Below are 57,671 nucleotides of genomic sequence, written 5' to 3'. Positions count from 1 at the left end.
GCAGCTCGATGTCGGCTGGGAGGAATACCGCGCCTACGTCAAGGATGAATGGAAGTCCGCTTTCGTGGAGCGGATCGATCTGCACCTGTACAGCCCGCTGACCCGGGAAGGGTTCGTGCTCGTCGATACGCCGGGCGCAGACTCCATCAATGCCCGTCATACCGGCGTCACCTTCAATTATATGAAAAATGCGGATATCATCCTGTTCGTGACCTATTACAACCATGCTTTCTCCCAAGCGGATCGCCAATTCCTGACCCAGCTCGGCCGCGTGAAGGACGCCTTCGAGCTGGATAAGATGTTCTTCCTCGTCAACGCTGCGGATCTGGCGGCATCCGGGGAAGAGCTGGAAGGGGTGGTAAGCTACGTCTCGGATCGGCTGACGGAATTCGGCATCCGCCGTCCGCGCTTGTTCCCGGTCTCGAGCCTGCGGGGGCTGGAAGCCCGGCTCTCGGGCGATGCGGAGGAGTGGCAGGCTTCCGGCCTTGCCGCCTTCGAGGAGCAGTTCCTCCGCTTCGCCTCGGAGGATCTGGCTGGCCTAAGCGCCGAAGTATCCCGCCAGGAGCTGCGCCGGGTGCTCTCGCAGCTGCGGGCGATGTGGGATGCCGCGCATGCGGACGCATCGGAGCGGGCCCGCCAGGCGGAGCATTTCCGGCAGGCGGCGGCCCACTGCGAGGCGCGCGCCCGCGAGTGGCTGCATGCCGACGAGCGGGCCCGGCTGGAGCAGGAAGCCGACGAGCTGCTGTACCACGTTCGGCAGCGAATGCTGTACCGGTTCAACGATAGCTTCGCGTACGCGTTCAATCCCGCCTCCCTGCGCCAGGATGCCAGCGGCGGCGACGCCGCGCTGGAACGGTGCTACCGCGAATGGCTGCGCCTGTTCCGCGAGGAGTTGTCCAATGAACTGTACGCGACATCGCTCCGACTGGAGCAGACGTCGAAGCGAATCATACAGGAACAGCGTGCGCGTCTGCTCGAGTATTGCGAGAAGCAGCTTCCAGGCTTCGCCTTGACGGCGGAACCGCTGGAATCCTGGCCGACCCCGGAGGTACAGGAGCCGGCCGAACCGGCGGGCGTGTCGGTCCGTTGGCTGCGCGCTTATTTCCGGAGCGCCAAAGCCTTCTTCGAAGGAGGCGGCCGCGAGGAGCTGCGTCAAGCGCTTGAAGAAAAAGCGGCGCAAGCGATACAATCGACCGTGCGCGACCATCGCGACGCCTTCGCGGAGCATGCGCTGCAGCAGATGAGCCAGACCGTCCGGCTGCTGCGCGGGCAATGGGAGGATGCGCTTCGCGCTCATGCCGAGCGTCTGGACGAGGCATCGCGGACGGATTATGACGCCGAGCCGCTGCGCCAAGCGATCGAGGCGGTGCGGGGCACGATGAACTGAGATGAGTTGAACGGGTTTCTATATCAAAAAGGCATCAATTCGGAGATAACGCTTACCACGTATGAACGGGGTAAGCGTTATTGCGTCTATAGCGGCTAGGATCGAAGGAAATCCGATGATTTAAAAGAGATCATCGGATTCGTTCTCTGAATTCTCGAAATAGGAAGTCATACCCGGAATTATGAGCGAATTGCCGTTTTGCCGTTGAATGGGGCCGATGATAAACTGCAATACATCTAATGAGTGCGCGTTCAAAATATGTGCCTTCCGATTCGTTCCGGTGTGCCGCGTCGGCGGGGACAGATGATTTGAGCAGCCACCACGAAAGACACTTTAGGGGAGGAGAAGTCCGATGAACGTCTTCAAACAGCTCGGCTCGTTCTACTGGCCCAAACGAGGCCTGCTGTTCGCATCGGTGTTTTGCTTGATTGTTGCGACGGCGCTCGGATTGGTTTATCCCAATCTGCTGCGCATCCTCATCGACGACGTGATAGCAAAAAAGCGGTTCGAATCGGTGCCTTGGCTGGCAATAACGGTAGTTGTCGTTGTCAGTATCAAAGGCACTTTGCAATTTTTGCACGGATTTTTTGGCGGACGCCTGGGGAATCATGTGGCCTATGAAATGAGAGGCGCCTGCTACCGCAAGCTGCAATTTTTATCATTCCGGTATTATGACAAAGCAAGAACGGGCGACCTGATGTCTCGCCTGACCGCCGATTTGGAAGCGATTCGCAACTTCGTCGGGTTCGGGTTCGCCCAGATCCTGAACATGGTGCTGATGGTGGTATTCGGCGCTGCGATGATGTTCTCGATCGATTGGGGGTTAACGCTAACTACCCTTGTCTCCATTCCGCTGCTCGTTTTTGTCGCCTTTCGCTTCGAATCGAAGATTCATCCGGCATTCCGGGAAATGCGGATTGCGTTCAGCCAATTGACGACGGCGGTCCAGGAGAACATTACCGGCGTGCGCACCGTCAAATCGTTCGCGCGCGAGAGCCATGAAGTCGACAAGTTTTCCGATCGGAACGAAGCTTACAAGGCAAACCAAATCTATGCATCTACTTTGTGGGGACGCTATTTTCCGCTAATGGAAATGCTGGCCTGCTTCTGTATCGTCCTCCTCATCGCGCTTGGGGGAACGAAGGTTATCAACGGTTCAATGTCACTGGGCGAACTGGTCTCGTTCTTCAGCATGATCTGGTACATAATCGGGCCAATGTGGGGCGTTGGATTCCACATCAACAACTATACGCAGTCGAAGGCGTCGGGAGAACGGGTGCTGGAGCTGCTGGACACGCCGATCGACGTTCAGAACCGGAAGGATGCGATTGTGCTCGATGACAGCCAGGTCAAAGGCCACGTCCAGTTCAACGACGTAACATTCCGTTATGAAGGCGATGTCGACGCTATCCGCAATGTGACGATCGATGCGGAGCCCGGCAAGGTTATCGGGTTGCTCGGGGGAACCGGTTCCGGCAAGACGACGATTATCCAGCTGCTGATGCGGGCGTATGACGTAAAGCAGGGCAGTATTTTATTGGATGGACAGGATATCCGCAATCTGGATATTCAGAGCCTGCGGAGCCAGATGGCGACCGTATTCCAGGAGACGTTCCTGTTCTCTTCTTCCATCTATAATAATATTGCCTATGGACGCGATGACGTAACGATGGAGGATGTAATTCGGGTAGCCAAGCTGTCCAAGGCGCATGACTTCATCATGGAGCTCCCGCTCGGCTACGACACGATTGTCGGAGAACGCGGACTCGGGCTCTCTGGAGGTCAGAAGCAGCGGATCGCGATCGCACGCGCCCTGTTGAAGGATCCGAAAATTCTTATTCTTGATGATGCGACCAGCGCCGTAGACATGGAGACCGAGCATGAGATTCAGGCCGGCTTCCAAGAAGTGATGAAAGGGCGCACGGTCTTCATCATTGCGCACCGCATTTCGTCTTTGCGTCATGCAGATGAGATTATCGTCCTGGACAAGGGCGAGATTATTCAACGGGGCACGCATGACGAGCTGATTCAGGTGCCGGGCACATATCAGGATATCTATCATATTCAATATGCAGACCAGCTGCAGGGCGCTGCGGCAGGCACGAGAGAGCAGGTGAGAGCATGAGCGCGATGAACGAAGCGGCTGCCGCCGGCCGGAAGGGGCGTGACAATTCGCAGGATCCATCACAGACGCGCTCCCGGTTCGTCTATCAGGATGACGAGATCATCGAAAAGCCGTTCAACTGGGCCCAGATGCGCCGCTTGCTCGTCTATATGAAGCCATACCGCAAGCAGCTGCTCCCAGTGCTCATCATCATGATGGTTCTGGGCACCATCACAAAGCTGGCGATCCCGTTCCTTATCAGCTACGCGATTGACCATGCGATACAGCCGGCGGTCGGGGATCCTTCGACACGGCTGCTCTATATTATCGCCGGGACGGTATTCGGCCTGTACCTCGTGCAGTGGGCGGCCAACGCGTTCCGCATCAAGTTCATGAACGTGATCGGGCAGCGGATCATTTACGATCTGCGGGCCGACCTGTTCAAGCATATTCAGAAGCTGTCTTTCCATTTCTATGACAAGCGTCCGGCAGGTTCCGTGCTCGTTCGGATTACCAACGACGTCAACTCGCTGCAGGATCTGTTCACGAATGGCGCTGTCAATACGCTCGTTGACTGCTTGCAGCTGCTCGGGATCATCATCATTTTGCTGTTCCTGAACGTGCAGCTGGCGGTAGCGGTCATGATTACCGTGCCGATTATGTTTCTGATCTCGACCAAGCTCCGGAAAAAGATTCGTTTCGCCTGGCAGGATGTGCGCATCAAGCAGTCGCGGATCAACTCTCACTTGAACGAAGCGATTCAGGGCATTCGGGTAACGCAGGCGTACGCGCAAGAGCAAGCGAACATGGAATATTTCGAGCACATGAACCGCGTCAACAAGAAATCATGGGATCGGGCGTCCGCCATGAACCAGACGTTCGGCCCAGTCATCGAGATTACGAGCGCGATCGGCGCGTTTATCCTGTTCATGCTCGGGTCGCATCTCGTGGAGACCGAGGCGATTACGGTCGGCGTTCTGTTCGCCTTCGCCCAGTATATCGGGAACTTCTGGGAACCGATTAACCGGCTCGGCCAGATGTATTCGCAAATGCTGATTGCGATGGCTTCGTCGGAGCGCATCTTCGAATTCATGGATGAACGCCCGACCATCGCGGAGCAGGAGCATGCGCGGAAGATGCCGGAAGTGCACGGCGACGTGAGCTTCGAAAACATCGTGTTCGAATACGAGAAAGGCCGCCCGGCGCTGCGCAACATCTCCCTGTCCGCCAAAGCGGGCCAATCGATTGCCCTCGTCGGCCATACCGGCTCCGGGAAAAGCACCATTATCAGCCTGCTCAGCCGGTTCTACGATCCGACGGAAGGCCGCGTGCTCGTTGACGGCATCGATATCCGGGATGTGACGCTGGAAAGTCTTCGCTCTCAGATCGGCATCGTGCTGCAGGATACATTTATCTTCTCGGGCACGATTCGCGACAACATCCGCTTCGGACGGTTAGATGCGACGGATGCGGAAGTCGAGGCGGCCGCCAAGGCGGTATTCGCGCATGACTTCATCGTCAAGCTGAAGGACGGGTATGATACCGAGGTGCAGGAGCGGGGCAATCTGCTCTCCATGGGACAGCGGCAATTGCTTTCGTTCGCTCGGGCGCTGCTGGCGAATCCGCGCATTCTCATTCTGGACGAGGCGACGGCGAGCATCGACACCGAGACCGAGCTGAAAATCCAGGAAGCGCTGAAGACGCTGCTGCAGGGCCGGACTTCGTTCATCATTGCCCACAGGCTGTCGACGATTCGCCACTGCGATAACATCATCGTCCTGGATCACGGGGTGATTCAGGAGCAGGGCACGCATCAAGAGCTGATGGCGAAGCAAGGAACGTACTACGGCCTTGTCGCCGCCCAATACAAATATATGTAAGCGGAAGAAAAATGGCTCCATTCGTTCGGAATCGACCTGGACCGCGAAATGCGGATTGTGGAGGTTCCGAGGGTGGAGCTTTTTGATGTGAACAGTGTCGGGACTGAAGTGGGGGGCGAATAGGTTTAGTCCCCTTTATCTGCACTCTCCCCAATGATCCGGTCTAGAGGCAGCATTTGTTTCCCGCATACTCGCTTTTTCGCAGGACCGAAGTTGGAATTAGCAAGTGCATTGTGTCTGTCCCGAACCTCTTACAGATACTCTCCTTTTTCTCAGAATGGCGGGTATCATTTATCCTGAAAGTTCAATATTGTTCCTTTTCATTTCCCGAATGGAGAAAGAGTCTTGGTTCATTAAGTAAGGGTTCAATGATAATTCGTTCATTAAGCCACTGAAGGATCTCACATAAACCATTGAAGGATCTCAACCATTGAAGCGACTACCATGCGCAATCTGATCGAAAGGTATAGTATGCAAAAGGATATGCGAGGAGCATAATTGGGCGAACCTGAGCAGAAGGGAGAGTGCCAAGAGCGACGCGAGTAGCGTGACAAGAAGGGAGAGCGGGTCAAGGAGATAGAACAACCTGATTAGAAGAGAGAGCCCATCAAAAAGTGCAGAGTGGCCTGACGAGATGGGAGAGCGCACCAATAGATGCTTATAGAGGAAATGAACCTGACCGGAAGGGAGAATGGTGAAAAGAACGTTGGAAGGTTGGGAGACTGGCGGCGGCCATCTCTCTACGGCATGGGAGGCGCGGTGAACCAACCCGATTGCCCCGGAGCGGGGCTTATTTATTGCGGAGCGCGAGGGGGCTTGTTTGCAAATCGGCACGCGAACAGGTATTCTAATAAAATATAGCATGTACTGTCAGTCGCATGGCAGTATACGTAGCAAGTCGGCCATTTGTGGAGGGAGTTCCGGTTGTCCGGGCAATGTTGTTGAGGGAGGAAGGATATGCAGCGCAGACCGATGTCGCAATTATGGAGTTGGATTGTCATATTCGGATGTTTGTCTACGGTTGTGCTCATCATCGGTTTTGGCTTCGGGGTAGCGGATATTTTACGGCCGGCGTCCGTGCCGTTCACGGATAAGCCGGAGATGAAGCTGCCTCCTGTAGAGGAGACGAGCCGTTCGAAGGAGCTGCTGATTGCGTCGCTGGGCGATTCGCTGACGAGAGGCACCGGTGACGGCACGGGCGAGGGCTATGTGCGCCGGACGGTGTCCTTACTGAAGGAAGGGGCGGATAAGCCGGTCACGCTGCTTAATAATATGGGGATCAACGGCTTGAGGGCGGAGCAGTTAGCCGAACGCATTGAGCAAGAGAGTATCGGGTACGTGCTGAAGAAGGCGAATGTCATTCTGCTGACGATTGGCGGCAATGATCTGTTCCAGAGCGCCCAGAGCGAGCAGATGAGCCCTTCCGCGATGGATGAGCGCGCGCTGCTGGCGAAGACCGAGAAGGGGACGGCCGATCTGAAGCGCATATTGGAGGGCATTCGCCGTTGGAATCCGGATGCGCTTATCGTCTATGTCGGGCTCTACAATCCGTTCGCCGATCTGCAGGAAATGAAGCAAATCGGGAATTCGGTCATTCAGAAATGGAACGATGAGGCGTTTCGCATCATCAATCAGGACGGGAATATGCTGCTCGTGCCGACGTTCGACTTGTTCCAGCAAAATATCGGAAGTTATTTGTCTTCGGATCATTTTCACCCGAACGGGGATGGCTATCAGGCGATCGCGGAGCGCATCGTCCAGAGCATCCGGTAAGGAGCGCGTGAGAGGAGGAAGCTTATGAGCATGGATTCATCCACCGTACTGTCGGTGCAGCAAGTCGTGAAGCGAATCGGCCGCAAGTCTATCATTAATGATGTCACTTTCGATGTGCGGGCAGGGGAAATTTTTGGCTTTCTCGGCCCGAACGGGTCGGGCAAGACGACGACGATTCGCATGCTCGTCGATCTCATTAAGCCGACATCGGGGCGCATTGAAGTATGCGGATTCGATGTGAACCGCGAGCCGGAGCGGGCCCTGCGCTATGTCGGATCGATCGTCGAGAACCCCGAGATGTATAACTTTTTGACCGGATGGGAAAATTTAGAACATTTCGCCCGCATGATGCCGGAGCTGGGACCCGAACGAATTCAGGAGGTCGTCGACATCGTCGGTCTGTCGAACCGGATCCATGACCGGGTCAAAACTTATTCTCTCGGCATGCGGCAGCGCCTCGGCATCGCGCAGGCGCTGCTCGGGCGGCCGAAGCTGCTTATTCTGGATGAGCCGACGAACGGGCTCGATCCGCTCGGCATCAAGGAGCTGCGCGTCTTCATTCGCGAGCTGGCCGACAGCGGCATGGCCGTGTTCGTCTCCAGCCATTTGCTGAGCGAGATTCAGCTGATGTGCGATCGCGTCGCGATTATTAGCCGCGGGAGGGTGCTGGCTGTCGATGATGTCGAGCGGCTGCTGACCGGAAGGAATCAGTTCGTCATCTGGCAGGCGCATCCGGCCGCGAAGGCGCGGGAGATTCTGGAGCGCAGCGGCGCGGTCCGCTTCTACAGCCGGGAAGAGGGCGTCATCGACGCCGCGGCGCTTGTCGGGCTGCCGGAGGACGCGATTTTGACGGAGACGGCTCCGGATCGGATTGCAGGGCTGAACCGAAGCTTGCTGGATGCGGGTATCGAAGTCGAAGGAATCCAACGTATCATGCCGACCCTGGAACAGCTATTTTTGGAGATAACGGAGGGGGAGCGCATTGAGTAGCCTGTTGCCTTTGATTCAGAACGAGATGATCAAAGTGTTGAGGAAGAACCGCTTTTATGTCATCCTGCTTATCCTTATCATCATTATTCCGGTCTTCACCTACGCGCAAATGAAAACTGTGGAAAACAACCGCGAAAAATTCCAGCAAGACTGGCGTTTGGAGCTGCAGCAGCGGATTACGGACATCCAGAACTCGCTCGGCAGCGATCGGGTGCCGGAGGAATGGAAGAAGTACCGGCGCATCGTCCTGCAGCAGCTTCAATATAATCTCGATCATAATATCAATCCGAGCGACCCGAACGGGGTTACCTTTACCCGTACCTTTTTGGACAATTCCGTCACGCTGTTCATTCCGCTGCTTGTCATGGCGATCGCGAGCGACATCGTGTCCTCCGAACGTTCGACGGGCACGATTAAGATGCTGCTCACCCGGCCGATCCGGCGCTGGAAGGTGCTGCTCAGCAAATGGATTGTGCTCATGATGTTCACTGGCATCATCGTATTGTTGACAGCGCTGCTGTCCTATCTTATCTCCGGGCTCGCCTTCGGTTACGGCGGCTGGACCTATCCGATTTTCACCGGTTTCTCCTTGAGCGGAACGGATGTCAATTTCGAGGCGGTGCATACGGTGCCTTCCTGGCTCTATATGCTGATGCAGCTCGGACTTGTCTGGTTCTCGAGCATTGTCGTCGCCGCGCTCGGTTTCATGATTTCGGTGCTTGTCCGCAGCACGGCCGCCAGCATCGTGACGGTGATGGCCACCTTGATCGCCGGATCGATTCTATACAATATGGCCTCTTCCTGGCCGACAGCGAAATATTTATTCATGATTAACCTGAAGCTGACGGATTATTTGGCGGGAACCCCGGCTCCCGTGGAAGGGATGACGCTGCCGTTCTCCCTAGCCGTATTAGCGGTATGGGGAGCCGCCGGATTGATTGTCGCATTCCGCGTCTTTACGAAACAGGATATATTGAATTAGAATATACAAGTACTTGTTTTCCTTGTTCGTATAGATTTTCGGACAAACTTATCAAGAATGCGAAACATCTGTTTGCATCCGGACGATATACATGGTGGGAGTGTTCTCCTTTCCTGCGGGTGCGACAGATTTTCTTTTGATTATGACAGTTATATTTGAATGAAGGATTGAAGGAGGAGCTGGAATGGTCGAGCAAATCGATTTGTTCAAACAGCTGCCGGGCAACGAGGGAGCATCGGAGAACCGGAACGGGGAATATGGAGCGGACGATATTCAGGTCCTGGAAGGGCTTGTCGCGGTTCGCAAGCGGCCGGGCATGTACATAGGCAGTACAAGTTCCTCGGGTCTGCATCATTTGGTATGGGAGATTGTGGACAATGCCGTGGACGAGCATTTGGCCAAGTTCTGTTCTCAGATCGATGTAACGATTCATAAGGACCAGTCGGTGACGGTCCGTGACAACGGGCGCGGCATCCCGACAGGCATGCATAAGACAGGCGTACCGACGCCGCAGGTCGTCTATACGGTGCTGCACGCAGGGGGCAAGTTCGGCGGCGCGGGCTATAAGAAATCAGGCGGCTTGCACGGGGTCGGCGCTTCGGTGACGAACGCCCTCTCGGAGTGGCTCGAGGTGGAGATTTTCCGGGACGGGCATATTCACAGACAGCGCTTCGAATCGTGGACGGATGAGAACGGGACGGAGCATGTCGGGGAGCCGGTAACCGGTCTCGAGATTATCGGAAATACGAACAAGACCGGCACGAAGGTAACCTTCAAGCCGGATGCGAAAGTGTTCCATGGCAACATTCATTTGAGCTATGACAATCTGGCGGAGCGGCTGCAGGAGATCGCCTTCCTCAACTCCGGCCTGAAGGTCACGCTGAAGGACGAACGCACCGGCAAGGAGGATACCTTCTACTATGAAGGCGGGGCAAGCGAATTTGTCCGCTTTTTAAATGAAGGCAAGAATGTGCTGAGTGAAGTCGTTCATTTCGCGGCCGAGAAGGACGATACGGAAGTGGAGGTCGCGCTCCAGTATAATGACGGTTATACGGAGACGATCGCTTCGTTCGTCAACTCGATTCCGACGCGCGGCGGCGGCACGCATGAGACGGGCTTCAAGACCGCCTATACGCGCGTGATGAATGAATATGCGCGCAAGAACAGCCTTCTCAAGGAGAAGGACAAAAATCTCGACGGCAACGACCTGCGCGAAGGCATGATGGCCGTCATCAACGTGAAAATGTCGGATGTCGAGTTCGTCGGACAGACGAAGGATCAACTGGGCAGCGCGTCTGCGCGGAGCGCGGTCGATACGGTCGTGTCCGAGCATATGAGTATCTTCCTGGAGGAAAATCCGCAGGTTGCCCAGATGCTCGTCAAAAAGGCAATCCAGGCCTCCAAGGCGCGCGAGGCGGCCCGCAAGGCGAGAGAAGATGTGCGCAGCGGGAAGAAGCGGAGCGAGAGCTCGAACCTGAACGGGAAGCTGACGCCGGCCCAGTCGAAGGATTATACGCGCAATGAGCTCTTCATCGTCGAAGGGGACTCGGCGGGCGGATCGGCGAAGCAGGGCAGGGATTCGCGCTTCCAGGCGATTCTGCCGCTGAAGGGCAAGCCGTTGAATCCGGAAAAAGCCAAGCTGGCGGACATCTTGAAAAATGACGAGTACCGCACGATCATTCACGCGATCGGAGCGGGCATCGGCACGGAATTCGAGGCGGATGAGAGCAACTATGCCAAGATTATCATCATGACCGATGCCGATACCGACGGCGCGCATATTCAAGTGCTGCTGCTGACGTTCTTCTACCGCTATATGAAGCCGCTGATCGATCAAGGCAAGGTGTACATTGCGCAGCCTCCTTTATATAAAATTACGCATAAAAAAGGGAAGCATGTGTCGGTGCGCTACGCCTGGTCCGATGAGCAGCTTAGCAACTACATGAAGCAGTACGGATCGAGCGCCGAGATTCAGCGGTATAAGGGACTCGGGGAAATGAATCCGGAGCAGCTCTGGGAGACGACGATGGATCCGGAGACCCGCACGCTGCTGCAGGTTCGCATCGAGGATGCGGCCAAGGCGGAGCGCAGAGTGTCGACGCTGATGGGCGACAAGGTGGAGCCGCGCAAGCGCTGGATCGTGGAGAATGTGGATTTTGCGGAGTTCGAGGAATAGAAAGGTGAGAAACTGATGAGCGTATCGGAACAATTCAAACCAGCGTTTCTGGAAGATGTTGTCGGCGACCGGTTCGGCCGGTACTCCAAATATATAATCCAGGATCGCGCGATTCCCGATGTCAGGGACGGCCTCAAGCCGGTCCAGCGCCGCATTCTGTATGCGATGTATGAATCCGGCAATACGCCGGACAAGCCGTACCGCAAGTCGGCGAAGACCGTCGGGGACGTCATGGGGAACTACCATCCGCACGGGGACGCGTCGATTTATGACGGGATGGTGCGCATGGCCCAGCCTTGGAAGATGGGGCATGTGCTCGTGGACGGCCACGGCAACTGGGGCTCGCAGGATGACGATCCGGCAGCGGCGATGCGGTATACGGAAGCGCGGCTGTCTTCGATCGCGATGGAACTGCTGAGAGATATTGAGAAGGATACGGTCCAATTCCGTCCGAATTTCGATAATACGGATAAGGAGCCTTCCGTTCTGCCCGCGCGCTTTCCGAATCTGCTTGTGAACGGGGTCAGCGGGATTTCTTCCGGCTTCGCCACCGAGATTCCTACCCATAATCTGCGCGAGATCATCGATGCTTGCACCGCGCTGATCGACAAGCCGGCGATGGAACTGGACGAGCTGATGCAGATCGTGCATGGGCCGGATTTCCCGACCGGCGGGATTATTATGGGGGAAGACGGCATCCGCGATGCGTATCGGACCGGACGGGGCCGGATTTACATTCGGGCGAAGACCGAGATCGAGGATATCCGCGGCGGCAAGCAGCAGATCGTCATTACCGAGATTCCATATCAAGTCGTCAAGGCGCGGCTTGTCACGTCGATGGAGAACATCCGGCTGGAGAAGAAGGTAGACGGCATTGCGGAGGTTCGGGACGAGAGCGGCCGCGACGGCCTGCGTATCGTCGTCGAGCTGAAGAAGGATGCGGATGCGAACGGAATTCTGAATTATTTGCTGAAAAAGACGGATCTCCAAATCGTCTACAACTTCAATATGGTCGCGATCGTGAACAAGGCTCCGCAGCAGCTCGGCCTCAAGCCGATGCTGGAGCAGTACATCAGCCATCAGAAGGAAGTCGTAACGAACCGTACCCGTTACGATCTGAATAAATTGGAGGACCGGGCCCATGTGCTTGAAGGCTTGGTCAAAGCGCTCGATATATTGGACGATGTCATCGCCACGATCAAGGGCTCCAAAAACCGCCAGGATGCGCAAGCCAATCTGATGGACAAGTACGGCTTCACGGAGCGGCAGGCCGATGCCATCCTGACGCTGCAATTATACCGCCTGACCAATCTGGAGCTGACGGCCCTGACGAAGGAGCTTGACGATATCCGGAAAAAAATTACGGAGTTCCGCTCGATTCTGGACAATGAGCGCAAGCTGCTCTCCGTTATTAAGAAGGAACTGAACGAGATTCGCAATAAATACGGCATCGACAGACGTTCGGTCATCCAGGGCGAGGTCGAGGAGATCAAGGTCAACCTGGAAGTGATCGTCAATGCCGAGGATGTCATCGTGACCTTATCGAACGAAGGCTACATCAAGCGGACGAGCCTGCTCTCGTTCACCCGTTCGGGCGGGGAATGGGAAGGCTCCGGCGTGAAGGAAGGCGACTATATCCGCCATGTGTTCGAGGTCAATACGCTGGATCGGCTGCTGCTGTTCACGCAGCGGGGGCAATATTTCTCCCTGCCGGTTCATCTGCTGCCCGAATTCAAATGGAAGGACAATGGCACGGCGATCGTGAATGTGATTCCGATCGGGAAGGAAGATCGCATCGTCAGCGTCATTCCGGTCAAATCGTTCGCCGACGAGCACTCCTCCTTGCTCTTCGTAACCAAGCGCGGCCAGGTGAAGCGCACGCTGCTCAAGGAGTACGAGACGAACCGTTCCGGGGCGATCGCGGCCTGCAAGGTCGCCAAGTCCGATGAAGTGGTGACGGTGCTGCCGAGCGACGGCTCGCATGATCTCATGCTTGTCACGAAGCTCGGGATGTCCATCCGCTTTGCCGAGGAAGAGGTTAGCGTGATGGGACGGGCCGCCGGCGGCGTGCGCGGCATTCAACTGAAGGAAGACGATGATGTCGCCGCGGCGCTTCAAGTCATGGGAGACGAAGGAGAAATTACGGTCATGTCGGATCTCGGATGGGGCAAGCGTTCGCTGCTGCTCGACTATCCGACCCAAGGACGCGGCGGCAAAGGGATCGCCACCTTCGAGTTCAAAGAGGGCAAGCGCGTGAAACCGAATGGAACCCGCCTGATCGGCGCCTTCTTCAGCAAGACCGCCTATCCGATTACGTTCATTACCGATGCGGGACATGCCCATACGCTGCTGACCGAACAAGCGCCATTGATGGACCGGAAGGCGCAAGGCCGCTCCCTCGTGCCTATAGAAAAAGGGGAAGAGATTACAGCGGCGGTGGTGATCGCCCCGCGCGGCGATTAATCAAACGGCTTGTGCGGAGGATGCAGATCATCATGCATTCGGATTATCCATTCTAACAGGACCCGCAGGGGCACCGGTTCATCGAGCCGGTCGACCCACTGCGGGTCTTGCTTCAGGAATCCGGCCTTCACGGCCTTGTGGATAAGCTCGTCATCGGTGAACTTCATCAGCATTCCTCCTCGCTATTCGGTATGGGGATCAATGGGGACATTCGCCTATGCTTTATCTTATGCGCACCGGGCCCGCGGCGTGCCGAATCCGGCCCGGAGCCCCGGCGGGAGAAGGGAACCATGTACGAGAGCGTGGCTGAAATGATGACCGCGCGTGGATCATGTGGTATAATTTACTTGTTTTTGGGAATCGGATATTCGCGTAATTGAACTCGGCACGGAGAAAAGGGGGAAGCAGCGGACATGCATGCAACCGAATTTGCCAAGCTATGGTCGAAGTTGTCGAAGGATTACAAGGGGGTAATGGATGAGGCGCTGGCGCCAAGTCTGACGGAAAGCCAGCTCGTCGTGCTTGAGCTGGTGGCGGAGTACGGCAAGGTGAAGCCTTCCGATCTGCTGCCGCACCTGGCGACGACTCCGGCAGCGATCACGACATTGCTCGATCGGATGGAGAAGAACGCGCTCATTATGCGTGAACGCGACTCGGCCGATCGGCGAATCGTGTGGATTCAGGCTACCCCGTTCGGGGAACAAGAGATGCGGCGCGGCATCGAGATTCGGGAAGCGTACTGGAATGATACGCTGCATCGCATCTCCACCCATAATCAGCAGCTGCTCATTCTGCTGCTGGGCAAGCTGGCGAACAAGCCGGCCGCCCCTGCACCCGATGCAGAGGCGGTAGCGGCCGGCACGAAGCGTTAATCCCCGTGATACCGGGGGCGCCGATCGCGTTAGCGGGCCGGCAGTGCCTGAAGCAGCACCGGCACTTCGGACATGGAGGCGACGTGGCTGGACGCCCGCTGCTTCATGTTGGACATCTGCTGCCGCTGCTTCTTGGTGAACCGTGTATCCGCCTTATCCTTCAAGACCGTGGATAGAGGAATGACGCTATATTTTCGCTTTTCATGTGGCCCGTGAATGTACACCCAGGTCGGCTCCGCCGATATATCCTTCAGCTCGATGGTTCCTTCCGGCATATGCTTTTCGATCGTGACGCCGAAGATGACACCGACATCTGTGCCGTCTCCTCGTTGATTCGATATAAAGTTACCCAATGAATAAATAATAAGTCCATCCCGCGTCTGGCCGTGCTTATCCTTGACGGTCAAGCGTTCATAAGGCTGAAGCACATGCGGGTGCGAGCCAAGAATGATGTCCGCTCCGGCTTGGACGAGCTTGCGCGCCAGCCGGATCTGCTCTTTGTTTGGATTCGGCTCGTACTCGGTTCCGAAATGGAGGGCGATGACCACGACATCGGCTCCCGCCGAGCGGGTCTTCTGAATATCTTTGATCATGCACTTTTCGTCAATGAGAGAGACGAGGTACGGCTTATCCTTAGGAAGCGGGATTCCGTTCGTTCCGTATGTATAAGCAAGAATCCCCATCGTTATCCCGTTCTTCTCTATCAGTGTCGGCTGCTTGGATTCCCATAGGGAAGCCGAGATGCCCTTCGTGACGAGGCCGCGCTCCTTGAGCACTTCTCTCGTTCGCAGCGCTCCGCGCTCCCGCCGGTCCAAGGTATGATTATTCGCGGCGGTAACGATGTTGAAGCCGGCGTCCTTCAGCGCGTCGGCCAGCTCCGGCGGCGCATTGAACATCGGGTAGCCGGTATATACTTTCTCGCCCCCGAGCAAGGGGGTCTCCAGATTCGCCCAGCACCAGTCTGCTTCATGCAAAATCGGCTTCACGTTCGTGAAGAATCCGCGGAAATCATATTTGCCTGTCTTCGGATTCAAATAAGCCGGGAACTGCGGCGAATGCATCATAATATCGCCCACGGCCAGGAGCCTGCCGCTCAGCGTATACGGTTCGGCTTCCGCAGGGGGCTCTCCGGCTGCCGCTGCGGCGTCAGTCTCGTCTGTCGGCGCCGGCACCGCTTCCTCGGCGGTGTCCGTGTCCGCCTGTTGCTCCTCTCCGGCCTCCAGCGCGGCTGCCTGCCCCTGATGCGCATGTGGATTGGAGGCGAGGTAACCGCAGGCGGTCAGCAGCAGGACGACCAGCATTGCGTAAATGAATCTCTTGCCCTCTTTAAATCGATATTTGTTCAACATGTGCCACTCCCTTCCCTTAAGACCAAGGCAGCATCAGTCAAGGATGCTGTCCTTCCATATGGTCCAAGGGTATTCATGAGGCGGGGCGGAATAGAACTCCATCTCCGTCTTCGTAACCGGATGGGGGAAGGTCAACCGCCGCGACCAGAGCGCGAGCTGCTGGCCCGGCCGATTGAACTCGGCCCCGTATTTTTGATCTCCGTACAGCGGGCAGCCCAACTGCTTCATCTGGACGCGAATCTGATGCGGTCTCCCGGTGTGCAGCGCAATCCGGACAAGCGACATGCCTTCGGCGCTCCCGAGCACGTCATAGTCGAGCACCGCTTCCTTGCCTCCCGCCGTGCCGGGAGGCACGACGCGGACCGTATTGGTCCGGGCATCCTTGAGCAGCGTATGCTTCAGGGTGCCCTCCGGGGAAGCCGGAACGCCATGCACGACGGCGATATATTCCTTGCCCAGCTCCCGCTTGCGTACCGTATCCGACAGCCGGGAGGCCGCCTTCGAGGTCTTCGCGAACACCATCGCGCCGCCGACGGGGCGATCCAGCCGGTGAACGAGGCCGAGGTATACATTGCCCGGCTTGTTGTGTCGTATCTTCAAATCCTGCTTGATCGCCGTGAGCATGTCCATATCCCCGGTATCATCGGCCTGAGACAGCAGGTTCGGCGGCTTCACGACGACGATGACATGATTGTCTTCATGCAGGACATCTATGTTCGGCATCGAGTTCATGACTCCCAGCGTCCCAGGATGCCGCATGGAAGCACCAGTCCGGATTGCGTAATCGGCAGTCCGATTTCGCCGCTCGTAATTTTTCCTCCGTACCGCTTCTTCATCGTCATGCTGAGCAAATTGCTCAGTACGGACGGGGACAGCCCGGTCGTATACGAGTTGATAAGCAGGAACAGCGGGTTGTCCGACATGATTTTCATGCAGGAGGCGAGGAACGGGTACAAGCTCTGCTCCAGCTTCCATGTCTCGCCGCCGGGTCCTCTGCCGTATGATGGAGGGTCCATAATAATGGCGTCGTACTTGTTGCCGCGGCGCTCCTCCCGCTGCACGAATTTGAACACATCATCCGTAATGAAGCGAACCGGACGGGAGGCGAGGCCGGATAACTGCACATTTTCTTTGGCCCACTGGACCATCCCTTTGGCCGCGTCCACATGGCATACTTCCGCACCCGCATACGCGCATGCGACGGTCGCGCCGCCGGTGTAGGCGAACAGATTCAGCACTTTGATCGGGCGGTTCGCCTGCGATATTTTCTCCATCATCCAGGCCCAGTTCACCGCTTGCTCCGGAAAAAGCCCGGTATGCTTGAAGTTGGTCGGGCGGATATGGAACTTCAAGTCGCGGTACTGTATCGACCAGCGTTCCGGAATCGGCTTCTTCATCTCCCAACTGCCGCCTCCCGAAGAGCTGCGGTGGTAGTGGCCGTGAACCTCATGCCAATGCTTCGTCTCCCGCTCGATAGGCCATATAATTTGCGGATCCGGGCGGCGCAGGATGACATCGCCCCAGCGCTCCAATTTCTCGCCGCTCCCGGTGTCGATGACTTCGTAATCTTGCCAATCTTTTGCCATATACATATCGTGCACTACTTCCTTTCTGACTTCAGTCACTAAGCGTTATTGTACTATAACGGAACGGCGGGCGCCAGAAAATCCGCATGCAAACATGCCCGTATGGCATCATTGGCATCATACGGGCAGTCGCGTCGGTTTTATTCATATTGAAACTTGTAGCCTACGCCTCGAACGGTGACGATATAACGGGGGTGGGCGGGATCGCGCTCGATTTTTTTCCGCAGATTGCTAATGTGCACCATCAACGTGCGCGTGTCGCCGAAGCTCTCGGAATTCCATATATGCTGATACAACTGTTCGAGCTTGAATACTTTGTTCGGGGATTTGGCGAGATAGGTCAACAGATCGAATTCCTTCACAGACAGAGAAACGGTTCTGCCGCCGACCTTCACGTCGTGGCTGAGCAGATTGATCTCCAGTTCGCCATAATGCAATTGGTGGGCAGATGGTGAAAGCAGGGTAGAGCAGGACTGCAGCGTTCTGCGCAAGTGAGCCTTGACTCTGGCCACCAGTTGGCCGGGGCTGAACGGCTTCGTGATATAATCATCGCCGCCTACAGTCAGACCCATAATAATATCCATGTCCTCGCTTTTGCAGCTGATAAACAGAATCGGGACGGAGGATGTTTTGCGTATTTCCTTGCACACTTCGTAGCCATCCAGCGACTTCAGCAAAATATCGAGAATGATGAGATCGGGATTGGTCTCCTTGACCATGTGCAAGGCAGAATATCCGTTATCCGCCACGAAGACCTGATACCCCTCACGCCTTAAATACAACGAGATAAGCTCGGTGATTTCCCATTCGTCATGATTAATATCCGTACGTCATTCATTACCGGTCATCCCCTCCGCTCTTCTTCCCATTATAGCGAATGTTGTCAGATGATGACAATCTATACATGCGTTTTCATAGGAACAAGTGAACGAGATCGGCCTCTTGCACGCGGCCCGAGCAGGATAGGGGTGTTCCGACATAAAACGGCGCCTGTCCAATATGAGGACAGGCGCCGCGGTTCAGGTTCAGGCGCAGTTCCCTATTCGATTCAAGGCTGAGGACATGTCCAGTCCGGCTCAATACAGTGACAGCGCGAGCGAGTCCATCTCCCGCTTGGAATGCAGAATCGCCTCCGACCCGATGATCTCGATGCTAATCAAGGATTCGAGACAGGTCTTGATGGCTTTCTTGCCTGTACGCACCTTCGTGTTCAATGCTTCCATTAGCAACGTGAATGTATTTTTGTGCGATATATTTGTGCAAAACACGGGAATTTTACGCTCCTGAAAATCGATAAAGACTGTTTTCATAGTAACGGACCTCCTTCAACTTCTGATTATTTCCGTTATAGTCATTCTACGAAAGGAACATTAAATGAACATTAAAATCAAAAGACAATGTTGTTACAAATCGAAAAAAAATGTTACGCAAGGCATGAAATGGAGGCAGAAAATGATGAAAAAAAACGGCGAAACGTGAAAAACGTATTCGTTTTTCGGTCTGCCGCCTACATGTATGAATGTGATGCCTGGAGCAGGGAAGGCGCAAGCTTGGGCTGCCCTCCCTGTCCGCAGCGCTTATAAGCTGGTATCGACTTGAGCCCAGATCTCATCATCTACTTCCAGACGAATCTGGTGCCGGAAGGCACGCTGCCCGTATTCCTTGTGGACGTATTGCTCGATCGCTTCCAGCAGGTTCGTCTCGACCAAATATTGATGACGCCCGTTCACCCACACCTCGGCGGTGAATCCGTGTTCTTCATCCCAACAGAGCTCGACTTCAATATCCGTCGGTTGAACCTGTCTTCGCATCGCCATGTGCAAGCACACGGCGTTCACGATCTCATCCATGCTGATGCGAAGCTGCATTTAGTTCCACCGCCCGCTTTCCGGCCGCGGCGGCTTGCGCCGATCCTTGAATTTGCGGAAGACCATGACGACGATCATGAACAGGGCGAAGAGCGCCATGAGATTCACCATCAACCCCAATATTTCTCCGAAGAAGCCCATGTTGCCGAACAATCCGCCGAACAGCATGCCGGCCAGTCCGCCGATCATGAGGCCCTTCATGAAGCTGCCGCCGCTAAAAAATCCGCGGTTCCCGGTCGTGTTCGTGCCGGTTGTCTTGGTATTGCTGGTCGTGTCCGAACGATTCACCTGGTTGTTCGTCTCCGCCTTCTTCGGAGCGGGCTGATACTTCTTCACGCCCGAACGGAATGATCCCCCTCGCTTGGCATCCACCAGCGATGGCGTTGTCACCGCAAACACGAGCAGGAACGCCATCATAACGATAATCCATTTACGCATGAACTGCCTCCTCCAGTAGATTAGATGTATCCGATACTAATACGTCCCGTCCCGAAAGAGGTTTCAAAAAAATATTGAACTTGCTACAATGAAATTGTCTGTGCCGTAAATCATAAAAAAACGATTCGTTGAGTCGGATTTCTTACGATAGTATTATTCGCGATTCGCGGGATTACCGAAACCGGATAGACGAGAGGGGGAGCCGCATGGAGTATCCGACAGCGTACATCGAATATATGCTGGAATTCCACGGCACGAGGGATTGGTTCGAATGCCACGAAATTATGGAGGAGCAGTGGAAGGCGGAGTCATCGGCCGAACGAAAAATCTGGTGGCTGACGCTCGTGCAGATCGCGGTCGGCTTGTACCATGAGCGCAGAGGCAATCTGGCCGGGGCCGGCAAAATGCTGCGCAGCGCGCTGGCGCACGCTCCAGAGGTTGCATGGACGCAGCTCGGGATCGATGGGAGGGAGCTTATCGCTCAATTAACGGAGCGGGTGGAGGCGTATCGTCGCGGGGGCCTTCCGGACGGGACATATGCCGAGTGGAACTTCCCCATTGCCGATCCGGAGCTGGCGGCCCTCTGCGAAGCCCGTTGTCTCGCCCGGGGCTGGCGGTGGCGCAGCACGGGCAGCGAGCTGGACGAGAGCATTCTTCATCGCCATAAGCTGAGGGACCGCGAGCCGGTCATTGAAGCGCGGAGGGCAGCCCATCGCCTGAAGGGGCGGAACCGGAAGCAGGGGCGTCCGTAGAATCCGTTCCGCCGGGAGAGGCGCCTCAGGCTGCATCGGCTCAGGAGGTCGAGTCCTCTTCCTCCAGCATTCGGACGACCCAGCGGCACCATTCGATCTGGGCCTTCGCGAGCGAGATCGCGCGGTGCAGCAAAATGTAGCTTCCGAACTTTTTGGAGCGGACATGGCGTTCTTCCTCGGGAATGCGCTGCAGGAGCTTTTCATGGTAAGCGATCTTCGTCTCTAGCTGCTTCTTGCGTGTCAAGAATAATGGAATGGCGAGTTCGCGGTCAATCATCCAGATGCACTTGGCCTTCAGGCTGAGCTCGTCGCGGGACAACTGCTCCGCCGGGGGCTCGCCCAACCAGTCCAACACCGCCTGCTTCCCCTGTTCCGTCAGCGAATAGACCTTCTTATCCGGCTTGTCCTTCTGTTCAATGCGCACATAGTGCACGTAACCCTCCCGCTCCAGCTTGGCCAGCAGCGGGTAGATCTGGCTGTGCTTCGCCTGCCAGAACGGCTGAATGCGAAGCATCAGATCATAACCGGAGCAAGACTCGCTTGCAAGAAGTCCGAGTAGTCCGTAAGATAATGTATTAAGCACGGGGGATAACCTCCAATACAGGAATGGGTCTGCATCCCGTCTCCAGGCGGAAACGGACAGGCCTTTTCATATTCCATTATATGTAATTCATTACATAGTTGCAAGCTTTATTCATGATCAACCCGCAATGCGGTTGCTTCGAGTTCAGGCAAGTGGAAATGGGGTAGAGTACGTAATGACGAACGCAATATCAGACAACGCGCCAAAAATTCCCGTCGTCATCCTGGCGGGCTTCCTCGGGAGCGGCAAGACGACGCTCCTTCAGCAATGGCTGCAATGGAGCCTTGAGGCGGGCATGAAGCCCGCTGTCGTCATGAACGAGGTCGGCGAGGTGAATCTTGACGGGAAGCTGCTGCCCGAGGATGTGGCGATGACGGAGCTGCTGAATGGATGCATCTGCTGCTCGATGCGGGGCGATTTCAGTCTCAAGCTGTACGAACTGGTTCAGTCCGAGCGTCCCGACATCATCTATGTGGAGTGCACCGGCATCGCCCAGCCGATGGAGCTGGTCGACTCGATTACGGAAATATCGCTTTATTCCGGTGTCGTACTGAACCATATCGTGACCTTGGCCGATGCTTCTCATCTGGCCGCGATGCTGGAAGAAGGGGAGAGCCCGAACCGGAAGCTGATGAATCTGCTGCAGGAGCAGGTCCGTGCGGCTCAGCTTATCCTGGTGAACAAGGCCGACCGGGTGAATGAGGCGCAGTTGGTAGCGGTGCAGCGCCATCTCCGCGCGTGGAACGCCGAGGCTGACATGCTCGTCACCGAACGGGCCGCCATCGGCCTTGCGCGTTGGCTGGATGCGATTCGGACGGGGGCTGCTCCCGCTGAGCTAGAGGCGAAGCCTGGCTGCTCTTCAGGGCATCGCGCGCACGACAAGGTTACCGTATGGACGCGCGCCATCCCGCAAGCGGTCGATAGCGAGCGGTTCGAACGGTGGCTGCTCGGACAGCCTTCGAACGTATACCGGGCGAAGGGAATCGTCACCTTCACCGATACGACGAAGCGCTATATGTTCCAGTACGCCTACCGTGCGGCCGAGTTCGTTCCCATTACGCCGCAGGGCGAGGTAGAGGATGTCATCGTCATGATCGGCGAGCAGATGGATATCGCCGAGCTGGAGCGCTCCTTCCGCGATATAGGCCAATAACCACGAAAGCTCCTGGCGCAGAACCGAATGTTCTGTGCCAGGAGCTTTCGCCGTTCGTTCAACGGGTGGCCGAAGGGGTATGCGTCTCCTTCTCCGCCAGTTCCGGATCGGATTGGAGATCCTCCAGGTAACGGTATCCGTCCGCTATCCATTCCAGGGCGCCGGTATCCGGATGAATAACCATGCCATGCACCGGGATATCATTCGGCAGCAGCGGATGCTTGCGCAAAATGCGCACGCTGTTCAGCACGGCCTCGTGGACGTCGTCGAAGCCGCGCAGCCAGTGGTGAAGCTTGATGCCCGAATTCGTGAGCGTGTCCAGGACGACATCCTGAACGCCTCTTGCCTTCGCCTTCTCGATAATGCCCTCGGAGTTCAGTCCGGTCATGCCGCATCCATAATGGCCGACGACGACGACTTCATTCGCTCCCAGCTCATAGATGGCGACGAGCACGCTGCGCACGACGCTGCCGAACGGCTGCGAAATAATGGCGCCCGCGTTTTTGATGATCTTGGCATCGCCGTTGCGCAGATTCATCGCCCGGGGAAGGAGCTCGACAAGCCGGGTATCCATGCAGGTGATAATGGCCATCTTTTTGTCCGGGAACTTGTTCGTCAAAAACTGCTCGTATTCCCGTTTGTCCACGAATTGCTTGTTGAATTCCAATATGGATTCCATGTTGTTCTTCATTGTCGTTATTCCTCCTCAGAAGCTGCATCGGAAGCCGTGCGGCGATCCGTGCAGATGACATGTGTCGAATAGATCTGTTGCGGGCTGCTGAGCGCGAAGGATCCGGAAATGGCTCCGGCATCGAGCTTCATGCGCTCTTCATAAAAAACGGTCTGATGGCGGTCGATCAGCAGGGGCAGGCCTGCGTTGTTCGGCAGATCCTCATCGAAGGCGCTCCGTTCCCTTACCACCCACAGGGCGGGAACCCCGTTCACCGCGCACCCGCAGCCGTCTGTATCATAGATAAGCTTGACATAGCCTGCTTCGCCGGACGGCCCGTCCAGCTTCCGTCTCAGCGCTTCGGCCGCTCCTGGCGTAACTTCCATGCTGACTGACATCCTATCAACTCCTTCTTCAGAGCTGCAGCGGAACTGCCGCTTTTGAAAGTTGATTATATCCTTAACACCACGTATCATCAAGAGGTGAGCGGACATGGACATCAGGATCGCCCGTAGAATCAAGAAAAATGAGGTGAGTTCTTTAATGAGCACAATTGAACAGCCGGTATTGCAGCAATTTCACGATATGTTGATGAAAATGAAAAGTTATGAGGAAGCGCTGGGCCTGATGCAGTGGGATCTGCGGACAGGCGCTCCGCGCAAAGGGGCGGAGCAGCGGGCCCATGCCATCGGTGCGCTGTCGGCGGATCTGTTCTCGCTGTCCGTCTCTCCGGAGATGGGGAATTGTCTGGACGAATTGGAGCAGCCCGGCGTATTCGATTCGCTGAGTCAGGCGGATCGCAAAATGGTGAAGGACGCCCGCAAGAAATACAACCGCAGCCGGTTGATCCCGCCGAAGCTTCATCAGGAGTATGTCGTGCTGACGTCCCATGCCGAGACGCTGTGGGAGGATGCGAAGAAAACTGGAGATTATGAGTCATTCAAGCCGTACTTGCGGGATATCGTAGCGAAGACGCAGCAATTCATCGATTACTGGGGCGTGCGGGATACGCGCTATGATACGCTGCTGGACGCCTATGAGCCGGACATGACCGTAGCGAAGCTCGATTCGATCTTCGGACAGCTCCGGGATCAGCTCGTTCCGCTTGTGCAGTCGGTCCAGGCCTCGGGCAAGCAGCCGCCGGCCGATTTCCTCTTCCAGGAATTCCCGATCGAAGGGCAAAAGGCGATCAGCAAATTTTTGCTGAAGGAGATCGGCTACGATTTCGACGCCGGCCGTCTTGACGAGAGCGTTCATCCGTTCGCGATCGGGCTGAATCCGGGCGATGTGCGGATTACGACGCATTACAAGACGCATGATATGGCCGACGCGATCTTCAGTTCGCTCCACGAGGGCGGGCATGCGCTGTACGAGCAAAATATTAGCGCCAAATATGCAGGCACGCCGCTTGCGTCCGGCACCTCGATGGGGATCCATGAATCCCAGTCCCGCTTCTGGGAAAATCTGATTGGACGGAGCCGCCCCTTCTGGTCGAGATACTACGGACAGGTGCAGCAGACCTTCCCGTCCCAGCTCGGACAGGTGACCGGCGAGATGGTGTACCGGGCGGTGAACCGGGTGGAGCCGTCGCTGATACGGATTGAAGCGGACGAGGTCACGTATAACCTACATATCATCATCCGCTATGAAATCGAGAAGATGCTGTTCAACGAAGGCTTGTCCGTGGACGATCTTCCGGATGTATGGAACGATAAATATGAATCCTATCTCGGCGTTCGCCCGAAGCATGCGGGAGAAGGCGTGCTTCAGGATGTTCACTGGTCGGGAGGCGGCTTCGGCTACTTCCCGTCTTACTCGCTCGGCAATATGTACGCGGCTCAGTTCATGCATGCGCTGCGTCAGGGCATGCCGGATGTCGATGATCGCATCGCCCGCGGCGAGCTGCTGGCGATTAAGGAGTGGCTGACCGAGCGCATTTATCAGCACGGCAAGCTGCTTACGCCTGCCGAGATCGTCATGCAGGTGACGGGGGAAGCGTTGAACCCGCAATATTTGGTCGATTATTTGACCGTCAAGATGAAGGATGTATATAGCCTGTAACACGGAAGCGAACCGAGTTCGCGAGAAGCCGCGTCATCCCGGAAGGGAAGGATGCGGCTTCTTTGTTCTGTGCGAATAACCATTTATTCGCCGCCTGCATACGATGCAATATCCGTGAACATGATCTCCGGGGCCGGGCCGGCGCGGCTGGAAGGACAGCGGGAGCAGGAGCGGAGCAACGGTTTTTATTTTTCCCGCAGAGGAGGGTTCATTCGATGAAGCATAGACGGCTTGGCTTCACCGTGCTCGCCGTGCTGCTGCTGTGCTCGGCAGTGCTGGGGGCTTGCGGAGGCAAGAGCGGCCAAGTGAAGGTGAAGGTCGGGGAAGTGACTCGGTCGATCTTTTATGCGCCCGAATATGTCGCGATAGGCAAAGGATTTTTCGTGGAAGAGGGATTGGAGGTGGAGCTCCAGACGACATTCGGGGGGGACAAGACGATGACGGCGCTGCTCTCCGGGGCGATCGATGTCGCGCTGGTCGGCTCGGAGACGTCGGTCTATGTCGCGCAGCAAGGTTCGGAGGATCCGGTCATCAACTTCGTGCAGTTGACCCAGACCGACGGCACCTTCCTGATGGCTCGCCATTCCGACGGCACATTCGCTTGGGAGGATCTGAAGGGCAAGGTGTTCCTGGGGCAGCGTAAAGGCGGGATGCCGCAAATGGCCGGCGAGTTTACGCTGAAAAAGCACGGCATCGATCCGCACGGCGATCTGGAGCTGATTCAAAATATTGATTTTGCCAACGTCGCCTCCGCCTTCGCTTCGGGCACGGGCGAGTACGTGCAGCTGTTCGAGCCGCAGGCGTCCATTTTCGAGAAGGAAGGCAGAGGGGTGGTCGTCGCCTCGTTCGGCGTGGAGAGCGGACTGCTGCCGTATACGGTCTTCATGGCGAAGCAAAGCTACCTGACGAAGAACAAGAAAACGGTTCAAAAGTTCACCAATGCGGTCTATAAGGCGCAAAAGTGGGTGGATTCCGAATCGCCGGAAGCGATCGCCGATGTCCTTATGCCGTTCTTCAAGGATACGGATCGGGAGATCGTCGCCAGCTCGGTGAAGCGGTATAAGGAACAGGGCTCCTTCGCGTCCGATCCGGTGCTGGACGACAAGGAGTGGAGCAATCTGCTGAATGTGCTGGATTCGGCCGGCGAATTGAAGGAGCGGATCGAGCATGGCCGGATCGTCAATAATGAATTTGCGGAGGAAGCCAAGCGGCAGGTGAAATAGGCGGCGGGCAGAATAGAAGGAGGCGGACGCGTGATCCCAGCGGTAGAAATGTCTCAAGTCACCCATGTCTATGTGACGGAACGCGAAGCGAAGCTTGCCATCGATCGGCTGTCCGTCACGATTATGCCGGGGGAATTCGTCAGTCTGGTCGGCCCGAGCGGCTGCGGCAAGACGACGATCCTCTCCATTATTGCAGGGCTGCTGGAGCCGACGCGCGGCAGCGTCCGCGTCTATGGCGATGCGGTCGCGGGACCTTCGCCGCGGGTCGGCTATATGCTGCAGAGCGACTATCTATATCCATGGCGCACGATTCTGGAAAATGCGAGCCTCGGCCTGGAATTGACGAAGCAGTGGAATCGGGAATCGGAAGAGCGGGTGCGGGAATTGCTGAACGGGATGGGGTTGGGCGGCACGGAAGCATCGTATCCGCATCAGCTGTCCGGCGGCATGCGGCAGCGGGTCGCGCTCGTGCGGACACTGGCGACCTCGCCCGAGCTTCTCTTGCTGGATGAACCGTTCTCCGCGCTCGATTATCAGACGAAGCTGCAGCTGGAGGATCTGGTCGTCGATACATTGAAGGCCCGGCGAAAGACCGCCGTGCTGGTGACGCACGATCTGTCGGAGGCCATCGCGGTCAGCGACCGGGTGATCGTGCTCGATCGCGATCCCGGCACCGTGCGCAAAGCCTTCGCCATCCCGGATGCGATACGGGAGGCGCAGCCCTTCTATGCCAGAGAGCAGCCCGGCTTCAACGAGATGTTCCACGAGCTGTGGAAAGAGCTGGAGGCTTCGGACGGAAAGGAGGGCGAACATGCAGAGCCGAACTGAGACGAACAGCGGAGCGGAGGAATCCCGCCAGCTGCTGGAACGGACGTATTCACGCTATCGGGCCGCCCGGCGGAAGAGGGCCTGGATCGTCTCGCTTACCCAAGTTGCCATTCTCATCGCCTGCGTCGGTTTGTGGGAGCTAGCCGGCCGCCTGAAATGGATCGATGTGCTGCTGTTCAGTTATCCAAGCAAAGTATGGCAGCAGATCGTGCAGGACTTTGCCGACGGGTCGATCTGGCCGCATCTCGGGATGACGGTCGGGGAGACGGTAGCCGGATTTGTGCTGGGGACGCTGCTCGGCACGCTGCTGGCGGTCGTGATCTGGTGGTCGGATTTCCTGGCGCGGGTGCTGGATCCGTACATGGTCGTGTTTAACAGCATGCCGAAGGTGGCGCTCGGTCCGCTGTTTATCGTCGGCTTCGGAGCCGGCTTCGCGGCGATCGTCGCCACGACGTTATCGATCACCGTCATCATTACGACGATCGTCGTGTACAACAGCTTCCGGGAGGTCGACCCGAATTACATTAAGGTCGTACGGGTGTTTGGCGGAGGCAAAAGCGTCATTTTCCGCAAAGTCATCCTGCCGGCCTCCTTCCCGGCGATCGTCTCGACGCTGAAGGTGAATGTCGGCTTGGCCTGGGTCGGCGTTATCGTCGGAGAATTTCTTGTCTCCAAGATCGGGCTTGGCTATTTGATTATTTACGGCTTCCAGGTATTCAATTTTACGCTGGTGATGGCCTCCCTCGTCATTATTGCCGTCGTCGCGACCTTGATGTACCAGGGAGTCGCCTATCTGGAGCGGACATGGTTGAACCGATCGTAAGCCGCAGGGCGGCAGGCGGAGCGCGGAACAAGCTGCCGCCCTCTCCGGCGGGGAATCCGGCTGCCGCAAAATGTTTGGTGTGCAAGGGGAATGTGGATTATAATGAAAGTCTACACAATCCCTCTACAGCAAGGAGCAATTCTATGATTTTCCGATTTGTCGGCATTCGTGTCATCAAGACGGCAATCGCTTCGATCTGCGCGATCATTGCAGCGGGGCTGCTGGGAAGTCCCAACCCGCTCGGCGCGGGCCTGTTGGCTATTTTGGGGGTCGATGTGACGCGGAAGCGGAGCATCCAGACCGTCTCGGCCCGCTTTTTCGCCTCGCTCGTCGGACTGCTTATGGCGTCGCTTCTGTTCGGCCTGCTTGGCTTTCATCTGTGGGTGCTGGCTTTATACATATTGGTGGCTTTTCCGGTGATCGTGCGGCTCAATTTCAAGGAAGGCATTGTGACGAGCTCGGTCGTCACGTTCCATATTTATGGCGCGGGCGCTGTGACGCTGCAAGGGGTGCTCAATGAGGTCTTGCTGCTGCTCGTCGGCCTCGGCTCCGCGTCCCTGGTGAATCTGATCTATATGCCAAGCGAGGAGGACAAGCTCGTTCGCATCCGAAGCGAGGTCGATGATCGCTTCTCTAGCATATTCCAGCAGATTGGCCGCTGTCTGCGCGACCCGTCTTACGCATGGGACGGACGCGAGATTATCGAGGCGAACGCCTTGGCGGATGAAGGCATCCGGCTCGCTTCCCGGGCGCTCGAGAATTTGCTGCTTCGTTCCGATGACGTGCGGGAGGACGAACGGTGGCTGGTCTATTTCTATATGCGCAAGACGCAGCTTGACCATGTTCAAAATATGCTGCAGCTCATCTCGCAAGTATATGAGCAGCTTCCGCAATGCCTATTGGTGGCCAAGCTGTTCGATCAGCTCAGCCGCGACGTGAAGGAGCCGCACTATACGGGCAAGACCGAGCAGCTGCTGCTGGAGCTGGAGGATCTGTTCCGGGCGATGGAACTGCCGGCGACGCGGCGGGAATTCGAGGTCCGCTCCGCGGTGCTGCAGTTGATTCGGGAACTGCACAGCTTCCTGAAGATCGCGAAAAAGGACAAGCAAAAAAAACAACTGGCCGTCTAAAACGGCCAGCCAGATGGCATGCGGACAGCCTCTTCCATCATAAAGATATACTATGTATGACGGTGCGGAACGGACTCTCTCTTTCTTGTTCGCTATGTTGCCAATAGGATGGAGTAGCGGAAGAAGTGCAGGCGCGATAGAAAACAGCGGCTCCCGGAAATGCCGCATCGCTAGAATCTCCTGCGGCAACAAGGAGAAGCGGCTGCGCGAGCCGCATATCACCGGCGCGGCATCATGATAAAGACCGCAGGCGCAGCGCCCGCGCCGCTTCGGAATAGAAGCCGGATTCCGAAGCATATATCTTTTTTCTCTATATTTAAATCTGTCTATTCAACATTCGCCCACGTCCTGCATACACTTTATTGAATGATTGTATGGAGGAGGTCCACACGATGGCAATTTCAGATAAACACCACTGCCGTGAGATCATCACGAAAGCAGTTTGCGGCAAAGGTCGCAAGTTCTCCGTCGTTACACATACCGTCACTCCGCCTCATCATCCGACCAGTATATTGGGAGCCTGGATTATCAACCATCAATATGAATCGGTGAGAGCCGGAGATGGAATTGAGGTCATCGGCACGTATGACATCAATATCTGGTATTCGTACGACAACAATTCCCAGACGGATGTAGCCAAGGAGACGGTATCCTACGTCGAGCTCGTCGGATTATCTTATGTCGATCCGAAGCATCGCCGCACGACGGAAGAGGTATCGGCTGAGGCGATCCAGGAGCCGAACTGCGTCGAGGCCAGCGTCTCCTCGTCCGGGACAGGGGTTACGATTCGCGTGGAGCGTGAATTCGCGGTAGAGATGGTAGCGGAGACGAAGGTATGTGTGCGCGTCTGCCCGAACGGTTGCAACGATTTCGCAGACAAGGACTTTGATTTCGGCATCCAGGACGAAGAGTTCGACGATCTGGATCCGGATTTAACGGATGAGGAGTTGTGATTAGGTCCGCAGACCCTCACCGCCTGCGGAGATATCCCGGATAACATCCTGAAGCCCTCATCCGTTGAACTTCATACTTATGCATATGCAGCAGCAGCATCATCGAAGAGGGCGGGAGCCCTCCTTTTTTTTGAAAAATTTGCCGGATTGCCGCCAACGGGCAATCCTGAGCACCACGATGAACGGGGGACAAGGCGATGCAGCGTCTGGAATTGGGCGGCGGTGTCCGCCTGTACACCGATCATGCCGCCGGATACCGTCAATGGCGGCGTTATGCCGCGCCGCCGCGTCAGGAGGCAGCCGGAGCGCAGCCCGGCGTCGATGTCCTCTGGCTGCAGGCGCCTAAGGCGGCCAGCCTGCCGGATGCGGCAGCGGGGATTGGCTCCTCCGGCGACGGCCGGGTGATTTTGAACCGCCACGCCGGGCCGTGGAGGGGGCCGGCGATGCGGGAGCGGCTGCGGCTGTGGGGACTGCCCGTGCTCGACCGGGCCGCCTGGGGCGCGGAGCCGGGAAGCGCCCCGGACGGCGCCGGCTTCGTGCGCACGCTCTGCTTCTGGGTCAGCCAGCTTGAGGCGGTCGCCGCGGCGCATTGCTTCCAGGCGCCGACGGGCGGCTATTTCTACCGTCCGCTGGACGACTGGACGCGGCCGCCCTACTTGCGGCTGGCCCGTATGGCGGTGCGGGCGATCTATGCGCTCGGCCGTGACACGGGAGCGGTCATGCTCCGCTGCTGCCCCGCCGCCGACGAGACGGCTGGGCCCGCCGGCGTCCTGGAGGAGCCCCGCCCCGGCGACGCCATCGAGCGGGTGGAGCCCGTACCCGCGCCCCTGCCGGCATGGGTGCTGGAGAGCTACGCCGCATCCTGGGCCAAGGCCGCCGCCGAACAGCAATCCGCCCGCGCCCGGTCGGGTCAGGTCCTGCTCGGACTCGACGCGGAGCTCGTGCTGCATGACGCCCGCCAGCGCAAGCTGATCGCGGCGAGCCGCTACCTGCCCCGAGGCGGCCGGGCCGGCTGCGATGCGGTGCGCATCGGGGGCCGGGTGCGCTTCCCGCTGATGGAGCTGCGCCCCGATCCGGCCCCGGGCCCGGCGCAGCTCGTGCGCAATATCGCCGCCGCGATGGCGGAGGCCCGCCGCAGCCTCGAAGCGGGGGACGGCGCCGCGCTGGAGTGGCTTGCCGGCGGCCGGCCGCTGGGCCGCTTCCCGATCGGCGGGCATATCCATCTGAGCGGGCTGCCGCTCACGTCCGAGCTCGTGCGGGTGCTGGATACATATGTCGCCCTGCCGGTCGCCGCGTTGGAGGACCCGTCCGGCGCGCCGCGGCGGCCCCGCTACGGGACGTTCGGCGACGTGCGCCTCCAGGAGCACGGCGGGGCCGGCGGCTTCGAATACCGGACGCTCCCCAGCTTCCTGTTCTCGCCCGAGCTGGCGCGGGAGGTGCTGGCCCTGCTGAACGCCGCCGCCAGGCTCCGCCATCGCTTGAAGCGGCGCGACAGTCTGCGCGATCCGGTCATCCGCGCTTATCATGCCGGCCGGCCGGCGGAGGAGCTGCGTCCGGTTGCCCGGGAGGCGGTGCAGGGGCTGCTGGCCGCGCTGGAATTCGAAGCCGTCTCCGCCGGAGGCGGAACGGGAAGCGGGCGGGAGCAGGCTCTCCTCCGCTCCTTCGCCCGCCGCATCGATTCGGGCTGGCGCTGGGATGAGCGCGAAGATATCCGCCAGGCTTGGGCCATCCGGAAGGAGGGCGCGGCGAAAGCGTGAGTCCGCGCTCTTTTTTTGATATAATGAGGACGATTCAAGGTCAGGTATCGGAGGGTGTTTAATGGCGAAGATGACGCCGATGATGGAGCAATATTTGTCGATTAAGCAGCAGGCGGAGGACGCGATTTTGTTTTTCCGCCTCGGCGATTTCTATGAAATGTTCAATGACGATGCGATTGTGGCGGCCAAGGAGCTGGAGATTACGCTCACCGGACGGGGCAACAGCGGGACGGAGGACCGGATCCCGATGTGCGGCGTCCCGTATCATTCCGCCGACAGTTACATACAGCGGCTGATCGAGAAGGGCTACCGGGTCGCCATCTGCGAGCAGATGGAGGATCCGTCGGCCGCGAAAGGGGTCGTGCGCCGCGAGATCGTGCGTATCATTACCCCGGGCACGATTATGGAAGGGAAGATGATTGACGAGAAGGCCAATCATTATTTGCTCTGTCTGACGGAGCATGAAGGCATGTACGCTCTCGCCGCCTGCGATCTGTCGACGGGCGAGGTAACGGCCACTTCCGCCCCGGCCGGCCAGTCCTGGCTGCTGGACGAGCTGAACGTGTATGCGCCGACCGAGATTATCGGAATGGAGCGAGTGCTGGACGAGGCGCGCCCGGTGACGAAGGCGTGGAGCAAGCCCGTTCTGTTCACCCCTTGGACGAAGCGGGATGAGGCGCTCGCCCAGCGGCAATTCGGCGAGGCGGCCTGGATGCGGCTCGATCCGGAACGCCGTCAGGCGTTGGCCTTGCTGATGTCGTATCTGGCGGAGACGCAGAAGCGATCCTTATCCCAGTTGACGCAGGTTCGGACGTATGAGCCGGATCAATATCTGGTCCTCGATCCGTTCACCCGCCGCAATCTGGAGCTGACGGAGACGGTGCGCGAGCGGGCGAAGAAGGGCTCGCTGCTGTGGCTGCTCGATCGGACGCAGACCTCGATGGGAGGCCGGCTGCTGCGCCGCTGGATCGACAAGCCGCTCATGAACAAGCGGGCGATCGAGGCGCGGCTCGAAGCGGTGAATACGCTGTACCATCATATGATCTGGCGCGAGGATATCCGGGAGCAGCTACATCAGGTATACGATCTGGAGCGTCTCGTCAGCCGGATCGCGTTCGGCACGGCGAACGGCCGCGATCTGATCGCCCTGAAGCATTCCCTGGAGCGCGTTCCCGGCTTGAAGCGGTCCTGCGCGGAGACCGATTCGGCGACGCTGCGCGAGCGGGTGTCCGGCTTGGACGACTGCCGGGATATCGTGGAATGGATCGATCGCGCCATCGTCGAGGAGCCGCCCGTGTCGGTGCGCGACGGCGGCATCATCAAGGCGGGCTATGACGCGTATTTGGACAAGCTGCGGGAAGCGAGCGTGAACGGCAAGCAGTGGATTGCGGAGCTGGAACGCCGCGAGCGGGAAGAGACGGGCATCAAGTCGCTGAAGGTCGGCTACAACAAAGTATTCGGCTATTATATCGAGGTGACCCGATCGAATCTGCAGGCGCTGCCGGAAGGGCGCTACGAGCGGAAGCAGACCTTGGCGAACGCCGAGCGGTTCATTACGGCGGAGCTGAAGGAGAAGGAAGCGCTCATCCTGGAAGCGGAGGATAAAATGATCGGGCTGGAATACGAGCTGTTCAGCCAGCTTCGCCAGCGCATCGGCGAGCAGATCCGGAGGCTGCAGACGCTGGCCGAGGCGATCGCGGAGATCGACGTTTATCAGTCGCTTGCGGCGGTCGCCGCGTCGCATCGCTTCGTCCGTCCGGAGGTCACCGACGGCTATGATATGCATATCGAAGGCGGTCGCCATCCGGTGGTGGAAGCGGTCATGGAGAGCGGCTCGTTCATGGCGAACGATACCGCCCTCGAGGAGCAGGCCGCAGGCATGCTGCTCATTACCGGTCCGAACATGGCCGGCAAGAGCACGTATATGCGCCAGGTCGCGCTGATGTCGATTTTGACTCAGATGGGCTCATTCGTGCCGGCCGACCGGGCCGTCATGCCGATCGTCGATCGGATCTTCACCCGCATCGGCGCGGCGGATGATCTGATCGGCGGGCAGAGCACCTTCATGGTGGAGATGATGGACATCCAGGTGATGACCGCGAAGGCGACGCGCCGGAGCCTGGTCATTATCGATGAGCTCGGACGGGGAACGTCGACGAGCGAAGGGATGTCGATTGCGCAGGCCGTGATCGAGTTCGTGCACGACGAGATCGGCTGCAAGGCGCTCGTATCGACCCATTTCCACGAGCTGGCCCATCTGGAGGAACGGCTGGACGGATTGCGCAACGTCTGCATGGCGGTTCAGGAGAGCGGGAATCAGGTGACCTTCCTGCGGAAGCTGATTCCGGGAGCGGCGAGCACCAGCTACGGCATCTACTGCGCGAAGCTGGCCGGGCTGCCGGATTCGATTATCCGCCGCTCCTATGATCTGTTGAAGACCTATGAGACGGGGGCGCTGCGGGAGACTGGCGCGGAACCCGCTCCGGGTGACGCGGGCAGTGCGGTGCCGGAGCGGCAGGAACGGCAGCCGGATCGGGTGCGGGAGCAGGCCGAGCCGGCGGCGATAGCAGAGGAGGGCCTGGCCGAGGGGCTGGCTGCGGAGCCGACGCCGGAAGCGGGATCGGCCGCAACCGGGGCCGTCGAGCAGCTGTCGCTGTTCGGCTGGGAGGAATCCGCTGCTTCTGCTGCCCCAGCCGCTCACGCCGCTCCGCCCGCGAAGGAGGAGCAGCGGCAGAACCGGCAGGCCGACGAGCTGATCGCCGAGCTGCGGGAGGTTGACGTGCTCTCGCTCACGCCGATCGAGGCAATGAACGCCTTGCACGCGTTCATGAAGCGGGCGCGCGGACTGAAGAACGAATAAGGGGGAATTCGAGATGGCCGTCATTCATATATTGGACGAGCATATCGCCAATCAGATCGCGGCTGGCGAGGTCGTGGAACGGCCTTCCTCCGTCGTCAAGGAATTGGTGGAAAATTCGATCGACGCCGGAAGCACGCGGATAGACGTAACCGTCGAGGAGGGCGGGCTCCAGCTGATCCGGGTCAAGGATAACGGGTCCGGCATCGGGGAAGACGATATGGAGAACGCCTTCCAACGCCACGCCACCAGCAAGATCGCTTCCGGCAAAGATCTGTTCGCGATCCGCAGCCTTGGCTTCCGCGGGGAGGCCCTGCCCAGTATCGCCGCCGTGGCGCGGGTGGAGCTCACCAGCTCCGCGGATGACAGCGGCCTCGGGCGGAAGCTGGCGATAGAAGGAGGAACCGTCAGAACGTCCGAGCCGGCGCAGTCGATGCAGGGGACGGATATCGCCGTCCGCGATTTATTCTATAATACGCCGGCCCGCTTGAAGTATATGAAGACGGTGCAGACCGAGCTCGGGCATATCTCCGATTACATATACCGACTGGCGCTCGCCTATCCGCAGATTGCGTTCACGCTGAAGCATAATGACAATCTGCTGCTGCAGACGATCGGCAACGGCGATTTGCAGCAGGTGATCGCCGCGGTCTACGGCGTGCAGACGGCGAAGAGCATGCTGCCGGTGGAGGCGGAGCAGCTGGATTACAAGCTGGAGGGATTTATCGGGAAGCCGGAGCTGACCCGTTCGAACCGCAACGCGATGTCCTGGTTCGTGAACGGGCGCTATGTGCGCAGCTTCGCCTTGAACCAGGCGGTGCTGAAGGCGTATCATACGCTGCTGCCGATCAACCGCTTCCCGATGATCATCCTCCATGCGCGGATGCACCCGACGCTGGTCGATGTCAATGTGCATCCGGCGAAGCTGGAGGTTCGCTTCAGCAAGGAGCCGGAGCTGTGCGAATTCATCGCGTCCACGCTGCGCGAGATCCTGCTGCAGCAGGCGCTCATCCCGCAGGCGGCGCCGGAGAAGGCGAAGGTGCGCACCTATGTCGAGCAGACGGAATGGCAGTGGGCTGCCGCGTCGCTGGCCGGCGGCCGCGACGAGCCCCGGCTCAAGCCGATGGGCGCGCTCGTGCCGTCGGCGGAGCCGGAGCTGCCGCCGCTGCCGTCCGAGAGCGAAGCCCCCGCCCCGGCTTCGGGGCCGGACGGTGATGAATCTGCCCGCGACGGCGTGAAGCCTGCAGATGGCGCGCAGGGGAGCTCCGGGGCGGCGGCCGTTCCGGCGGAGAACGGTCAGGCGGCCGTGCAGGAGGCGGACTATGGCCGCCGGGATGCGGCGCAAGCGGACCGGGCGCCTGAGCCGGCTGCCGGGCCAATGCGGGAGCCGGAAGCGGTACGCGAGTTCCGCGGGAGCTATGCCGGCACGAACGGCAGCTCGCGTTCCGGCTCCGCCGCACCGGCGCAAGCGCCGGACCGGGCGCCGAACCGAACGCCCTCCGGCTTCCGCCAGGCGGGTGTTCAGGCGGCATGGCAAGCCGGCGCGGGCAAGCCGGCGGAGGCGGAGCTGCCGCCATTCCCGGCCGTCGAGCTGATCGGCCAGCTGCATGGCACGTATCTCATCGCATCCAATGCGGAGGGGTTGTATCTGATCGATCAGCATGCGGCCCACGAACGCATCAATTATGAATATTATTACGAGCGCTTCGGGCATCCCGAGGAGGCGTCGCAGGAGCTGCTGCTGCCGTTGACGCTGGAGTTCACGACCGCGGAAGCCGCGCGAATACGAGATCGGCTGCATCTGCTGGAGCAGGCCGGCATCCGGCTGGAGCCGTTCGGAGGGCAGACCTTCCTCGTCCGGTCGTATCCGCACTGGTTCCCGAACGGGGAGGAAGCTGATCTCGTGCGGGAGATGACGGATTGGGTGCTGCGCGAAAAAGTGCCGGATGTCGGCAAGCTGAGAGAGGCTTCGGCGATTATGTGCTCGTGCAAAGCCTCGATCAAGGCGAACCAGCGCTTGACCGAGGCGGAGGCGGAAGCGCTGCTGGCGCGGCTGGCCGCATGCCGCCAGCCGTATACTTGCCCGCACGGGCGCCCGATCGTCGTCAAATTCACGACCTATGATCTGGAGAAAATGTTCAAGCGGGTCATGTAATGCGATTGCCGCATTTGTGTTTCCCTTTCTGAAGCGTATATAATGAGGAGGAGCTCATGATTGTAACTACGGGGGATAAGACCTCCCCGCACATAAGGGAACGCGCCCGGAAGATGGCCGAGATGTTCGGCCACCGGTTCGTCGAGCGCCGCAGATGCACGCTGGCCACTCTTCGGAACCGGTACGGGGACGATGAATTTATCGTCTACCGCAATAAGGATGTGCGATACACGAAGCTGGGGTTAACCGAGCTGATCTATCACCCCAGCATGGCCTATGTCCGCATCAAGCGGCTGCTGGCCGGCGAGGGGGACACGATGATTGCCGCCAGCCGCGCCCAACCGGGCGATGAGGTGCTGGATTGCACGGCAGGTCTCGGATCCGATGCGCTCGTCTTCTCCCACGTCGTGGGCGAAGCGGGCCGCGTGACGGCTCTGGAGAGCGAGCAGGCGCTTTTTACCCTGCTGCACGAAGGGCTTCTCTTGTATGAGAGCAGCATTCAATCCGTCAATGAAGCGATGCGGCGCATCGCGCTGAAGCAGGCCAATCATGTGGAATGGCTGCGCGGACTTCCCGACCGTTCGGTGGACATTGTCTATTTCGATCCGATGTTCCGTGAACCGGTGAAGGAATCGGCGTCGATAGATCCGCTGCGCGCCTTGGCCAATCCGGGAGCGGTGAAGCCGGAAGCGATTCGCGAAGCTTGCCGCGTGGCCCGGAAGACGGTCGTCATGAAGGAGTTGCGTGGCAGCGAGGAATTCGGACGGCTCGGATTTGAACGGCTCGTGCACACCGGGACGAAATTAGCATATGGAGTGATTGACATTGCCGGCAACAACGTCGCCAACTAGGCCAAGGCTGCTCGTGCTCGTCGGCCCTACGGCAGTTGGCAAGACGAACCTGAGCCTGGATGTGGCTCATGCCTACGAGTGCGAGATTATATCCGGCGACAGCATGCAGGTATACCGCGGGATGGATATCGGCACCGCGAAGCTGCCGCTGGAGGAGAGAAGGGGGATACCTCATCATCTTCTGGATATCCATGATCCGGATTATGCCTTCTCCGTCGCCGAGTTCCAGGAACGATGCCGTCATCTGATTGATGATATCACCGCACGGGATCGGCTGCCGTTCATTGTCGGAGGGACCGGCTTGTATGTGGAATCGGTCTGTTACAGCTTCGAGTTCAGCGATGCCGGTTCGGACGAGGCTTTTCGCCGGGAGATGAACGAATTTGCGCTCGCTCATGGCCCCGAAGCGGTGCACGCCAAGCTGCAGGCCGTCGACCCGGTAACGGCGAATCGGCTGCATCCGAATGATCAGCGGCGGGTCATACGGGCGCTGGAGATTTACCATCTGACCGGCCAGACGCTGTCTTCGCAGCTTGCAGGCCAACAGAAGACGTCTCCGTATGACCTGTGCTTAATCGGTTTGACAATGGACCGGCAGATGCTATATAAACGTATTGAGGATCGAATCGACATCATGATCCGGGACGGACTGATTGAGGAAGTGCGCCGCTTGCTGGATGCAGGCTACTCGCGTCAGCTCGTCTCCATGCAGGGGCTGGGGTACAAGGAAATCGCTGCGTATTTGGAGAATGAAATGTCGCTGGAGGCCGCCGTCGAACGGTTAAAGCGTGATACGCGGCGTTTTGCGAAGCGTCAGCTGTCATGGTTCCGCCGCATGCAAGATATTGAATGGGTGGATGTGACCGATGTGGAGCGTGCGGACGAACATTTCGATCGAATTTGTAAAATCATAGCAGGAAAGTTTCGGTAAGAGGTTGAATATATTTCAACACAACCTTATGATTATGGGGGTACGGACGATGAATAAATCTATTAATATCCAGGACACGTTTTTGAACCAATTGCGCAAGGAGAGCATCCCGGTGACGGTGTATTTAACGAACGGGTTCCAGATTCGCGGGGTTATCCGCGCATTTGACAACTTTACCATCGTCATAGACAGCGACGGCCGCCAGCAAATGGTGTATAAACACGCCATTTCCACGTTTACGCCGCAGCGTAACGTATCCCTGATGCAGGATCATCAGAACGACACGCAATAAGCTTCAGCGGGGGCCGAAGAGAAGCAATGCAACTTTTCGCCCCTGTTTTGCGTCTAATGGTATAGTCCGCTGCCGAACAACCCTGAAGGGTTGTTCTTTTCATTGCACGTCCCATCAGGTGCTGGATAGCATGAAAATCGTAGGAGATAGAGTAGAGAGAACTCATTTCTGTGAACAAAAGGGAGTCGGTTACGATGACGAGAGAGAAGCAACCTCCCCAGCGTACACGCACGCGCACACCGGTGCCAACTAAGGGGAAAGGAAAGGGGAAGCCTCCGAAGAAACGCGGCAAGTGGAGTTGGCGCAAAACCTTCTGGCTATCGTTTTTTATGGCTGCGTTTGCCGCCTTTATCGCGGTTGGCGGTTATCTGTTCATCTTGCTGAACGGGGAGCGGCTGATGCGCGAGTATAAGGACGCCGACATGTTCGAGATGGCTGAAATCTCCACCGTATATGACAGCAATAATAATGTTATCGCCCATCTGGGCAAAGGGATTGAGCATCGGGAGATTGCCGAGCCGGAAGATATTCCCCAGCGCGTCCGCGAAGCGTTCATCGCAACGGAGGACCGGCGCTTCAACGAGCACCGCGGGGTCGACCTATGGTCCATCGGGCGCGCCATGGTGAAGGATATTGCGTCGCGAAGCTTGGCTGAGGGCGGCAGTACCATTACCCAGCAGCTGGCGAAGAACATGTTCCTGACCAGCGACAAGACTTTTTTCCGTAAGGCGACTGAGGTGTCCATCGCGCTGGCGCTGGAGAACCATTTTACCAAAGACGAAATTTTGACGATGTATTTGAACCGTATTTTCTTTGGAAAACGGGCCTATGGCATTATCGCCGCATCGAAAACTTACTTCGGTACGGAAGATCTCAATCAGCTTGAATTGTGGCAGATTGCTACGTTGGCGGCCATTCCAAAGGCGCCGACCCATTACAATCCGATCAATAATCCGGAGCGCTCGAAGGAACGCCGTCAGGTCGTGCTCCAGTTGATGTACGAGCAGGGCTATATTACGGCGCAGGAGCGGGATGAAGCATCTGCGGTCGATTATGTGCCGGTAGAGACCAAGGATGAAGGCGCGGCCGACAACAATACCGAAGAACCGTATTATTCTTATCTTGATTATATGGTAGAGGAAATCGTTGAGCGGACCGGTCTTACCGAAGACCAGTTGTTCCGCGGCGGCTACCAGATTTATACGACGCTGGACGCGAATGCGCAGCGTATCATGTACGACGCCTTCAATGACGACGGAATGTTCGAGAAGAGCAAGGACGAGACGAAGGTACAGGGCGCGATGGTCATTACGGATCATAAGGATGGCGCAATCCTGGCGATGATGGGCGGACGAGACTATGCCCGTAAAGGATTGAACCGGGCGACCATCAAGCGGCAGCCGGGTTCGGCCTTCAAGCCGATTGTGTCCTACGCCCCGGCGCTGGAGACCGGCAAATGGTTCCCGTGGTCGAAGCTGAGCAACGAGAAGCAATCCTTCAACGGCTATAGTCCGACTAACCTGGGCGGCTATACGACTAGCGTCGATATGAAGGAAGCGGTCAGACGTTCGATCAATATTCCGGCGGTCTGGCTGCTCAATGAGATTAAATTGAAGACTGGCTTTGAATTTGCGAAAAGCTTGGGCATCCCGTTAACGAACGACGATCTGAACCTGTCGATCGCTTTGGGCGGGATGACGCACGGCGTGACGCCGATAAATATGGCCACCGCTTATAATGCATTCGCCAATGGAGGCAATTATTATCCTTCCTATGCTGTGGCGAAGATTGTGGACCGCAAGGGACATGACTATTACACGTATCATGTGCCGAAGCCGGTGAAGGTCATGAGCGAGCAGACGGCTTATTATATGACCGAGATGCTTACGGATGTCGTGAAAAGCGGCACAGGCACCCAGGCGCAAATCAGCGGCCGCCAGGTAGCGGGCAAGACGGGAACGACACAGCATTCGGTTCCAGGCTATGACGGACCGGGAGACCGGGATGCGTGGTTCGTCGGCTATACGCCGGAATGGACGGCTGCGGTATGGATGGGATATGACAAGACGGACCGCGATCATGTGCTGCATGAGAGCAGCCGGGTGCCTTCGCGGATGTTCAGCGAAGTGGTGGGCAAGGCGCTGAAGGACCGGAAGTCCGGTTCCTTCAACAAGCCGGACCATGTCGAGAAGCAGCCTGATCCGGTGCAGAAGGTTAGCGGCCTGGCCGCTTCCTACTCGGAAGCGACGAAGACGGTGTCGCTGAGCTGGCAGCCGGTTCAAGGCGAGAACATCGTCTACAATCTGTACCGGAAGTCTTCGGCCGAGCAGGATTATACGAAATTGCTGGCCGGGCTGAAGGTAACGAATGCGGAAGATATCGGCGTATTCGCCGGCGAGACGTATTCCTATGTGGTGACGGCGGTAAGCGGGGACGAGGAATCGGCCCGTTCCAACGTCGCCACGGTCACAATCGAGGAAGAAGAGATCCAGATACCGGAGCCGCCAGAAACGCCGGAGCCGCCGATTGTGGATCCTTCGGATCCGGGGGGAGACCCGGATGGATCGGTTGATCCGTTTCCTCCTGACCCTGACGGTTCCGATCCGTCCGGCGGATGGGATGATACGGACACGGTGCCTGGAACCGTGGTGCCGGATCAGCCGGATCCGCCGACTCCGCCGGATCAGACGGACAGCTTCGAAGATCCGGATCCGGGGCAGGATCAGGCCGTTCCGGGCAACAATGGAGAGGGCAATGGCAATGGCTTTGGGCGTAACGGAAATAACGGCAACGGAAATGGGTAATGCATGTTTACGCATCACAGGAAGCGCGCAATATGAATTGCGCGCTTTTCTTTTGAACGGGAGGAGAGGAGGAGCCCATGATTCAAGGAAAAGAGCTTGGCGTACATACGAAAAAAGGCAGATTGCGTGCCAGACTGCTGTCTCTTGCGGGAATGCTGCTGTTCGCAGGCCTGCTCTGGCTCGCTTATACCCAGTGGAAGATTGCGTCGGTGCCTGAAGCGGCGCCGTCGGTCCGCACGGAGATCGGCATCGTGCTGGGGGCCTCGCTCTGGGGAGACGAACCGAGTCCGGGCTTGCGGGAACGGCTGAACAAAGCGCTCGAGCTGTTCAAGGAGGGGCGGTTCGATTATATTATCGTGTCCGGGGGATTGGATCGCCCGGATGCGAACTTCACGGAAGCCGAAGGCATGGCCAACTACTTGATCGATCACGGAGTAAGCGAAGATCGGATCGTGCTGGAAGGCGAGTCGACGAGCACGCTGGAAAATCTCCGCTTCAGCCAGCGCATGATGAAGGAGCGAGGCTGGACGTCGGCCACGATCGTGACCCATGATTTCCATGGCATGCGCGCATTGGAGATCGCGCAGGCGCTCCGCTATGAGCAGCCGCAGATCGTGACCGTCAGCAGCGAGGTGCTGTCTCCGCTATGGTCTCGCGGCCGCGAATCGCTGGCGTATACGAAATGGAAATGGGACGAGTTGTGGATTCCGTAAACTTCTAATAACCTGTTCGACGCTAGAATATATTGAACATCATAGACGATTCTGCCTCGGGATGGCAGGATCGGGAGTTGAACGTCGAAAGGGTGACGCATATGAACGTACGACTCAAAGCGGCCGGCTCGAACGCAGAAGCAAGACCTTCGCGTCAGATTAATGTCGTCATCCGTCCGGTGGAGACACCGGCCGAGTCCGCGGCTCTCCAGGAGCAGGCCCGGATGGCCGGTCAGGATAAGTCGGCCATGCCGGCGGAAGGGCCTTTTGCCGATATCCGCAAGGAGCTGGACCGGCTCGTCGGTCTGGAGCATATGAAGGAAATCGCGTTTGAGCTCTATGCCATCCTGCAAATGAACCGCCGCCGCCAGGAAGCGGGCCTCATGTGCCAGCCGCATGTGTATCATATGATTTTCAAAGGGAACCCGGGGACAGGCAAGACGACGGTCGCCCGAATTATGGCGAAAATGTTCCAGCAGCTTGGGTTGCTGAGCAAAGGTCATCTGCTTGAAGTGGAACGCGCGGATCTCGTCGGGGAATACATTGGGCATACCGCGCAAAAGACGCGTGACTTGATCAAGAAGGCGATGGGCGGCGTCTTGTTCATTGACGAAGCGTATAGCCTGGCCCGCGGCGGGGAGAAAGATTTCGGCAAGGAAGCGGTGGATACACTGGTTAAGGCGATGGAAGATCAGAAAAACCAGTTCGTTCTGATCTTGGCAGGCTATTCGGAAGAAATGGACTGGTTGATGCAGACCAACTCCGGGCTGCCCTCCCGCTTTCCGATTCAAGTTGAATTCCCTGATTATACGGTCGATCAACTGCTGCTGATTGCCGAATCGATTGCCAGGGAGCAGGATTATGTGCTGATGCCCCAATCGCTCTCGCAGCTGAAGAACGTCATTCTGGATGAGAAGCTGATGTCCGCCAACTTGTTCAGCAATGCGCGCTTTGTACGCAATGTGATGGAGAAGGCGATGCGCAATCAAGCGGTGCGCTTGCTCCAGACCTATCCGGAGCAGTCGCCGGGCAAGCTGGAGCTGATGACGCTGCGGCCGGAAGATTTAAAATGGGAGCGCAAATGAGGTATACTGGGGTACAGTAGCGGGAATCCGGCCATAAAGAGATGAAGGAGACCTTCAATGCATGCGAAGAACGTTCTATGAGACATCCACGGACAATCAGGACCGGGCGGTCCTCGTGACCCTCATCACGGATGACCTCCGGCGGAGTCAGATTCATCCGGAAGATTCCTTGCAGGAATTGGTGCAGCTCGCGGAGACGGCCGGCGTTGCCGTGCTGTCGGCAATGATGCAGCAGCGGGAGAGCGCCGATCCGAAATGGTTCATCGCCAAAGGCAAGGTTGCCGAATTGAGAGCGGTCCTCGCGGAGCTTGACGGGACGACCGCCATCTTCGATCAGGAGCTGTCCGGCGCCCAGATGCGCAATCTGGAAGAAGCGCTCGATGTGAAAATTATTGACCGGACGCAGCTGATTCTGGATATCTTTGCGCAGCGCGCAAAGACGAGAGAGGGGATTATTCAAGTCGAGCTTGCTCAGCTGTCTTACCTGCTGCCGCGGCTGTCCGGCCATGGCCGCAATTTGTCCCGGTTAGGGGGCGGCATTGGAACGCGCGGACCGGGGGAGACGAAGCTGGAGACCGATCGGCGCCATATCCGGCGGCGAATTTCCGATCTGAAGCGCCAGCTCGAAGAGGTGGTCCGGCACCGCGGCGTCTACCGCGGGCGCCGCAAGAAGAGCGGCGCGATTCAGGTGGCGCTCGTCGGCTATACGAATGCGGGCAAGTCGACGCTGCTCCGCCAGCTGACGGAAGCGGATGTATACGTGGAGAACCAGCTGTTCGCCACGCTGGATCCGACTTCCCGGCAATGGGAGCTGCCGAACGGCAAGTCGACGATTTTGACGGATACGGTCGGGTTCATTCAGCATTTGCCGCATGAGCTTGTTGCTTCGTTCCGCGCGACGCTCGAGGAAGTGAATGAAGCGGACCTCATTCTGCATGTCGTCGATGCTTCTTCTCTGATGCGGGAGGAGCAGATGCGGGTCGTCGACGATATTTTGCAGCAACTGGGCGCCGGGGCGAAGCCGCAGATTGTGCTGTATAATAAGAAGGATATGTGTACCGAGGAGCAGCGCCAGATGCTGCCTTTGGATGGGAGTCATTTTTTGATCAGCGCGTATGACAAAGCCGATCTTGAACAGGTGCGTCTTGCCGTCCAGCAGCATCTGTCGGGCCGCACGGTGACCTATCGGCTGCCGGGCGCGCGGGGCGATCTGATCGCGCTTGCCCATCGCATCGGCGAAGTGCTGGAGCAGGAAGCGGACGGAGAGGATGTGCGGCTGACCGTTCGTCTCGATCGGGCGGAGGCAGAGCTCCATAGCTACAAGCTGGAGCCTTATCTATCATAAGTACAACGGGAGCTTGTTGGGAAGTGCGTTGTCGAGAACAAGGGGAATCAATGAAACATGCAGTTTACAGATGAGATGATGAAGCTGGCAGAACGGGTAGAGGAGAAAATCAAGGATCGGGTTCGGGATATCGAGTCGATTGCGGAACAGAACCAATGGAAGGTCATTCAGGCTTTTCAGCGGCATCAGGTAAGCGATTTTCATTTTGCCGGATCGACGGGGTATGGCTACAATGATCGGGGCAGAGAAGTGCTGGACGAGGTCTATGCGGACGTATTCGGCGCGGAGGCGGCGCTGGTGCGGCCTCATTTCGTATCGGGGACGCATACGATCGCGACCGCTCTGTTCGCGGTGCTCCGTCCGGGCGATGAGCTGCTGTATATTACCGGAACACCATATGATACTTTGCACAAGGTGATTGGACAGGAAGGCGATGGCACCGGCTCGCTTTGCGACTGGGGCATTCATTACGGCGAGGTGGAGCTGACGGATGAAGGCCGGGTCGATTGGGCGGAGGTCGAGCGGCGGATCTCGCCGCGCACGAAGGTGATCGGCATTCAGCGCTCGCGCGGCTACGCCTGGCGCACTTCGTTCCGCGTCGATGAGATCGCGGACATGGTTGCCCGAGTCAAGCGGATGCTGCCGGATGCGATCGTGTTCGTCGATAACTGCTACGGCGAATTTACGGAACGGCTGGAGCCGACGGAGGCAGGAGCGGATCTGATTGCCGGCTCGCTCATCAAAAATCCGGGCGGCGGCATCGCCGAGACCGGAGGCTACATCGCCGGCAAGCGGCGTTTCGTGGAAGCGGCAGCGGCCCGTCTGGCCGCCCCGGGCATCGGCGGCGAAGTCGGGGCGATGCTCGGCATGACGCGCGCCATGTACCAGGGGCTGTTCCTTGCGCCGAGCATCGTGGGACAAGCCGTGCGCGGGAGCGTCTTCGCGGCGGCCATGTTCGAGGAGCTCGGATTCCAATCATCCCCGCACTGGTCGGCGCCGCGGACGGATCTGATCCAGGCGATTCGCTTCGATTCCGCCGAGCATCTTATCGCCTTCGTGCAAGGCATCCAAAAGGCGTCCGCCGTCGACGCCCATGTCGTGCCGGTCCCATGGGATATGCCCGGCTACGAGCACCCTGTCATTATGGCGGCAGGCACCTTCATCCAGGGCGGAAGCCTGGAGCTGTCGGCGGATGCGCCGATACGGGAGCCGTATACGGCGTATATGCAGGGCGGCTTGACTTATGCTCATGCGAAGCTGGGAGCGATGACCGCCTTGTCCGCCATGGTGGAACGGGGGCTGCTGAAGCTGTCCTGATTTTTCTGTCAGTTTTTCTGACATCTGTTGACACCTATTTGCACGGGAGATACAATGAAGGGGAGCAAGGGATCACCAGAGGAAGGTTGATGAGCGGTGGGGGATGAAATTCGCAGAAATATGGCTTTGTTTCCAATCGGCATCGTAATGAAGCTGACGGATTTGACCGCAAGGCAGATTCGTTACTACGAGCAGCATGAATTGATTATGCCTGCACGCACGTCCGGCAACCAGCGTCTATTTTCGTTCAATGACGTGGAGCGGCTGCTGGAGATTAAGGCGCTTATTGAGAAGGGTGTGAACATCGCCGGGATCAAGCAAGTGCTGCATCCGGTCTCCAAGGAATCCCAGGAGGCGACCGTGCTAAGCGAAGATTCGGAAAGAAAAAGCAAGGAACTGTCGGAGACTCAACTGCATCGAATACTGAAGCAGCAGCTCATTTCCGGAAACAGACCAGGTCAAGTGTCATTGATTCAAGGTGAACTGTCTCGTTTCTTTACGAAGTGATCACACCAATCTAATCCAGGTTCACAAGAAGGAGATGTTACCCTGTGGGTTACACCAGAGAAGACATTGTACGCATTGCGGAAGAACAAAATGTACGATTTATCCGGCTTCAATTTACGGACTTGCTGGGAACGATCAAGAATGTGGAGATCCCGGTAAGCCAATTGAACAAGGCGCTTGACAACAAAATGATGTTTGACGGCTCTTCTATCGAAGGTTATGTGCGGATTGAAGAATCAGATATGTATCTGGTGCCTGATCTGGATACTTGGGTGGTATTCCCATGGGTAACGGAAGATCGCGTAGCGCGGTTGATTTGTGATGTATATACAACAGACGGAGTTCCGTTCGCCGGATGTCCGCGGGGCATTTTGAAGCGGGCTCTGAAGGAAGCGGAAGAAATGGGCTATACGGCGATGAATGTCGGACCGGAGCCGGAGTTCTTCCTGTTCAAGACGGATGAGAAGGGCAATCCGACGATGGAGCTGAACGATCAAGGCGGCTATTTCGACTTGGCCCCGACGGACCTTGGAGAGAACTGCCGCCGCGAGATCGTATTGAAGCTGGAGGAAATGGGCTTTGAAATCGAGGCTTCCCACCATGAAGTGGCGCCGGGACAGCATGAAATTGATTTCAAGTACGCAGACGCCATCAAGGCGGCCGACCAGATTCAAACCTTCAAGCTTGTCGTAAAGACGATTGCGCGCCAGCATGGCCTGCACGCCACTTTCATGGCGAAGCCGCTGTTCGGGGTGAACGGTTCCGGGATGCACTGCAACATCTCGCTGTTCCAGGGCAAGGAGAATGCGTTCTATGACGACAAGGATAAGCTGGGCTTGAGCGACGATGCCCGCCGCTTCATGGCCGGGGTGTTGAAGCATGCCCGCGGCTTCGCGGCCATTACGAATCCGACGGTCAACTCCTACAAGCGGCTCGTTCCGGGATACGAGGCTCCATGCTACGTCGCCTGGTCCGCGAGCAACCGCAGCCCGATGGTCCGCATTCCGGCATCCCGCGGCCTCAGTACGCGCGTCGAGGTCCGCAATCCGGATCCGTCGGCGAACCCATATTTGGCGTTGGCCGCCATTCTGAAGGCCGGATTGGACGGAATCAAGAAAAATTCCGCTTTGCCGGCGCCGACCGACCGGAACATCTACGTGATGACGGACGAAGAGCGCGAAGCGGAAGGCATCCCAAGCTTGCCATCCAGCCTCAAGGAAGCGCTGGAAGCCTTGCTCCGCGACGAGATCATTTGCGATGCCCTCGGCGAGCATGCGCTGCAGCACTTCATGGAGCTGAAGGAAATCGAGTGGGATATGTACCGCACACAGGTTCATCAGTGGGAACGCGATCAATATATGACCTTATATTAATTCTTTAATCCCTAGAGCCGTAAGGCTTCTGGGGATTTTTAATTTGGGGGCACGGGGAGGTATTTATCGGCGTCCGGGGCGGTGCCCCCAAAACGCCCCCCAAAATATTATGGGCGAAATATGTGCTGGGTGTTCTCTTCATATCTTTTCATATTCTCCACTTCAAGTTTTTTAGATATGTGAGAATACACGTCCGAGGTAATCTGAATACTTCCGTGGCCGAGACGCTCCTGGACATACTTCATGTCGGCGCCACTCTCTAGCAACATGACGGCGTGGGTGTGGCGTAGCGAATGGATCGGCAACGGCAGTAAACCGGCACGTTTCAGAATCCTGGAGAACGCATTAAAGAGAGATGATTTTGGCATGAAATTGCCGTCTTCACGGCACAGTACCAGATTCAGATCGTGATGGTATGTGTCATTTAGGGCAAGCTTGTTTTGATTTTGCCAGTTCATGTGGTAACGCAGATCATTGGCCAAAGACTGACTCATTGAAATTACGCGAGTAGAGCGAAAAGTTTTGGTGTCCCCGAACAGTTCACTTTTATTCTTCGCAGTGAAGTCCAAGGTTTCATTTATAGAGATCGTTTTCTTCGTAAAATCGATATCGTCCCACTTGAGCGCAGCCGCCTCTCCTTTACGCATGCCTGTCTCGATTAGAAGCTTGAAGAATATCCAGTAAATATATCCGTATTGATGGGACGCTTTCAGGAAACGAGGGATGTCACTTGACTCAATAAATTTTATACCTACCTTCTTTTTAGTCCCCTTGAATTCAACGCCCACACATGGATTCTTTTCAAGCTTTCCAAGCAGACAAGCTTTCTGAATACAGTTATGCATTGTTGAATGAACGAGTTCAGCTGTTCTTCTGCTGTATCCGTTATCAAGTATCGAGTTAATAAATTTCTGGTACATTATCGGCTTAATATCTTTTAACAAGATTTCTTTAAAATATGGCTTGATATGTTGTTTAATATTGTACTCGTGCAGCTCGATTGTATTTTTGCGAACTGTGCCTCTCTTGTACTCTCCCACCCAATTGTCGAGAAAATCAATTAATTTGATATCGGTCTGTTCAAAGCCCTCCGAAAGGCGTTTTTCAAACTCTACTGCCGCAAGTTGGGCCTCCTTCTTTGTTGCAAATCCCCTCTGTGATTTTTCTCGAAACTTTTGTGTGAATGGATCTTTATACTTTAATCGATACTCCCATCCTGAATCGTGCTTCTTGAAATTAGCCACTTTCTTTACTCCTTTCCGAACATATGTTCTTTTTGTGGGTATATGTAAACAGCCTTGCGGCTGGGAAGCGCGAAAGGTTACAAGAAAAAGCTTTTCATTTCTTCAGGAACTCCGTTCCGACGAAGTAGATCTATTATGGATTCATCTCGATTAAGTCGATCCCCATACGTTAATAGCCGAATAGCAAATTTATTAGCTTGTCTTTCGAACTTTCCGGCATTAAAGAGAGTATACTCGTCCAACCAGAAGCGGCTCATACCGGGGTGCAGGCGGTCATGGGCGAGTTCGTGAGCACATACGAATCGTTGCCATTGCTCATCGAGATCTTCATGGATAACAATGTACCTCCTACACAGTTTTTTGATGTATAAGCCGCGTGTCCCTTTACCTAAATCTCGATACCAGACGGTGATATTTAGGTGGTTTGCGAGTTCAAACGGGTCATTCGTTTTATATTTTCGAATAAGCTGCCTGATGATTGTGTCCATGGCCCCTCCGATTTATTCATCGGTCGCTTTCCTTTTGTTTTTCTTTTTAGCATCCCAGAAGATTGCTTCCATAACTCTCATAATTTTTTCTTTGTCTTCGTCGTCGAGTGGCACGCCATCAAACATAACGGGAGCGTCTTCCTCAAGCATCTTCTTGAAGTCACGAGTATCTTTTTTATTTGCCCAGGAAGGCGTGTGTACTGACTTCTCATTACCCTGTGTAGTTTTGTTCTTATAGTTTCGCTCTAATTCTTTTTCTAAGTCCTCGAAGAAGGATTCGTCTGTGTACCCATCTGCATACATTTCTTCAGTTAATAGGGTCGTCCCTTTTGGATGGGGGTGTCCTAGGAGAAAATCAACTGTAACACCATGGAATCGGGCAATTGATACAAGCATCAGATGATCAGGATTGGAAATGCCATGTTCCCAAGCATTGTAACGGGCACGTTTAACCCCTAAGGCTTCTGCAACTTGCTCTTGAGTCAGACGCTTATAGTTCCTTAAATCCGTTATTCTTTGGCCTAAAGTCATCATGGTAATCTACCTTCCTAAAAAAAGATAAGTAATTTATCAAAAAGCTATTGACGATAAGATTTTTATCAAATATAATCAAATCACGGCAAGGGGGTGAGTTCAATGGAAAAACGACGACACCAATTAATTGCCTGTCGTGAAGGTAAAGGTAGTCGAGATCACGTCGCTTCAGAGTTAGGCATTTCAAGGGTATATCTCCGAATGATTGAGACAGGTGCATTAACTCCAGGTCGAGTATTGATGTTCAAAATGTCTAAGTATTTCGAGCAACCTTTAGAAGTATTATTCCCAGACTTGTTTAATGGAGAACAGGTTATTTAAACATGTCCAGGGTGATAAAATTATTATCTGAATTGAGTATAAAGGATAAAAATCTTATCGTCAATATCTTTTACAGTATTTTTCTTTTTATACTCAATGATAAAAAATTTATCAAAAACTTTGATAATCAAATGGTGGTGGTGAATCTGTCAAAAATATCACAATGCGCGTTGTTAAAAATCGCGATAAAAGTCGGCACCTCTTTAGAATTTTCTGGACCCAGGGTACGTGAAGTAGGGGAGAAAAATTGGCTTCGTCGTCGACAAATGTACGATCACCTATATGCTCGAGTCCGTAAGCAACAGAAAAATTTCAAGTCGGAAGGAGGGCGATAGGATGGCTGAGGCTAAAGCTCTTGTAACTGTGGATCTTAATCAAACTGAGATCAGAGCAATGCTGCAACAAAAAATTGAATCGCTGCTCAAGGAAGTCGACACCGATTATGTCTATTGGGATTCGGCAGAGCTACAGCGGCGAACTTGTATGAGCTGGAACTTTATTCAGGATACCTTTTTCTTCGATCCTCGTTTTCCAAAAAGGAAGGTGAGAACAAAATGGCTGTTTCCAGTGAAGGAAACACGGCGGTTCCTGGAGCAGTGGCTAATGGAACAACCAACGATGTAAAGGGGGCAGCCACATGAATATTCCCGATGAGCTGCTGGACCACCTGGCCGACAGGTACATCCGGTCCGGGATCAATCCCGAACGGTATCCATTCTTGACCTGGGCGACCGTCGAGGCCGAGGAGATGGGGTTCAGATTCTGATAAGGAGGTGAGAGGACATGTCGAGAAAGCAACGCCTTCGTAGTTTGGGTAACTTGCTGCAGCTGCGGGATACAACACAATGCAGCCGGGCTCGCGAGATTTACCGCCAGCAGTACCAGCGGGCTGCCCGCAGGCTACACAATGAAAAACAGCTCCAAGCGGGGTAGGAGCCGCGCGGAGCTGCACACGAAACACATTTTTCACCGCCATTGTATCACACTTCATCATTTTATCATAGGAGGACTTATCATGCCTGTACAAATCACAATCAACGGCGCCGATGCTGCCGAATCCATTCAGGAGTTGTCTGTCTTAGCTGCAGCTATCTCGGGACAAAAGGTATCCACCTTCGAAGCGGTCCCGGTTCAAGAGGAGAAGCCAAAGCGCCAGCGCACCGCAAAAGCGGAGGCGGCGAAGAAGCAAGAGGAACCAGAAAAGCCGGATGTCACCGAAGAGGAAGGCATCGATGGGGAAGAAGGGATCCCTACTGTAGAGGAACTGCGAGAGGTCGCTGCTGCTAAGGGCAAGACGGCAGAAGGGAAGAAAGCCGTAAAGGCTCTGCTTGACGAGTTCGGCAGTAAGAACATTACCGCAGTGCCGGAAGAGCAGCGGGCGGCGTTCCTGGCACGATTGAAAGCACTATGACACAGCCGGCGCATGTTGAACGGGCCCACGCTCTGCTGAGTGCATCCGGAGCGGAGCGCTGGATCAACTGCCCGCCGAGTGCCCGGCTGTGCGAGAAGATTCCCGATAAGCGCAGCGAGTACGCGGACGAGGGGACAGCGGCGCATGAGCTTTCAGAATTGAAGCTGCGCCGCCGCATCATCCCTTGTAACTCGGCGGAGCGGCGGCGGCTCGATGCAGCGATAGAGAAATTCAAGACGAACGAGTATTACGGGCCAGAGATGGAGAATGCTGTCCAGGATTACATTGAGCTTGTAGAGGAACGCTTCATGGAGGCGAAGGCCCGTAGCTCCGACGCCGTTGTGCTGTTGGAGGAACGCCTAGACTTCACCGAGTGGGTACCGATGGGCTACGGCACAGGTGACGTGGTCCTGATATCGGATGGTGTACTTGAAGTTATTGACCTAAAATACGGCAAAGGGGTGCCCGTCAGCGCAGTCGGTAACGCGCAGCTTCGACTGTACGGCCTTGGCGCCTGGTCTGCTCACAGCTGGCTCTATGACATTAAAGAGGTCTGCATGACCATTGTGCAGCCGCGCCTGGATAGCGTCAGCACGGATACCATGCCTATTGATGAACTAATAGAGTGGGCGGAGATTGTGGTCAAGCCTGCTGCGGCGCTGGCCTACGCCGGCGAGGGGGGATTTAAGGCAGGCAGCCACTGCCGCTGGTGCAAGGTGAAAGGGAACTGCCGAGCCCGTGCTGATGAGAACATGAAGGCGTTGGTTTACGAGTTTCAGGATCCGGCATTGCTTTCTAATGAAGAAATCGGATCGATTCTTTTTGTTGCCGAGCAGTTGCAAGCGTGGGCGAAGGATGTCGCTGACTATGCCTTCGAACAGGCGAAAGTTGGGAAGCGGATCCCGCAATGGAAGCTTGTTGAAGGCCGGAGCAATAGGGTCATTTCTGACAAAGACGTAGCTTGGAAGACTCTTGAAGAGGCGAACTTGGAGCCGGACAAATATCTCAAACCGCGGGAGCTTCGCGGCATCGGCGAGCTGGAGAAACGGATCGGCAAGAAAGAGCTGGCAAAGCTCCTGGACGAACTGATTATTAAGCCGCCCGGTAAACCAGTGCTTGTTCCGGAGACGGACCCACGCGCGGAGTTGAACAGCTTGGAAGATGAGTTTGCCGACGTGGGGTTTGAGGTGTAGCTAATGGGTGAAATAGCGGATTACCACGTAGACATGATGACTTCAGGCAAATGGCCTGTAGCAACTTTCAAATCAATGAAAAGGGGAAATGTGCAAATGACAATTGATAACCAATCAACAAAGGTAATTACGGGCAAGGTACGTCTGAGCTATGCGAATGTTTGGGAACCGCAATCTGTTGACGGGGGAGACCCGAAATATAGCGTTTCGATTTTGATCCCAAAAGATGATAAGGAGACACTGCGCAAAATTAAGGCCGCTACCGACCTGCTGAAAGAGCAGGCAAAAGCGAAGTATAACGGGAAACTTCCGGCTAAATTCCATACACCGCTTCGGGATGGGGATGAGGAACGCCCGGATGACGAGGCTTATGCTGGCCATTATTTCTTCAACGCATCTAGCAAGAACAAACCGGGTATTGCCAAGCCGCTCGGGAAAGGCTCCGATGGAAAAACGAAGTTTCAGGAGATTACTGACACAACAGAGGTTTATAGCGGCTGCTACGCTAAGGTGTCTGTCAACTTCTATCTTTTCGACACGAAAGGGAATAAGGGGATCGCTGCTGGCTTGAACAACATCGTGAAGGTGCAAGACGGCGACTTCTTGGGCGGCCGCAGCAGCGTTAATGATGATTTCGGTGATGAGGATTTCGACATCGATGATGACATTGATGATGACGAGGATTTTTTGGGCTAGCGCATTTTTAGGGGATTCAGCAATGGATCCCCTTTCCTATCAATATTTTTGGGAGGAGTCAGCCATGACTGTTCTTCAGATAGATGTCGAGACCTACTCTTCCATTGATCTAAAAAAATCCGGCGTGCATCGGTATGTTGAGGCTCCAGACTTTGAAATCTTGTTGTTCGCTTTTGCCTTTGACGATGACCCTGTCACCGTCATTGATTTAACGGACTTCGAGGATTTACCCAAGGATGTCATTCAAGCGCTTCAATCGGACGTGATAAAAACCGCTTGGAATGCCGCATTCGAGCGCACGGCCATAGCGAAGCACATCGGCATCGATTGCGATCCTCATTGGTGGCGGTGTTCGATGGCGCATGCTTACACGCTTGGACTCCCTGGGACTCTCGAAAAAGCTTCGATTGCATTAGGGTTGGATGAGCAGAAGGATAGTCGAGGCAAAAGCCTGATTAGGTATTTCAGTTCTCCATGTAAACCTACGAAAGTGAACGGCGGCCGGCTGCGTAATCATCCGCATCATGATCCGGAGAAGTGGCAGCAATATATCGAATACAACCAGCAAGATGTTGTTGTTGAACGCGAGGTGCGCCGCAGACTGGAGCGCTTCCCGGTTCCAGAACGCGAGTGGCGCATCTGGGCACTGGACCAGGTAATCAATGACCGTGGGGTTCGCATCGACTCGCAGCTTGTCAGTCGGGCTATTGAGTGCTCGGTGCAATATACGGAGCAGCTACTGCAGGAAGCAAAGGAGCTGACGGGGCTCGAAAATCCGAATAGTTTGGTGCAGTTGAAAACTTGGTTTGCAAGCCAAGGCATGCAGATTGAGTCGATGAACAAGGATTATATGCCCGATCTACTCAAGGCGGCGCCAAACGAAAGCACGAAGAGAATGCTGAAAGTTCGCCAAGAGATGGGTAAGACGTCCGTCGGCAAATACAATGCGATGGAGCTCAGTATGTGTGTTGACGAACGGGTGCGGGGGATCCTGCAATACTGCGGTGCCAGTCGGACCTGGCGGTGGGCAGGACGTCGCGTGCAAATGCATAATCTGCCCCAAAACCATTTGGCGGATTTAGCCGAAGCGCGCGAGGCATTAAAAGCCGGGGACTACGAGTGGATGGAATTGATGTATGGCCGAATACCGTTCGTGCTATCTGAACTTATCCGGACGGCATTGCTCCCCGCAGAAGGGTGCCGGTTTATTGTTTCGGACTTTTCTGCGATTGAGGCACGCGTAATCGCCTGGTTGGCGGACGAGGACTGGGTGCTTGAAGTATTTAAAGGGCACGGCAAGATATACGAAGCAACGGCGGCCCGAATGTTTGGCATCCCTTTCGAGACGATTGTCAAAGGCCATGAGAATTACAAATATCGGCCGCCAGGGAAGGTGGCGACGCTGGCCTGTGGATTCGGCGGCGGCGCGCCTGCTCTGGCCAGTATGGACAAAAAGAGGGAGATCCCTGCAGAAGAATATCCGAGACTGGTGAGGCAGTGGCGGGAGGCCAATCCAAACATCCGGAAGCTTTGGTATAGAGCTGAGGAGGCCGCAATGGAGGCGGTGCGGACGAAATCCACTGTCAAGTTAGCTCACGGCGTTCAGTATCGCTATAAGTCAGGAGTTCTGTTTGCCGATTTGCCAAGCGGGCACAGTTTGGCTTACCCTTCACCAGCTATTAAACCTGATCCGAAATTTGACGGGAAAGAAGGACTTACGTTTAAGGCGCCAGATAAACAGGGAAAGATGGTCACCCAGCGGACCTGGGGCGGAACGCTGGTGGAGAATCTGGTGCAGGCCATTGCGCGCGACTGCCTCGCCGAAAGTTTGCTGCGGCTGGACAGTGAAAATTATGTTATTTCGCTACATGTACATGACGAGGTTGTGCTAGAAGTGCCGATCGGGACAGGTTCGGTGGAGCATGTTACGGAGATAATGGGGCGGCCGATTGATTGGGCGCCAGGACTGCCGCTCAAGGCAGCCGGCTTTGAATGTGACTTCTATCAAAAAAAGGACTAGGGGGAGGAGCAATGAACGAAGATAAACGGCGTGTTGCTGAGGTTGAAGAGGATGTATTCAACTGGAAGCGGCGAGCGGAAGAACTGGAGCGGCAGTTGGCTGGTGCTGCTGAAAAGATATTCGGCGGCGATAACGACCCGGTGAATCACCCATCGCACTACACATCAGGTGGAATTGAAACGATCGACTATATTCGGGCCAAGCTGACTCCGGAGGAGTTTCAGGGGTATTGCAAGGGGAACGTGTTGAAATATGTCAGCCGGGCCCGCTGGAAGAACGGCAAGGAAGACCTGCAGAAGGCGGCCAAATATCTGGAATTTGCATTAGAGGAGGACTCGGGATGCTAGAACAAGCGAAAGCGAAGCTCAGGGCCGAGATGGACGGAACCAAGGATAACGATTATGTGCAATTTGTCGGCCAATACCTGCTTGACCATATCGAGGCGCACCCTGGCGATGCGGAGAAGGTCATGGTCAAGGATAAGACGATCGCGAAGAGTCTGGAAGCCATGCGCAAAGCTGCCGAGAAGAAGCGTAAAGGCAACGTCGCCATGCTTACACCGCAGGAAGGCTTCGCCGTTGTGTTCGAGTATTACGGCATTAAGTCGACAGACGCGGCCTCGGTCGTGCCAGTGGCCCCGGCAAAAGTGGAGACGCCTGTCGTTGATGACTTCGATGTCGATCTTGATGAGCTCTTGAAGTAAGGAGGGGCGGACATGTCAAAAGATTTTGAAGCCCACCTACCTAAGCAGATTAGCGATGAGTTAAACACTTATGTTGTTGATGTGGCTTTACGAGATAGCCGATATATCTTCACTCGTCGAGTGGGCGGTTTCCAATACGGATATTGTACACATTGCAGGAAGGAGTACCTGACCAAAGGTTTTCGCCACGGTAAAACGGAGATGTGCGAGAAGTGCGGATCGTTCTGTACGGTTAAGGCCAGCGGTAGAGGAAGAAGCCGGTTAGTTGATGATGCTTATTTAGTCTGGTATGACAAGTCACTTATTAATTCCAAGGCACTAGTAGCTCACGGCATATATGTAAAGCGGGATTACACAGGAGATTATAGGGAAGTCAATACGCAGTTTTATGTGCAAGCGGAATATCTTTTTATTCCTGGGGATCCAAAAGCAAAAGGAAAGGCTCGCTTCGGCGAAGCTCATATGAGGCGACGCCATCCTTGGGGCAATCATTTTTATAGCCCGAGCTCTATCATCACTGAACTGTCAAATGCTATGAGGCGGCCCCCATTCTATTTAGATAAGGAAAATGTTCGCGAGGCCGTTCACGGGACACCGTTTCAATACAGCGGTTGGGAGGAAATGTTGACTCACCGGCGTGAAGGTGAGGTGGACTATTGTGGATTGTTTTATTATGAACGCCGTGCAGGCGAGCCGAGAACGGATCTTGTGAAATTTTTTGCGCTGGCCGCGAAATATCCATGCACAGAGTATCTTGTTAAGTCGGGTCTATCGAGTCTTATTGAGACGAAAATTAACGGTCACTATACCTACAAGGCCATTAACTGGCGGGGTGCAACAATGGAGAAAGTGCTCAAGCTCTCTAAGCAAGAGATTCGGGAGATGCGAACCGTCAACGCTACAAACATACCTTTGATGCTTCATAGCTACCGATTTTATAGAAAGAAAGGTATAAATGTTTCATTTGACCAAGCAAACAAGCTTAGAGACCTTACATTCGAAGAGAATCAGGACAGCCTCAAGTCATTGG

55 protein-coding genes and 1 pseudogene (1 of these 56 running past the window's edge) are annotated in these 57,671 nt (G+C 56.2%); 42 read left to right on the top strand and 14 right to left on the bottom strand.

Annotated features, from left to right (window positions below; genetic code table 11):
* The 8 genes from OCY70_RS32320 to gyrA all read left to right on the top strand — a co-directional run.
* On the top strand, positions 1-1,387 hold the 3' portion of the coding sequence (locus OCY70_RS32320) for a dynamin family protein (protein ID WP_306433899.1). The gene continues 635 nt to the left of window position 1, outside the view; 1,387 of the gene's 2,022 nt are visible here — the last part of the coding sequence; the start codon falls outside the window, past its left edge; it ends in the stop codon at positions 1,385-1,387.
* A 352-nt stretch (positions 1,388-1,739) separates the two neighbouring features.
* Positions 1,740-3,512, top strand: coding sequence for an ABC transporter ATP-binding protein (locus OCY70_RS32315; RefSeq protein WP_213426058.1), 1,773 nt, complete (start codon positions 1,740-1,742; stop codon positions 3,510-3,512).
* Entirely contained in the window at positions 3,509-5,371 is a 1,863-nt protein-coding gene (locus OCY70_RS32310; RefSeq protein ID WP_213426057.1) for an ABC transporter ATP-binding protein, read from the top strand. The genes OCY70_RS32315 and OCY70_RS32310 overlap by 4 nt, the downstream gene beginning before the upstream one ends.
* 957 nt (positions 5,372-6,328) lie before the next feature.
* On the top strand, positions 6,329-7,144 hold the full coding sequence (locus OCY70_RS32305; protein ID WP_213426056.1) for a GDSL-type esterase/lipase family protein: 816 nt from the start codon (positions 6,329-6,331) through the stop codon (positions 7,142-7,144).
* A gap of 24 nt (positions 7,145-7,168) precedes the next feature.
* Positions 7,169-8,134, top strand: a complete 966-nt coding sequence (locus tag OCY70_RS32300) for an ABC transporter ATP-binding protein (protein WP_213426055.1) — start codon at positions 7,169-7,171, stop codon at positions 8,132-8,134.
* A complete protein-coding gene (locus tag OCY70_RS32295) occupies positions 8,127-9,116 on the top strand; it encodes an ABC transporter permease (RefSeq protein ID WP_213426054.1) in 990 nt (329 codons plus the stop codon). Before OCY70_RS32300 ends, OCY70_RS32295 begins: the two co-directional genes overlap by 8 nt.
* Before the next feature lie 184 nt (positions 9,117-9,300).
* The gene (gene parE, locus OCY70_RS32290) at positions 9,301-11,292 is read left to right on the top strand and encodes a DNA topoisomerase IV subunit B (protein WP_213426053.1); all 1,992 of its coding nucleotides are present in this window, start codon (positions 9,301-9,303) and stop codon (positions 11,290-11,292) included.
* 15 nt (positions 11,293-11,307) lie between these two features.
* Entirely contained in the window at positions 11,308-13,755 is a 2,448-nt protein-coding gene (gene gyrA / locus OCY70_RS32285) for a DNA gyrase subunit A (RefSeq protein ID WP_213426052.1), read from the top strand.
* On the opposite strand, the gene OCY70_RS32280 is transcribed toward gyrA, so the two are convergent.
* Positions 13,752-13,922: a hypothetical protein gene (locus OCY70_RS32280; protein WP_213426125.1), complete on the bottom strand. Its 171-nt coding sequence runs from the start codon at positions 13,920-13,922 to the stop codon at positions 13,752-13,754. The genes gyrA and OCY70_RS32280 overlap by 4 nt on opposite strands.
* Before the next feature lie 246 nt (positions 13,923-14,168).
* Between OCY70_RS32280 and OCY70_RS32275 the strand changes: the two genes are divergently transcribed.
* On the top strand, positions 14,169-14,627 hold the full coding sequence (locus tag OCY70_RS32275; protein ID WP_213426051.1) for a MarR family winged helix-turn-helix transcriptional regulator: 459 nt from the start codon (positions 14,169-14,171) through the stop codon (positions 14,625-14,627).
* Between the two features lie 29 nt (positions 14,628-14,656).
* Here the strand turns inward: OCY70_RS32275 and OCY70_RS32270 are convergent, their stop codons facing one another.
* The 7 genes from OCY70_RS32270 to OCY70_RS32240 form a co-directional block, all read right to left on the bottom strand.
* Entirely contained in the window at positions 14,657-15,976 is a 1,320-nt protein-coding gene (locus tag OCY70_RS32270; protein WP_249724413.1) for a CapA family protein, read from the bottom strand.
* A gap of 33 nt (positions 15,977-16,009) precedes the next feature.
* On the bottom strand, positions 16,010-16,708 hold the full coding sequence (locus OCY70_RS32265; protein WP_213426050.1) for an RluA family pseudouridine synthase: 699 nt from the start codon (positions 16,706-16,708) through the stop codon (positions 16,010-16,012).
* On the bottom strand, positions 16,705-17,568 hold the full coding sequence (locus tag OCY70_RS32260) for a class I SAM-dependent methyltransferase (protein WP_213426049.1): 864 nt from the start codon (positions 17,566-17,568) through the stop codon (positions 16,705-16,707). Before OCY70_RS32260 ends, OCY70_RS32265 begins: the two co-directional genes overlap by 4 nt.
* A gap of 134 nt (positions 17,569-17,702) precedes the next feature.
* Positions 17,703-18,383 carry a response regulator transcription factor gene (locus OCY70_RS32255; RefSeq protein WP_213426122.1) on the bottom strand — a complete coding sequence of 227 codons (681 nt, stop codon included), beginning with the start codon at positions 18,381-18,383 and terminating at the stop codon, positions 17,703-17,705.
* Positions 18,384-18,638: 255 nt separating this feature from the next.
* Positions 18,639-18,872, bottom strand: coding sequence for a hypothetical protein (locus OCY70_RS32250; RefSeq protein ID WP_006675416.1), 234 nt, complete (start codon positions 18,870-18,872; stop codon positions 18,639-18,641).
* A 267-nt stretch (positions 18,873-19,139) separates the two neighbouring features.
* On the bottom strand, positions 19,140-19,430 hold the full coding sequence (locus OCY70_RS32245; RefSeq protein ID WP_213426048.1) for a YxcD family protein: 291 nt from the start codon (positions 19,428-19,430) through the stop codon (positions 19,140-19,142).
* Positions 19,431-19,868: a hypothetical protein gene (locus tag OCY70_RS32240; protein WP_213426047.1), complete on the bottom strand. Its 438-nt coding sequence runs from the start codon at positions 19,866-19,868 to the stop codon at positions 19,431-19,433.
* Between the two features lie 206 nt (positions 19,869-20,074).
* Here OCY70_RS32240 and OCY70_RS32235 point away from each other — a divergent pair, with 206 nt between their 5' ends.
* Complete coding sequence (locus OCY70_RS32235) at positions 20,075-20,620, top strand: DUF309 domain-containing protein (RefSeq protein WP_213426046.1); 546 nt, start codon at positions 20,075-20,077, stop codon at positions 20,618-20,620.
* A gap of 40 nt (positions 20,621-20,660) precedes the next feature.
* On the opposite strand, the gene OCY70_RS32230 is transcribed toward OCY70_RS32235, so the two are convergent.
* A complete protein-coding gene (locus tag OCY70_RS32230; protein WP_213426045.1) occupies positions 20,661-21,203 on the bottom strand; it encodes a PadR family transcriptional regulator in 543 nt (180 codons plus the stop codon).
* 175 nt (positions 21,204-21,378) lie between these two features.
* Between OCY70_RS32230 and OCY70_RS32225 the strand changes: the two genes are divergently transcribed.
* On the top strand, positions 21,379-22,356 hold the full coding sequence (locus tag OCY70_RS32225) for a CobW family GTP-binding protein (RefSeq protein WP_213426044.1): 978 nt from the start codon (positions 21,379-21,381) through the stop codon (positions 22,354-22,356).
* 58 nt (positions 22,357-22,414) lie between these two features.
* Here the strand turns inward: OCY70_RS32225 and OCY70_RS32220 are convergent, their stop codons facing one another.
* Both OCY70_RS32220 and OCY70_RS32215 read right to left on the bottom strand, forming a co-directional pair.
* Positions 22,415-23,047: a beta-class carbonic anhydrase gene (locus OCY70_RS32220; protein ID WP_213426043.1), complete on the bottom strand. Its 633-nt coding sequence runs from the start codon at positions 23,045-23,047 to the stop codon at positions 22,415-22,417.
* A 5-nt stretch (positions 23,048-23,052) separates the two neighbouring features.
* Positions 23,053-23,424 carry an iron-sulfur cluster biosynthesis family protein gene (locus OCY70_RS32215; protein WP_213426042.1) on the bottom strand — a complete coding sequence of 124 codons (372 nt, stop codon included), beginning with the start codon at positions 23,422-23,424 and terminating at the stop codon, positions 23,053-23,055.
* A gap of 145 nt (positions 23,425-23,569) precedes the next feature.
* Here OCY70_RS32215 and OCY70_RS32210 point away from each other — a divergent pair, with 145 nt between their 5' ends.
* The 19 genes from OCY70_RS32210 (at position 23,570) to glnA (ending at position 48,031) form a co-directional block, all read left to right on the top strand.
* Positions 23,570-25,087: a carboxypeptidase M32 gene (locus OCY70_RS32210; protein ID WP_213426041.1), complete on the top strand. Its 1,518-nt coding sequence runs from the start codon at positions 23,570-23,572 to the stop codon at positions 25,085-25,087.
* Positions 25,088-25,302: 215 nt separating this feature from the next.
* The gene (locus tag OCY70_RS32205) at positions 25,303-26,310 is read left to right on the top strand and encodes an ABC transporter substrate-binding protein (protein WP_213426040.1); all 1,008 of its coding nucleotides are present in this window, start codon (positions 25,303-25,305) and stop codon (positions 26,308-26,310) included.
* A 30-nt stretch (positions 26,311-26,340) separates the two neighbouring features.
* The gene (locus tag OCY70_RS32200) at positions 26,341-27,138 is read left to right on the top strand and encodes an ABC transporter ATP-binding protein (RefSeq protein WP_213426039.1); all 798 of its coding nucleotides are present in this window, start codon (positions 26,341-26,343) and stop codon (positions 27,136-27,138) included.
* Positions 27,122-27,961, top strand: a complete 840-nt coding sequence (locus tag OCY70_RS32195; RefSeq protein WP_213426038.1) for an ABC transporter permease — start codon at positions 27,122-27,124, stop codon at positions 27,959-27,961. Before OCY70_RS32200 ends, OCY70_RS32195 begins: the two co-directional genes overlap by 17 nt.
* A 143-nt stretch (positions 27,962-28,104) precedes the next feature.
* Positions 28,105-29,091: an aromatic acid exporter family protein gene (locus tag OCY70_RS32190; protein WP_213426037.1), complete on the top strand. Its 987-nt coding sequence runs from the start codon at positions 28,105-28,107 to the stop codon at positions 29,089-29,091.
* A gap of 392 nt (positions 29,092-29,483) precedes the next feature.
* Positions 29,484-30,044 carry an outer spore coat protein CotE gene (locus OCY70_RS32185; RefSeq protein ID WP_213426036.1) on the top strand — a complete coding sequence of 187 codons (561 nt, stop codon included), beginning with the start codon at positions 29,484-29,486 and terminating at the stop codon, positions 30,042-30,044.
* A gap of 197 nt (positions 30,045-30,241) precedes the next feature.
* A complete protein-coding gene (locus OCY70_RS32180; RefSeq protein WP_213426035.1) occupies positions 30,242-31,801 on the top strand; it encodes a putative amidoligase domain-containing protein in 1,560 nt (519 codons plus the stop codon).
* 61 nt (positions 31,802-31,862) lie between these two features.
* Positions 31,863-34,661 carry a DNA mismatch repair protein MutS gene (gene mutS, locus OCY70_RS32175; RefSeq protein ID WP_213426034.1) on the top strand — a complete coding sequence of 933 codons (2,799 nt, stop codon included), beginning with the start codon at positions 31,863-31,865 and terminating at the stop codon, positions 34,659-34,661.
* Positions 34,662-34,674: 13 nt separating this feature from the next.
* Positions 34,675-36,813 carry a DNA mismatch repair endonuclease MutL gene (mutL, locus tag OCY70_RS32170; RefSeq protein WP_213426033.1) on the top strand — a complete coding sequence of 713 codons (2,139 nt, stop codon included), beginning with the start codon at positions 34,675-34,677 and terminating at the stop codon, positions 36,811-36,813.
* A 56-nt stretch (positions 36,814-36,869) separates the two neighbouring features.
* A complete protein-coding gene (locus OCY70_RS32165) occupies positions 36,870-37,664 on the top strand; it encodes a class I SAM-dependent methyltransferase (RefSeq protein WP_213426032.1) in 795 nt (264 codons plus the stop codon).
* 13 nt (positions 37,665-37,677) lie between these two features.
* On the top strand, positions 37,678-38,595 hold the full coding sequence (gene miaA / locus OCY70_RS32160) for a tRNA (adenosine(37)-N6)-dimethylallyltransferase MiaA (RefSeq protein WP_213426121.1): 918 nt from the start codon (positions 37,678-37,680) through the stop codon (positions 38,593-38,595).
* Positions 38,596-38,644: 49 nt separating this feature from the next.
* Positions 38,645-38,887, top strand: a complete 243-nt coding sequence (hfq, locus tag OCY70_RS32155) for an RNA chaperone Hfq (RefSeq protein WP_040730128.1) — start codon at positions 38,645-38,647, stop codon at positions 38,885-38,887.
* 194 nt (positions 38,888-39,081) lie between these two features.
* A complete protein-coding gene (locus OCY70_RS32150) occupies positions 39,082-41,691 on the top strand; it encodes a transglycosylase domain-containing protein (RefSeq protein ID WP_213426031.1) in 2,610 nt (869 codons plus the stop codon).
* A 77-nt stretch (positions 41,692-41,768) separates the two neighbouring features.
* A complete protein-coding gene (locus tag OCY70_RS32145; protein WP_213426030.1) occupies positions 41,769-42,404 on the top strand; it encodes a YdcF family protein in 636 nt (211 codons plus the stop codon).
* Positions 42,405-42,505: 101 nt separating this feature from the next.
* Positions 42,506-43,489: an AAA family ATPase gene (locus OCY70_RS32140; RefSeq protein ID WP_213426029.1), complete on the top strand. Its 984-nt coding sequence runs from the start codon at positions 42,506-42,508 to the stop codon at positions 43,487-43,489.
* Positions 43,490-43,550: 61 nt separating this feature from the next.
* Complete coding sequence (gene hflX, locus OCY70_RS32135; RefSeq protein ID WP_261948895.1) at positions 43,551-44,834, top strand: GTPase HflX; 1,284 nt, start codon at positions 43,551-43,553, stop codon at positions 44,832-44,834.
* A gap of 57 nt (positions 44,835-44,891) precedes the next feature.
* The gene (locus tag OCY70_RS32130; RefSeq protein ID WP_213426027.1) at positions 44,892-46,151 is read left to right on the top strand and encodes a methionine gamma-lyase family protein; all 1,260 of its coding nucleotides are present in this window, start codon (positions 44,892-44,894) and stop codon (positions 46,149-46,151) included.
* A gap of 96 nt (positions 46,152-46,247) precedes the next feature.
* On the top strand, positions 46,248-46,658 hold the full coding sequence (locus tag OCY70_RS32125) for a MerR family transcriptional regulator (RefSeq protein ID WP_213426026.1): 411 nt from the start codon (positions 46,248-46,250) through the stop codon (positions 46,656-46,658).
* A gap of 44 nt (positions 46,659-46,702) precedes the next feature.
* Complete coding sequence (gene glnA, locus OCY70_RS32120) at positions 46,703-48,031, top strand: type I glutamate--ammonia ligase (RefSeq protein ID WP_213426025.1); 1,329 nt, start codon at positions 46,703-46,705, stop codon at positions 48,029-48,031.
* Between the two features lie 107 nt (positions 48,032-48,138).
* On the opposite strand, the gene OCY70_RS32115 is transcribed toward glnA, so the two are convergent.
* From OCY70_RS32115 to OCY70_RS32105, 3 genes are all read right to left on the bottom strand, one after another.
* On the bottom strand, positions 48,139-49,275 hold the full coding sequence (locus OCY70_RS32115) for a site-specific integrase (protein WP_213426024.1): 1,137 nt from the start codon (positions 49,273-49,275) through the stop codon (positions 48,139-48,141).
* Positions 49,276-49,352: 77 nt separating this feature from the next.
* The gene (locus tag OCY70_RS32110) at positions 49,353-49,763 is read right to left on the bottom strand and encodes an ImmA/IrrE family metallo-endopeptidase (RefSeq protein WP_261948894.1); all 411 of its coding nucleotides are present in this window, start codon (positions 49,761-49,763) and stop codon (positions 49,353-49,355) included.
* 12 nt (positions 49,764-49,775) lie between these two features.
* Positions 49,776-50,297 carry a helix-turn-helix domain-containing protein gene (locus OCY70_RS32105; protein WP_213426022.1) on the bottom strand — a complete coding sequence of 174 codons (522 nt, stop codon included), beginning with the start codon at positions 50,295-50,297 and terminating at the stop codon, positions 49,776-49,778.
* 102 nt (positions 50,298-50,399) lie between these two features.
* On the opposite strand from OCY70_RS32105, the gene OCY70_RS32100 reads away from it, so the two are divergent.
* The 12 genes and pseudogenes from OCY70_RS32100 to OCY70_RS32045 form a co-directional block, all read left to right on the top strand.
* Positions 50,400-50,618, top strand: a complete 219-nt coding sequence (locus OCY70_RS32100) for a helix-turn-helix transcriptional regulator (RefSeq protein ID WP_213426021.1) — start codon at positions 50,400-50,402, stop codon at positions 50,616-50,618.
* A 2-nt stretch (positions 50,619-50,620) separates the two neighbouring features.
* A complete protein-coding gene (locus OCY70_RS32095; protein WP_213426020.1) occupies positions 50,621-50,953 on the top strand; it encodes a hypothetical protein in 333 nt (110 codons plus the stop codon).
* A gap of 58 nt (positions 50,954-51,011) precedes the next feature.
* Positions 51,012-51,242, top strand: coding sequence for a group-specific protein (locus OCY70_RS32090; protein WP_373871404.1), 231 nt, complete (start codon positions 51,012-51,014; stop codon positions 51,240-51,242).
* Between the two features lie 13 nt (positions 51,243-51,255).
* Positions 51,256-51,384, top strand: a complete 129-nt coding sequence (locus OCY70_RS32085; RefSeq protein WP_261948893.1) for a hypothetical protein — start codon at positions 51,256-51,258, stop codon at positions 51,382-51,384.
* A 17-nt stretch (positions 51,385-51,401) separates the two neighbouring features.
* Complete coding sequence (locus tag OCY70_RS32080; protein WP_213426018.1) at positions 51,402-51,551, top strand: hypothetical protein; 150 nt, start codon at positions 51,402-51,404, stop codon at positions 51,549-51,551.
* Between the two features lie 82 nt (positions 51,552-51,633).
* Positions 51,634-52,029, top strand: a complete 396-nt coding sequence (locus tag OCY70_RS32075; protein WP_213429974.1) for a hypothetical protein — start codon at positions 51,634-51,636, stop codon at positions 52,027-52,029.
* The gene (locus OCY70_RS32070) at positions 52,026-53,222 is read left to right on the top strand and encodes a DUF2800 domain-containing protein (protein WP_213429975.1); all 1,197 of its coding nucleotides are present in this window, start codon (positions 52,026-52,028) and stop codon (positions 53,220-53,222) included. Before OCY70_RS32075 ends, OCY70_RS32070 begins: the two co-directional genes overlap by 4 nt.
* 96 nt (positions 53,223-53,318) lie before the next feature.
* Positions 53,319-53,918 (top strand): DUF2815 family protein, encoded by a 600-nt coding sequence (locus OCY70_RS32065; RefSeq protein ID WP_213429999.1) that lies wholly within the window; start codon positions 53,319-53,321, stop codon positions 53,916-53,918.
* Positions 53,919-53,982: 64 nt separating this feature from the next.
* The gene (locus OCY70_RS32060) at positions 53,983-55,938 is read left to right on the top strand and encodes a DNA polymerase (RefSeq protein ID WP_213430000.1); all 1,956 of its coding nucleotides are present in this window, start codon (positions 53,983-53,985) and stop codon (positions 55,936-55,938) included.
* Positions 55,939-55,949: 11 nt separating this feature from the next.
* Positions 55,950-56,285, top strand: coding sequence for a DUF3310 domain-containing protein (locus OCY70_RS32055; protein WP_213429976.1), 336 nt, complete (start codon positions 55,950-55,952; stop codon positions 56,283-56,285).
* Positions 56,279-56,641 carry a hypothetical protein gene (locus tag OCY70_RS32050; protein ID WP_213429977.1) on the top strand — a complete coding sequence of 121 codons (363 nt, stop codon included), beginning with the start codon at positions 56,279-56,281 and terminating at the stop codon, positions 56,639-56,641. Before OCY70_RS32055 ends, OCY70_RS32050 begins: the two co-directional genes overlap by 7 nt.
* Before the next feature lie 12 nt (positions 56,642-56,653).
* A pseudogene (locus OCY70_RS32045) lies at positions 56,654-57,671 on the top strand (PcfJ domain-containing protein); the annotation flags it as partial.

The sequence above is a fragment of the Paenibacillus melissococcoides genome, from assembly GCA_944800085.1.
Classification (GTDB): Bacteria; Bacillota; Bacilli; order Paenibacillales; family Paenibacillaceae; genus Paenibacillus_B; species Paenibacillus_B melissococcoides.
This window is presented reverse-complemented; position numbering and strand designations above follow the sequence as displayed.

Bases quoted from the DNA above. Each gene is read 5' to 3' on its own strand.
- OCY70_RS32315 (WP_213426058.1), top strand. From the start codon at position 1,740: ATGAACGTCTTCAAACAGCTCGGCTCGTTCTACTGGCCCAAACGAGGC.
- OCY70_RS32310 (WP_213426057.1), top strand. From the start codon at position 3,509: ATGAGCGCGATGAACGAAGCGGCTGCCGCCGGCCGGAAGGGGCGTGAC.
- OCY70_RS32305 (WP_213426056.1), top strand. From the start codon at position 6,329: ATGCAGCGCAGACCGATGTCGCAATTATGGAGTTGGATTGTCATATTC.
- OCY70_RS32300 (WP_213426055.1), top strand. From the start codon at position 7,169: ATGAGCATGGATTCATCCACCGTACTGTCGGTGCAGCAAGTCGTGAAG.
- parE (WP_213426053.1), top strand. From the start codon at position 9,301: ATGGTCGAGCAAATCGATTTGTTCAAACAGCTGCCGGGCAACGAGGGA.
- gyrA (WP_213426052.1), top strand. From the start codon at position 11,308: ATGAGCGTATCGGAACAATTCAAACCAGCGTTTCTGGAAGATGTTGTC.
- OCY70_RS32280 (WP_213426125.1), bottom strand. From the start codon at position 13,922: ATGAAGTTCACCGATGACGAGCTTATCCACAAGGCCGTGAAGGCCGGA.
- OCY70_RS32275 (WP_213426051.1), top strand. From the start codon at position 14,169: ATGCATGCAACCGAATTTGCCAAGCTATGGTCGAAGTTGTCGAAGGAT.
- OCY70_RS32270 (WP_249724413.1), bottom strand. From the start codon at position 15,976: ATGTTGAACAAATATCGATTTAAAGAGGGCAAGAGATTCATTTACGCA.
- OCY70_RS32265 (WP_213426050.1), bottom strand. From the start codon at position 16,708: ATGAACTCGATGCCGAACATAGATGTCCTGCATGAAGACAATCATGTC.
- OCY70_RS32260 (WP_213426049.1), bottom strand. From the start codon at position 17,568: ATGTATATGGCAAAAGATTGGCAAGATTACGAAGTCATCGACACCGGG.
- OCY70_RS32250 (WP_006675416.1), bottom strand. From the start codon at position 18,872: ATGAAAACAGTCTTTATCGATTTTCAGGAGCGTAAAATTCCCGTGTTT.
- OCY70_RS32245 (WP_213426048.1), bottom strand. From the start codon at position 19,430: ATGCAGCTTCGCATCAGCATGGATGAGATCGTGAACGCCGTGTGCTTG.
- OCY70_RS32240 (WP_213426047.1), bottom strand. From the start codon at position 19,868: ATGCGTAAATGGATTATCGTTATGATGGCGTTCCTGCTCGTGTTTGCG.
- OCY70_RS32235 (WP_213426046.1), top strand. From the start codon at position 20,075: ATGGAGTATCCGACAGCGTACATCGAATATATGCTGGAATTCCACGGC.
- OCY70_RS32225 (WP_213426044.1), top strand. From the start codon at position 21,379: ATGACGAACGCAATATCAGACAACGCGCCAAAAATTCCCGTCGTCATC.
- OCY70_RS32220 (WP_213426043.1), bottom strand. From the start codon at position 23,047: ATGAAGAACAACATGGAATCCATATTGGAATTCAACAAGCAATTCGTG.
- OCY70_RS32215 (WP_213426042.1), bottom strand. From the start codon at position 23,424: ATGTCAGTCAGCATGGAAGTTACGCCAGGAGCGGCCGAAGCGCTGAGA.
- OCY70_RS32210 (WP_213426041.1), top strand. From the start codon at position 23,570: ATGAGCACAATTGAACAGCCGGTATTGCAGCAATTTCACGATATGTTG.
- OCY70_RS32205 (WP_213426040.1), top strand. From the start codon at position 25,303: ATGAAGCATAGACGGCTTGGCTTCACCGTGCTCGCCGTGCTGCTGCTG.
- OCY70_RS32195 (WP_213426038.1), top strand. From the start codon at position 27,122: ATGCAGAGCCGAACTGAGACGAACAGCGGAGCGGAGGAATCCCGCCAG.
- OCY70_RS32190 (WP_213426037.1), top strand. From the start codon at position 28,105: ATGATTTTCCGATTTGTCGGCATTCGTGTCATCAAGACGGCAATCGCT.
- OCY70_RS32185 (WP_213426036.1), top strand. From the start codon at position 29,484: ATGGCAATTTCAGATAAACACCACTGCCGTGAGATCATCACGAAAGCA.
- OCY70_RS32180 (WP_213426035.1), top strand. From the start codon at position 30,242: ATGCAGCGTCTGGAATTGGGCGGCGGTGTCCGCCTGTACACCGATCAT.
- mutS (WP_213426034.1), top strand. From the start codon at position 31,863: ATGGCGAAGATGACGCCGATGATGGAGCAATATTTGTCGATTAAGCAG.
- mutL (WP_213426033.1), top strand. From the start codon at position 34,675: ATGGCCGTCATTCATATATTGGACGAGCATATCGCCAATCAGATCGCG.
- OCY70_RS32165 (WP_213426032.1), top strand. From the start codon at position 36,870: ATGATTGTAACTACGGGGGATAAGACCTCCCCGCACATAAGGGAACGC.
- hfq (WP_040730128.1), top strand. From the start codon at position 38,645: ATGAATAAATCTATTAATATCCAGGACACGTTTTTGAACCAATTGCGC.
- OCY70_RS32150 (WP_213426031.1), top strand. From the start codon at position 39,082: ATGACGAGAGAGAAGCAACCTCCCCAGCGTACACGCACGCGCACACCG.
- OCY70_RS32145 (WP_213426030.1), top strand. From the start codon at position 41,769: ATGATTCAAGGAAAAGAGCTTGGCGTACATACGAAAAAAGGCAGATTG.
- OCY70_RS32140 (WP_213426029.1), top strand. From the start codon at position 42,506: ATGAACGTACGACTCAAAGCGGCCGGCTCGAACGCAGAAGCAAGACCT.
- hflX (WP_261948895.1), top strand. From the start codon at position 43,551: ATGCGAAGAACGTTCTATGAGACATCCACGGACAATCAGGACCGGGCG.
- OCY70_RS32130 (WP_213426027.1), top strand. From the start codon at position 44,892: ATGCAGTTTACAGATGAGATGATGAAGCTGGCAGAACGGGTAGAGGAG.
- OCY70_RS32110 (WP_261948894.1), bottom strand. From the start codon at position 49,763: ATGGACACAATCATCAGGCAGCTTATTCGAAAATATAAAACGAATGAC.
- OCY70_RS32105 (WP_213426022.1), bottom strand. From the start codon at position 50,297: ATGATGACTTTAGGCCAAAGAATAACGGATTTAAGGAACTATAAGCGT.
- OCY70_RS32100 (WP_213426021.1), top strand. From the start codon at position 50,400: ATGGAAAAACGACGACACCAATTAATTGCCTGTCGTGAAGGTAAAGGT.
- OCY70_RS32095 (WP_213426020.1), top strand. From the start codon at position 50,621: ATGTCCAGGGTGATAAAATTATTATCTGAATTGAGTATAAAGGATAAA.
- OCY70_RS32090 (WP_373871404.1), top strand. From the start codon at position 51,012: ATGCTGCAACAAAAAATTGAATCGCTGCTCAAGGAAGTCGACACCGAT.
- OCY70_RS32085 (WP_261948893.1), top strand. From the start codon at position 51,256: ATGAATATTCCCGATGAGCTGCTGGACCACCTGGCCGACAGGTACATC.
- OCY70_RS32080 (WP_213426018.1), top strand. From the start codon at position 51,402: ATGTCGAGAAAGCAACGCCTTCGTAGTTTGGGTAACTTGCTGCAGCTG.
- OCY70_RS32075 (WP_213429974.1), top strand. From the start codon at position 51,634: ATGCCTGTACAAATCACAATCAACGGCGCCGATGCTGCCGAATCCATT.
- OCY70_RS32070 (WP_213429975.1), top strand. From the start codon at position 52,026: ATGACACAGCCGGCGCATGTTGAACGGGCCCACGCTCTGCTGAGTGCA.
- OCY70_RS32065 (WP_213429999.1), top strand. From the start codon at position 53,319: ATGACAATTGATAACCAATCAACAAAGGTAATTACGGGCAAGGTACGT.
- OCY70_RS32060 (WP_213430000.1), top strand. From the start codon at position 53,983: ATGACTGTTCTTCAGATAGATGTCGAGACCTACTCTTCCATTGATCTA.
- OCY70_RS32055 (WP_213429976.1), top strand. From the start codon at position 55,950: ATGAACGAAGATAAACGGCGTGTTGCTGAGGTTGAAGAGGATGTATTC.
- OCY70_RS32050 (WP_213429977.1), top strand. From the start codon at position 56,279: ATGCTAGAACAAGCGAAAGCGAAGCTCAGGGCCGAGATGGACGGAACC.